Below are 56,818 nucleotides of genomic sequence, written 5' to 3'. Positions count from 1 at the left end.
CCAGGCGATTTCCGACGCCGGTCTGACCGAGGATCAGGTTGTTAACCCGCGCACTGGTTTGGTCGCTGGCTCGGGTGGTCCGTCGACCAGCGCCATGCTTTCGGCACATCAAACTGTTTTGAAAACTGGCGCAACAAAGCGGATCGGGCCGTTTGCAGTGCCAAAATGCATGTGTTCGACGATTTCGGCAAATCTGGCGACAGCGTTCAAGATCAAAGGCATCAACTATTCGATCACCTCGGCCTGCTCGACATCACTGCACTGCATTGGCAACGCGGCGGAACAAATTATGCTCGGTAAGCAGGACGTGATGTTTGCCGGCGGCGGTGAGGAACTGGACTGGACATTGTCCTGTCTGTTCGACGCCATGGGCGCGATGTCCTCGAAATACAATGACACGCCCGAGAAAGCATCGCGTGCGTTCGACGAAAACCGTGACGGTTTCGTGATTTCCGGTGGCGGCGGGATCGTTGTGCTGGAAGAACTGGAACACGCTCTGGCTCGTGGCGCAAAGATCTATGCCGAAGTCACCGGATACGCGGCAACTTCGGACGGCCATGACATGGTGGCCCCGTCCGGCGAAGGCGGTGAGCGTGCGATGCGTCTGGCTCTGGACACTCTGCCCGAAGGCCGCAAAGTGGATTACATCAACGCCCATGGCACCTCGACTCCGGTTGGCGATGTGGGTGAGGTTGAGGCCGTGCGCCGTATCTTTGGCCAAGGCAGCGTACCGCCGATTTCGTCGACCAAATCGATGACCGGCCACGCGCAGGGGGCCGCAGGAGCGCTTGAGGCAATCTTCTGCCTGCTGATGCTGGACCATGATTTCATTACACCGTCGATCAACGTCGACACGCTTGCCGAAGGCATCCTGCCCGGTGAAATTGCAACCGAAGTGGTTGAAAACGCAGGACTGGACAGTGTCATGACCAACAGCTTCGGCTTTGGTGGCACCAACGGGTCCATGATTCTGTCAAAGTATAACGGGTGAAAGTGATGTCGGATCTTCTTAAAGGTAAACGCGGCCTGATCATGGGCGTGGCCAATGACCGCTCAATCGCGTGGGGCATTGCCAAGGCCATGCACGAGGCCGGTGCCGAACTGGCATTCACCTATCAGGGCGAGGCATTCGGCAAACGGCTGGAACCCTTGGCCCAAAGCCTTGGCAGCGATTTCATGGTCGATGCGGATGTCACTGATGACGAATCGCTGGACCGTGCATTTGATGAACTGGCCCAACGCTGGCCGACCATCGATTTTGTCGTCCATGCCATCGCCTATTCGGACAAGTCCGAATTGACGGGCCGTTTCCTGAACACCACGCGGGCGAACTTCAAACACTCGATGGATGTCTCGGCCTATTCCTTCATCGAAGTGGCGCGTCGCGCCTACCCGATGATGAAGGACAATGGCGGCTCACTTCTGACCCTGACTTATCAGGGATCGAACCGCGTTGTACCGAATTACAACGTCATGGGTGTGGCCAAGGCGGCTCTGGAATCGGCGACACGCTATCTGGCCAATGACCTTGGTCCTGACGGCATCCGCGTGAACGCTATTTCACCCGGACCGATGAAAACCCTCGCCGGTGCGGCCATCGGCGGCGCGCGCAAGACCTACAAGTTCTGCGACCAGAACGCTCCGATGCGGGCAAATGCAACGCTTGAAGCTGTCGGCGGAACTGCTGTCTACCTGACTTCGGATGCAGGGTCCTGTACATCTGGCGAGATTATCCGCGTTGATGGTGGCTTCCACGTTCTGGGTATGCCGCAGCCTGACTTTATGTGACCATATCTTTCCCTGCCGCCGCCAAGTTTTCACCATCTTTGGGCGGCAGGAAATTGATATGAGCAAGCTAGATCAAATCATTGCAAACAACGCACGTGCAACGCAAAGCCGGAGAAAGTCCGGTTTGCTCAGTCAACGGGCCAGAGTTCTTTTGCTGACGTTGACATGTATGTTGTTGGCGTTTGTCTTTTTCACTCAACCGCAAGTCCGTTCGGCGATCGAAACACTGATCGGGTGAATCCCGGGCCGGGGAACCGACCCGAGCCGAAGATCAGTTGATCGAGACGACCTCAATCTCAAAAACCAAATCCTGACCCGCCAAAGGGTGGTTGGCGTCCAGCGTTACGGTCACCTCGTCCGCGTCAACCACTGTCACCGGCACGGCCTGGCCATCTGGTGTCTGCATTTGCAACTGCGTTCCGGGCTCAAGCGGGATGTCGTCGGGAATGCCTTCGCGGGGAATTTCCTGACGCATCGCCGGATTGATGGGACCGTATGCTTCCACACAGGCAATTTCGACCCGTTTTTTGTCCCCTGCAGACAAGCCAGGCATCGCGCTATCCAGCCCGGGAATGATCTGGCCAGATCCAACCACAAACTCCAACGGATCGCGCTCGTCCGAACTGTCAAAGACTTTGCCGTCCAGCAGCGTACCGGTGTAGTGGATGCGAACCGTGTCGCCTTGTTTGATCTCGGTCATCGTGGCCTCCGGCCGTTTTGTAGAATTGAGCGGCCAAACCTAGGGCCTGACACAATCTTGTAAACCCCTGGCTCTTTCACCCCCCTCGTTGTTGTGCCAACCTGCGCGCGATCAGAGGAGGATCACATGCCGATCACCACCTGTGTCTTCGACGCTTACGGAACACTTTTCGACGTTGCAGCAGCAGCCCGCCAGGCTGCGGACGAACCGGGATTTGAAGCCCTCAAAGACAAATGGCCCGCGGTCGCGGGGCATTGGCGTCTGAAGCAATTGCAGTACACATGGCTGCGTGCCGTTGCCGACGCACATGCCGATTTCTGGGATGTCACTCAGGACGGGCTGGATTGGGCGCTGGAAGCCACCGGCCTCCAAGGCGACCCGAAACTGCGCCAGCGCCTGCTTGATTTGTATTGGGAATTGCAGGCTTACCCCGAAGTTCCCGACATGTTGAAAGCGCTTAAAGATGGCGGGATGCAAACGGCGATTCTGTCCAACGGATCGCCGCCCATGTTGGATGGTGCGGTTCGATCTGCCGGCATCGGCGAGGTTCTGGATGACGTGCTGTCGGTAGAAAGTGTCGGTATCTTCAAGCCCCACGCCAAAGTCTACGATCTGGTACAAGACAGGTTTCGCTGCGCGCGCGATGAGGTTTTGTTTGTCAGTTCAAACGGTTGGGACGCTGCCGGCGCCAGCGGGTACGGCTTTGTCACCGCCTGGGTCAACAGGGCTGCCGAGCCGATGGACCGCCTGCCGTGGACACCTGCGCACGTGCTGTCCGATTTAACCTCGATCCCGAAATTGTCAGGGCTTTGATGTCAGACTTCACAACCACAGATGGCCAACGCATCTATTTCGAGGACACCGGCACCGGTACGCCGCTTTTGTGTCTGGCTGGCCTGACCCGAAACAGCCGCGACTTTTCGTTTTTTGCCCCTCATGCCGCCGATCTACGCATGATTGCAATGGACTACAGGGGGCGCGGTCGGTCGGGCTATGATGCCGATTTCATGAACTACAACATCTTTCGCGAATCGCATGACGCGATTGAGTTGCTGGATTTTCTGGGAATCGAGAAAACCTTTGTTCTGGGTACCTCGCGGGGTGGTCTGATTGCGATGGCTTTGGCCGCGAGTCATCCTGAACGGTTGGCCGGGGTGATCCTGAATGATGTTGGACCTGTCATTGAGCTATCCGGCATTGCCAAAATCATGGCTTATGTGGGCGCGCAGCCAACTGCAAAAACCTATGATGAGGCCGCAGTGGCGCTGAAACAGGTAATGGAGCCTCAATTCCCTGGCGTTCCGCTGGAAACCTGGCGCATGCAGGCCGAAATTCAGTACGAAAAACAGGATAATGGTTTGGCTCTGCGTTACGACCCAGCACTGCGCAAGGCGCTGATCGAGCAAGCCGCAAGTGGGGCCACGCCTGATCTGTGGATGTTCTTTGACGCCCTGAGCAACATTTCAACAGGTGTAATCCGAGGGGCAAATTCAGACGTACTGAGCGCTGATACCATTGCCAAAATGCACGACCGCCATCCGGGCTTGATCTCAACCGAAGTTCCCGATCGCGGGCATGTTCCGTTTCTAAACGAACCTCAATCTTTGGACTTAATACAAAAGGTATTGAAGAACGACGTATGAGCACAATTGAGATGATCGAAGCCGCAGCAGAACGGCTGAACGGACACATCCGCAAGACACCGATCCTGTCTTCCCCTTTTCTCGACAAGCTCGCCGGACGTCGGATTTTGATCAAACCGGAATGCCTGCAACATACCGGTAGTTTCAAGTTTCGGGGGGCATGGTCTGCAATTTCTGCGCTGGATGAGGCAGAACGCAAGAACGGTGTGATCGCGTATTCCTCGGGCAACCACGCACAAGGCGTCGCCATGGCGGCCTCGAAACACAGCATTGCATCGGTCATCGCCATGCCGTCGGATGCGCCACGTCTGAAGATCGAAAATACCCGTGCACTCGGGGCCGAGGTTGCCTTGTATGACCGCGCAATCGAAAAACGGGAAGAAATTGGCGAGGGCATTGCAGCCGAGCGCGGCCTGACCCTGATCCGACCTTATGACGAACCTCAGGTTATTGCAGGTCAAGGCACCACCGGGCTTGAAATCGCCCAGCAAGCAGCGGATCTGGGGGTAACTCAGGCGGATGTGCTGGTCTGTTGTGGCGGGGGCGGCCTGACCTCGGGAATCGCTCTGGCCTTGGAGAAACACGCGCCAAACCTGCGCGCGCGCCCTTGTGAACCGGAAGGCTTCGATGACGTCAAACGATCACTGGCGTCCGGCCAGATTCAAAACAACAAAGCGGCTTCGGGTAACATTTGCGATGCTATTCTAACGCCGCAACCAGGTGATATAACGTTTCCGATTCTCAACCGTCTGTGCGGTCCGGGCATGTCTGTCACGGAAGAAGAGGCTTTGCGCGCTATGGCTTTGGCCTTTCTGCGCCTCAAGATCGTACTGGAACCCGGCGGCGCGGTGGCTCTGGCCTCGGCCCTGTTCCGAGGCGATCAGATCGAAGGTGACGACGTGATTGTGGTTGCGTCTGGCGGCAACGTCGATCCCGCAGTATTTGCAAGGGCGTTGGAATTCCTGACCTGACAGGGATGCATAACATGTGCATGTTGCACCCCTAAGGCCATGGCGACAAGGAAGCCAGTCATGAAAATCGCTGATCTTGGCGACGTGCAATTAAACTACCGCATCGACGGCCCGACAGACGGGGCACCTTTGGTGTTCGCCAATTCCCTGGGAACCAACCTGCATTTGTGGGACGCGGTACTGCCACATCTGCCAGCAGGGCTGCGTGTGATCCGGTACGACAAACGCGGTCACGGGAAATCCTCGGTGCCGCCCGCGCCTTACTCGATGGGCGCATTGATACGCGATACTGAGGCATTGCTGGATCACCTACAGGTCCGCGACTGTGTTTTTGTGGGTCTGTCCATTGGTGGGATGATTGCACAAGGGCTTGCCATCAAGCGCATGGACCAGATCCGTGGATTGGTCCTTTCGAACACAGCCGCCAAAATCGCCACTCCTTCGGCCTGGCAGGATCGGATCGAGGCCGTGCGCAAAGGCGGGATCGAAGCACTGGCCGATGCAACGATGGAACGTTGGTTTTCACGTGATTTTCGCACCGCGCAATACCACCTGCCTTGGCGCGACATGATGGTGGGCCAGCCGGCTGAGGGATATCTGGGCTGCTGCTCGGCCATTGCAGGCACAGATTTCTATACCCCAACAAGCGGGTTGCGCCTGCCGACCTTGGGTATTGCGGGCAGCGAAGACGGATCGACACCCCCCGATCTGGTGCGGGAAACCGTCGATCTGATCCCTGGGTCCAGGTACAAGTTGATCCGCCGGGCCGGACATTTGCCCTGCGTTGAAAAACCAGAGGAATACGCAGAAATCCTGACTGGTTTTCTGACCGAAATCGGACATATCTGAAGGAGAACGGCAATGGCGTCTTTCCTGTTGGTCCACGGCTCATGCCACGGTGCATGGTGCTGGCGCGACCTGACCCCCGCGCTTGAGGCTTTTGGTCATTCCGTCAAAGCCATCGACATGCCCAGCCATGGGGCAGACCCAACACCAGTGGCCGAGGTCACGCTGGACAGCTGCCGCGACGCTGTGCTGCACGCCAGCACGGCGGATACAATCATTGTTGGCCATTCCTGGGGCGGCTATCCGATCAGCGCCGCCGCCGAGGCGCAACCCAACGCGATGCGCGCGCTGATCTATCTGTGCGCCTATGTGCCCAAAAACGGCCTGGCCATGGCCGAGATGCGCAGGCTTGGCCCGAGACAGACCATCGCCCACGCCGTTGAAAAATCCCCGGATGGGATGTCATACACCGTTTCCGCCGAGGCTATCCCCCAGCTATTCTACCATGATTGCCCTGACGGCATCCTGCCTTATGCCTATGCGCGCCTGTGCCCTCAGGCCATTCGCCCACAGGAAACGCCCCTTCCAACGGGTGCAAATTTCGACAGTGTGCCCAAAGCCTACCTTCGCACCATCGACGACCGCACAATCCCAACGGAATACCAGGCCGAGATGAGCGACCCCATCCCCGAAGATCTGCGCCGCACGATCAACAGTTCGCATTCCCCGTTCTTCTCGCACCCACGCGAGCTTGCGAAAATGCTGTCCGAACTGGCGGACAGACTGCCCTAACCTATCGCGACGGCATTTTGATCGGCGCTGAACTCTCTCTTTCCTCAAACGGCAAGTCTGCCTAGGGTGCGCTGAACAGTTCACTTGTCGGGTCCCATGCGTCTGCCGTTTTTCTTCATTCTCAGCATCGTCATGATCGACGCCATGGGCATCGGTCTGGTGATGCCGATCATGCCGGAACTGATTGTCGAGGTTCAGGGCAGCACGCTTGCCAATGCAGCGATCTGGGGGGGCGTGCTGAGCACAGCCTTCGCCGCGATGCAGTTTATCTTCGGACCCATTCTTGGAAACCTGTCAGACGCGTACGGACGAAGGACCGTTCTGCTGGTGTCCCTGTTTGTCATGGCACTGGATTATGTCGTCATGGCTGTTGCAGGCAGCATTTGGCTGTTGCTGATTGGTCGGATCGTAGGTGGTATAACCGCTGCCACCCATGCCACCGCTGCGGCGTTTATGGCAGATGTGTCCGACCCCAAGGACAAGGCCGCGAACTTTGGCCTCCTGGGTGCTGCCTTTGGTATAGGCTTCGTCCTTGGGCCTGTCATCGGTGGATTGCTCAGTGAATATGGCACGCGTGCACCGTTTTGGGCCGCTGCCGGTTTGGCGGCGCTGACCTTCTGCATCGGCTGCTTCGTGATGCCCGAGACCGTAACCGACAAGACCCGACGCGCCTTCAGCCTGCAACGCGCAAACCCTCTCAATTCGCTGCGCGCCATTGCCGCTTTGCCCGGTATCCGACCACTGCTCTGGGTCTATTTCCTGTATTCGGTGTCCATCTACGTCTACCCTGCGATCTGGTCCTATTTCACGACCGAGCGGTTCGGATGGTCCCCGCAGATGATTGGCCTTTCCCTGGGTGTCTACGGTATCGGCATGGCAATTGTGCAAGGCGGATTGATCCGGCCCGCCATCCGGTTTCTGGGCGAGCGGGGCACGATCATCTTCGGGATGGGTTTTGAGATCATAAGCTTCGCCTTTCTGGCCTTTCTCACCAACGGCCTCATCGCGCTGCTTCTCATTCCAATAACGGCCATCGGAGCGGTCATCACACCCGCCCTTCAGGCCATGATGTCCAAGGCCACACCAGATTCGCAGCAAGGTGAATTGCAGGGCGTTCTAACCGCATTGCACGCGCTGTCGATGGTGATCTCACCATTGCTGATGACCTCGGTTTTCGCGCAGTTTATCCGGCCCGACACCCCGCTCTATCTACCCGGCGCACCCTTCCTGCTGGCACTTGTACTGATGCTGGCAGGGTTCTTGTTGTTTCGCAGGTCCCGGCCTGTCGTGGCGTAACAACGACATAAAAATGGCGATTTCTGCCTTGCGAGCTGCTGTTTCCCGCGCCACCGTGAACCCAACGAGAATGAGGGAAAACATGCAAATAATCAAAGCCGCAGTCTGTCGGGCCTTTGGCGAACCTTTGGTGATCGAAGAAATTCAGCTCGCTGCCCCCAGCGCGGGCGAGATCGAGGTAACGCTGGACGCCGTGGCCATCTGCCATTCGGATATATCATTTGCCGAAGGGGCCTGGGGTGGGTTCCTGCCCGCCGTCTACGGCCACGAAGCCGCAGGTGTGATCAGCGCGGTCGGAGAGGCCGCAGGAGATTTCAAAGTCGGCGATCCCGTGGTTGTCACTTTGATCCGTGCTTGTGGAACATGCCCCAGTTGCGCGGGCGGAAAACCAACAATCTGCGAAACACCATACGATACCGTCGAAGGCCCGTTGAAAACCGGTGATGGCGACCCGCTCGAACAGGCCATGGCATGCGGCGCATTTGCTGAAAAAGTTGTGGTGAGCCACCGCCAGATTGTCAAAATCCCGGAAACCCTACCCAAGGACCTTGCCAGCTTGTTGTCCTGCGGTGTGATCACCGGGGTTGGGGCTGCTGTGAACGCGGCAGGCTTGCGCCCCGGCCAGGATGTCGTGGTCATTGGTGCCGGCGGCGTTGGCCTGAACGCCATTCAGGGCGCGCGTATCGCTGGCGCGCGGCGGATCGTGGCCGTGGACATGACCGAGGAAAAGCTTGAGATCGCCAAAGAGTTCGGCGCGACCCACGGCGTATTGGCCAGTTTGGACCAACCGTGGAAGGCCGCTTACAAGGCGTTGGGTGGACGCGGCGCAGATGTGGTTCTGATCACTGTCGGCGCGATTCCTGCCTATGATCAGGCGCCGCGCTATCTCGGACGTGGCGGCAAGGCGATCATGATCGGGATGCCGCATTCCGGTGACATGGCCAGTTATGAACCCGTTGTTCTGGCGGCCCTTGGTCAGGGCGTTGTTGGGTCGAAGATGGGCGACGTGGTGATCCAGCGCGATATTCCTTGGATGGTGGACCTGTATGAACAGGGGCGCCTGAAGCTGGATGAGCTGATCTCGGGGCGCTGGTCCCTTGATCAGATCAACGAGGCCATCGCCGACACAAAAACCGGATCGGCCAAGCGAAATGTAATCCTGTTCGACAGGACCTAAGCTGATCAAACGGGAGAAGTTAGTATGAAACTGAAAGATCTCGACATTATCGTCACCGCCCCGCCTGCACCGGGCTGGGGTGGGCGGTACTGGATACTGGTCAAACTGACGACAGATACTGGCATCACCGGTTGGGGCGAATGCTATGCTTCGTCCGTTGGGCCAGAGGCGATGCGCCATGTCATTCAAGACGTGTTCGAACGGCATATGCAGGGCGAAAACCCAGAAAACATCGAGCTCATGTTCCGTCGCGCCTATTCCAGCGGGTTCACCCAGCGACCGGACCTGACAGTGATGGGCGCGTTTTCAGGGTTGGAGATCGCCTGTTGGGATATTCTGGGCAAGGATCGTGACCGCCCGGTCTATGCTTTGCTGGGTGGAAAGATGAACGATCGGATCCGGGCCTATACTTATCTTTACCCCCTGCCCCAGCATAACCTGACCGATTTCTGGACTTCTCCCGAACAGGCGGGCGAAACGGCTGCTGAAATGGTCCGCCGCGGCTATACCGCCGTGAAATTCGACCCGGCAGGCCCGTACACGCTCCGGGGCGGCCACATGCCCGCGATGAGCGACATTTCTATGTCCGTTGCCTTCTGCAAGGCGATCCGCGAAGCCGTTGGCGACAAGGCCGATCTGCTGTTCGGCACGCATGGTCAATTCAACACCGCCGGGGCCATCAGGCTGGGGCAAGCTTTGGAACCGTTTCAGCCGCTCTGGTTCGAAGAACCCACGCCGCCAGACATGATCGAAGATATGGCCCGCGTTGCCCGCAATGTCCGCATCCCCGTCGCCACCGGAGAGCGGATGACGACCAAGGCCGAATTCGGTGCTGTTCTACGAGCCGGAGCTGCGGAAATCCTGCAGCCGGCGTTAGGGCGCGCGGGCGGGATATGGGAGATGAAGAAAGTCGCAGCCATGGCCGAAGTCTTCAACGCTCAGATGGCTCCGCATCTGTATGCAGGGCCGGTGGAATGGGCCGCCAATATCCATCTGGCCGCATCGATCCCTAATCTGCTGTTGCTGGAATCCATCGAAACACCGTTCCACGACCAATTGATCAAAGGGACCATTCGGGTTGAGGACGGGTTCGTGACCGCACCAACAGCGCCGGGCCTTGGTATTGATGTCGACGAAGCCCTGGCCCGCGCGCATCCCTATGATGGCCGCGACTTACACTTGCAAATGCAGGAAAACCCCTGTGATTACGTCAACGGCAACGCTTTTCAAGGTGGTGCCCCGGCAACCGAGGGGTGACAACACCTGCGTGTTTGAGGCATATTGATCCAATAATATTCGGAACAATGATCGAAACGTGGCACTTAAAGAAACCGATCCTCAGGCGCGCAGTACAAACACTCTGCCGGACATGAGAGACAATGCCGCCCGCGCGGCTGCGTTCCTCAAGACGTTGGCCCATGAAGGGCGGCTGATGATCTTGTGCCACCTTGGGGACGGTGAGAAATCCGTGGGTCAGCTTGAGGACCTGCTTGCGTTGCGGCAAGCCGCTGTCAGCCAGATGCTGGCCCGCCTGCGCGAAGAGGGGCTGGTCTCGACCCGTAGAGACGGCAAGACGATCTACTATTCCCTGCGTGATGGGAACACTGAACAACTGATCAGCTTGTTGTACGATCTGTTTTGCGCAGAGGACAGTTGACCCCTAACTAGAAACATAACCCGCGATCACCTGAAGCAGCTTGAATGCGGTTGCAGCGTCGTTTTCGACGACGGCCAGGAATTCCTCTTCACCAATCCGCAGGCAGGACAACTGAGTTTCTGCCACCATGCTCAACGCGCGCGGTTCCTTGCGGATCAGGCCCAGCTCTCCGACCAAAGCGCCCGGCCCAACTGTGGTGATCAATTGATCCGGCCCTTGATCCTGTGGCAGGTACAGACCGGCCTCACCCTCAAGCACAACATAGGCACCATCGGTTGGTTGGTCGTCTTTCAGGAACACCACCTGCCCAGGCTCGGCCTCGAACCAACGCGCACCGAACGCCAACAGGCGCAGCTGCCGTCGGTCCAGACCGGAAAACAGGGGGGTCTGTTCCAGAGCACGCAATTTCCGCGCCAGGTCTGCCGATGCTGCGCTGTCTTCCTCCACGTCTACCGGTCCTCCGTCCGAGACCACACGACCTTGCCGGATTTCAACGAACATGTCGAACACATCGGGGTTTTCAAACTGATCGTTCAGGTAGATGACAGTTGTATCCGGCAGCAACTCACGCAGCTTCTTATAGACGGCCACCTGAGTTTTCATGTCGTAACTGGCCAAGGCGTTTTCCAGGACCAGGATGTCCGGCTTCTTGATCGCTGCTCGCGTAAAGGCCAACGGCTCTGCAAACACCGCTGGCAGATTCTGACCGCCCAAGGCCAACGGTACATCATAGATCAATTCAACAACCAATGGCCGCGCTCCGTTTTCGGCCAGCAAATCGACAATCAGCTTACGAGCTTCATCGGAACGGGCGCCGCCAATCTGGCTGACTTTGCCGAACAGCGCGTTTTCCATGACAGTCAGACCGGGGGCGTAAACTTCTGGGTCCAACGGAACAAAAACATCCTTCAGACGCTGCATCAGCTTCTCGGAATGGCTGTGCCGCAGTTCGAGAATGCGGTTCTTCAGCTCATCGGTGAACGCTGGCCCGATCTGTTCAGCCGAGATCACAAAGGGCACCGCCAGCATGTTGGCCAACTGTTCATCATCAAGCCCCGCCGAACCTTCTTTGCGGGTCTGTTCCACCAAATCAACGGCAGCTTCATAGGTCTTCGCATCCAACCCGAGCTTACGGAACAACGGATGATCCGTCCCATCGAGACCAAAGATCTGACGCAACATTTCGATCACGTCGCGGGTCAAAGCGATCAGCGTTTCATCCAGCCCCAATTCTCGCAATTGGCCCAGAAAGACTTTCTGTTCTACCAGCAAAGCGTGTGTCACTGGCACACGGGGCGTGGCAAACAGCAGGTTCTCAGCCACAGGCAGGGCCGGGTTGTACAGATTGCGGTCGAAAATCAACGCCTGTTGTTCAAGACCCGCGTCCTGAACGGCCTTGCGTGCAAGCGGTCGCAGTTCGACCAGTTTTTGTGCCAGCTCACAATGCTCGGCCGCGTTAAATCTTTGTTCGGCTCCGCGCTGGAACAGGGCCACACCCGAGCCCATCCCGTCAACCAGTTGCAACCACCAATCCCGTAGCGCCACTGCATCCTGAAATCCGGCCAGAGATGGATCAAGCCATTCCACATTAAACGGATCGGAACTGTTTCCTGCCCGCAAGGTTTCAGGAAATCCGGGGTCATCCGTACTGTCTTCCAGTGGCCGGAACCGCATCGGCATCATCACATTGTCACCCAACGTGCCTTGAAACATTACGGGTCGGGACGTGGCATAGCCGATGCGTGCTGCCACGACACCCTGATGCAGCTCGGCCAGGTTCACATCCCCGATCCGAACCTTGCCGCCACTGGGCAAGATTTCACGCGTTAGAAGTTCGGCGATTGCACGGCGATCTTCTTCGCTAGGGGCGGAAATGCCAATCGTCTTGCCTCCCGGAAAGCTGAGGTTCAGATCGTCCAGCACTTGATTGCCGTCCATGTCCCGGACCGACACATGATCCAGAACAATATCACCGTGCAGATGTGGACGTGCTTCAGGCTCGCCCTCAAACAATGCTTCGTCCTGCATCCCTGAGGGCCCAAAACGGTCGATCACCACGTCCCAGCGCAAGGACATGTCCTGCGTCTGGTTGTAATAGGTCAGAAGCTCTTTCCATGGCGAGCTTAGATCCTTGTAGGCGGCAAGCGCCGCGACCAACGCCCCCAGCGACACTGAACCTTGCAGCACCAGCAGTCCACCCACCAGATAGAACATGAACGGGGTCAGCTGAGAGATGAAGTTGTTTATGAATTTCATAAAGAACTTCTTCTGGTAGATTTCAAACCGGATGCCGAACAACCGCCCCAACTGATCCGAGATCATCGCGCGGCGATAACGCCAGCCACCATTTGTACGCAGGGTTGCCGCACCCGCAGCGTTCTCACCGATTTGGGCGGCAAGAATCCGCACTTCCTGAATACGCTTTTTATTCAACAGGTTGATTTGGCGTTGCAGTTTGGGAATCAACCAAGCCTGCAACGGGATCAGCGCCACCGCGGCCAAGCCGAACCATATACTTTGCAAAAAGAGAAAAGTCAGGATCGTGATCATCTGACCCGCCTGCAATACCGGCTGGCTGATCGCATCGCCCATCAACCCGCCCATCGGTTCGCTTTCAGCGGTGATCATCGACACCATCTCACCCTGACTAACCCGCTCAAAATAAGGTTGGGGAAAGCGCAGGGCACGGCTGATCAATTGATAGCGAAAGCGCCGCAGCATCCGTTCGCTCAACACACCTTTCATTGTGTTGATGCGCATTTTCATCAGGCCATGCCCCAGCACGGCCGCCAAAAAGGCAAAGCACAGGATCAGCAAAAAGTTCGTCTGTGTCATCGTATAACCCAAGACGATCACGTCCGGGTTCGGCGCGCCAATTGCGTCGTTGATGATGCGTTTTGGCAGTTCCAGTGTCAGATAAAGCAGCGGGAACAACGTCGCTGTCACGGCCAGCAAGATCAACTGGTCGCGCTTGGAATAATTCCAGATAAAGCGGAAAATCGTGCGTTCTATGGAACCTGCCCCTGCTGTTGACCGACGACGCGGTTCAGATGTTATCCACGCAAATTCAACAGCATGACTCTACTGCCATCCAGACATAATAAGCAATTTTTTTCCCCAAAATGCGAATTCTTAAACTTATGTGAACTAGTTCATTTACGTATGACCTTTTATTTGCCTAGAGTGGGCATCAGGACGATATCGGGAGGGTTCTTTTGACTGCCAGTTTTGGCGCAGTGTTCCTTATGCTTTGCCTGTTGCTTGTAAAGCATATGTTCGCTGACTATTACCTCCAGACTCCGAAAATGCTTGCTGGACGAGGTGAGTATTTTCATTTGGGACGGGCTCAACACGCAGCGGTGCATGTTTTGGGCTCAATCCTTGTGTTTGCTATATTCGGCGCACCGCTGTCCTTCATCCTGATCGTTGCAGCGCTGGAGTGGATCATCCATTTCAATATCGATTTCGTCAAAGCCAGCTATTCTGACAAAAACCAGCTTAAGCCGACACAAGCCGCTTTTTGGCGCGCCGCCGGGTTGGATCAGTTGATGCACAACCTGACTTATGTGGCGATGGTCTGGGCCTGGGTCACTTTTGCCGCAAGCTGATGCAGGTTAAGCCGCGTCATCCACAGCTCCAGCCCTGAAGGCCCTAAGCCACATCCGATCCAACGCATCGATTTCTGTTGGGTCGAACCTGTGTTCAACTTCCCAGTACCTGCCTGATCCGACATAATATCCCAGTTCATGCTCTACCTGCCGCGCTGCACGCATTCCAGTTGTGTCAACAATAGGTAGCGCAGATAGATTAGACAGGCTGACCGAGGGAAACACCAATCGACTGGGCCCATTGGACAACCGCACGGCTCTACATCCTTGTGCGGCAGCAAAAAGCCCAAGACGCGCAGACTTGGCTTCAAGCGATCGCAGGGTTACATCGTCCCGCAACGGATCTGCAGCTCCGGTCCCATAAAAATGGGTCCGCGCCGAACCCGAATACATCATATCGCATCCAAAAAACGCCAATACATCCGGTTTCAAAGCCGACAGCGCCCAATACCCCGCCGTGAACGCCATCGTGCCACCAGCATAGACAAACCCGCCAAAGGCGTTCTGCCTGGGAACATAGTCTTGCGCCGTAACGATGCACTGAGCGTCCGTTGTGTCCGACGGGCGCCTGTCGTCCGGGAAATCTTCGGGGTGGATCAGAAAATCCCAATCCTTGCGGATTCGCCACGCGTTGTTGATAGCGACGATATGTGTGAAGGGTTTACGCGACCATGTCCGCGCTTCCATGGCCAACGGGGCACTGCCCAGGATCAGAACTTTGGTCTGTTTGTCGGTCATAGCAGGGCCACCTTCTTTGCCAGCCCCGCATGACATAGATCGTTTACGGCTATGGGCTAGCCCAGCACCGAGAAACTGCTTTCTTCGTTGATCGGACGTTTGCGCGAATAGAAGCCCACATCAATGTTCCGCTTGATATAAGGCAACTCGAATTGCAGCGGCTCTGCGTCGTGATCAGCGCCACCCTCGCAATAGGCGATCAGGGCCGTCATCATCTTACCCGCAATCGGCGCATTCTTATACTGGTTCCCGCTGGAACCGCAGGCCATGTAGAACCCCGGCAGGCAGGATTTGTCATAGATCGGAATCCAGTCGGTAGACGCATCATAGAGGTCAACAACGCCCCGCGTTTTCGACGGAATACCAAGGCTGGGGACTCGTTGCGCATAACGCATAGCCTGCGTGGTCCATTGGTCAGTGAACTCTCGGTTATAGTTCACATCGTCCTCGCACCACTGATGCGGATCACATTCCGGGTCTTCCGATCCGACAAGGATATGGTTGCCATGCTCTGGCCGACAGTAACATGCAATGTCGCTGTCCGACACGATGGTTCCGTCATTTTCGAAATCGAACCCTTCAGGCGCGGGGACGTGGACAACCTCTTGCCGCAAGGGCCGGGTTTTGATGGTCATGTCGTCCAGAACACCGGCCATCTCGTTGATGATCGCCGAGCCCGGCCCCGCAACATTGACAACAACCTTGGCGTGGAATTCCTCGCCCGACGCCAGCTTAACGCCGGAAACGCGCCCGCCCTCGGTCAGGATTTCCGTGACTTCAGCACCTGTTCGCACCTCGGCCCCATGCTGTTTCGCAGCGTCCATCAGGTTTTGCGCCGACAACGCCGGGTCGGTGACATATCCCGCCTGAGGCCAGTATACACCACCCGTCATCTTACTCCCATTGGGCTGTCCGAACTCGGGATCATCCATAGGGCGCGCCGGGGCAAAACTGTCCAGTGAGTAAACCGGTAGACGTTCCACCACTTTCTCACCCGACCATTCCTCGAACGGACAATCCAAATCGGAAGAATTGCGCATGTGTTTTTCCAGCATCCCGTTCGCCTCGGTCTTCATGACCAGGCAGCCGGTTTCGCGGAACTGGGCCAGATTGGCGTCCTCTGGCAGACCCAGATAGTCGGCCCAATCGCGCCAGTAATGATAGCCTTCCCACGCAAAGGCCGTTCCGTCGAAGGTCGAATAATGCATTCGGATTATTGCACAGGACCCGGCGGTTGAGCCGTGCCCAACCTGAGTGTTCCGGTCCAGAGACAGAGTTTTCCACCCCGCCTTGGACATCTCGAACGCAATGGCCGCGCCGATCACGCCCGTGCCGATGATGATTGCGTCTGGTTGGCTCATGTCGGGTCTCCTTTCCAAAAACGCATTGAATATGCGCTGAATTCTTCAATTTCTTCGGGTTTAGCCTCAACGCCGGTGAAAGCGTAGAGGTAATGCGGAACCATAGAAATCCGCGTCTCTATGGGTTCGTTCAATTGCGCCAGATCGTAACCAATCTGCATGTAATACAATACGCGCGCGCGGGTTTCAGCTTCGATCTCGGAATAGCCAAAACGGGCAAACATGGCGTGCAGTGCCTCAAGCCGTCGCGCGTCCGATTGGTCCAGCGCGCGCCGCACTTTGCCAGACTTGCGCGCCCAATCGCGCACGGCAAAGTCCAGTGCGGTATCAAACAGATCGGTGTTCACCACACAGCGATGCACGTTACAAACGGCCGCTGTGATCGTCTCTGCCGGGGTTTCGGCCTGTGCAACCAACGCTGCAGTGTTGATCGCCTGCCAGCGGGCCAGAAGGGCATCCATCAGCTCCTGCCGCGACTTGAAGTACCAATAGAAAGATGAGCGCGATACGGCCATCCGTTCGGCTAGGTTCAGAACTTTGATCTGGTCCACGCCGTCCGAAATCAGCACATCCATCGCCACATTCAGCCAGTCGTCACGCGTAACCTTGACGTTGCCGGTCAAGGGTTCGGCCTCGGGATCATCGCGATGAAGGACAGGTTTAGTTTTCATTCAACTCTCCGGCGGTGCGCCGCCTTCGGCGGTACGGCGGTCAATAAAGTCGCGCAAAGCCCCCAACCGATCATTGTCACCGGCGGGTGCCTTGAAGTCATTCAGGATGCCCTTCCAAACACCAGTCGCCCGAATGTTGGCATCCACTGCGCCACGTTCAGTCCACGTACCAAAGTTAGCATAGTCATGGAGATGTGGTTGATAGAACTCAGTATTGTAGCGCTCCATTGTCTGACTTGAGGCAAAGAAGTGACCACTGGGCTCGACCTCACGCAAGGCTGTGTCAAAACCGATCTCGGCGTTGCCCGCCTGTGCGCCCGCACAGAGCTCGGCCACCATGTTGAGCACTTCTGCATCGCAGACCAGCTTTTCGAAGGACACGGTCAATCCGCCCTCGAGCCAGCCAGCGGAGTGAATGATCACGGTTGCACCAGACATAAGGCAGCCCCAAAGGCCGAACTGGTTCTCATTCGCCGCCTGTACATCGTTGATGTTTGACGCGGATCCGGCGGCAGACCGCCATGGCAAGCCAAGGTGCCGCGCCAATTGGCCCGCCGCCAGAGAGGCCTGGAAATGCGAAGGCGTCCCGAATGCTGGGGCACCAGATTTCATGTCCACATTGCTTGTGAACGTTCCATAACAGACCGGAGCACCGGGTTTGGCTAGCTGCGTCAGGGTCAAAGCGGCAAGTGCCTCGGCATGGGACAACGTGATCGCACCGGCCACAGTAATCGGCGCCATAGCACCCATCAGGGTGAATGGCGTGATGATCGACATCTGACCATGCCGCGCAAAGTCGATCAGACCTTGCGCCATGGGAATATCCAACGTGCGCGGACTGTTGGTGTTGATGATCGTGTAACAATGCGCGTCGCCTTGAAACTCATCATCCGAAAGGCCGCGGGCTGTGGACAGCATCTCAAAGCAATCCGTCACCTGGGGTGTGCCGCGCGAGAAAAAGAACGGGAACTTGTCCGTCAACTCCATCTGCGCTTGCGTGGTAAAATAGTGGCGCAGATGGGTTGGTACATCCTGCGGCTCGACCTGAGGCGAGATCATCTGGAATACGTCGAAATGATGCGTAAGCTTCAGAAACTCCAGATAATCCTGACCTGTCGCGGGCCGTCGCCCCCGTTCCAGATCGGTTGCGTTCGGAGCCCCGGCACCGGGCTGGAAGACCAGAGAACCTAGTTCAAGCGTGAAATCCCGCCGCCGCGCGCCCGCCCTACAGGCGATGGACTTTGGGGCTGAGGCCACGGCGGCCTCGACCATCTCGCGCCCGATGAAGACCATTTCGCTGTCTTCATCCACGCGCGCGCCACCTTGTTTGAAAAGCTTGCGTGCTTCGGGCAGCAAGGTTTTTACACCCAGCTCTTCCAACGTGCGCAAAGCAGTCTCATGCATGTCGGCGATCTGATCCGCCGGGAAGACTTCCATTTGCGGGAAAGGGTTCCTGAGCTGGCGATAGTTCACGTCGCGGCTGGGCTGCGGGGCAGGCTCAGCCCCCCGCCCTCGCCGCCTGCGTCCTCGGTTCGGTGCGGTCATGGTCAGCCTCGCATCGCTTTGCCCTGTGGGTCGTACGGCGACGGCGCAATCACGCGCGCGGACCGTTCCACGCCAACCACATGGACGGACAATTCCGTGCCTGGCTCAGCCTTGTCGCGATCGATCAAGGCCATCGCCAACGATTTGCCAGTATAGTGCCCGTAGCCGCCCGAAGTCACAAAGCCTACACGTTCACAATTGGCCCAGATCGGCTCGTACCCGCTGGCATCCGCGTCAACCGCATCGATTTCCAACGTCGCCTGCACCTGTGCCGGACCATTGCCGTCACGTTCAGCAAGCGCGGCCTCTTTGCCGACAAACTCTTTTTCCCAATCGATCCAACGATCCATGCCGGTCATGCCGGGTGTATAGGCTTGCGTGAACTCCGCAGACCAAATGCCAAAGCTTTTTTCCAACCGGGTCGACCCCATGGCGTTGAAACCAACTTCTCGAATGCCCTCTTCGGCTCCTGCATCCAACAAGATACGGCGCAGTTTGATATGGTCACCATAGCGGCAGTTAAGTTCATACCCTTTTTCACCCGTCACCGACATACGAGCCACGCGTGCCCGGACCAGGCCGATGTCGAAATCACCACACCCCATGAATTTCAGGCCAGAGATGTCCTGTTCCGCCAACTTCTCGACCACAGCCTGCGAATTAGGCCCAACCACCGCGAAGCCGCAGTATTCCTCGCCCAGATCGCGCAGATCAACGCCGTCGATCATGTGATCATCGAACCAGCGCATGTGCCAGGTGCGCAGATAATAGCTGCCCATGATCCACCAGGTGCCGTCGCCCCAGTTCAGCACGGTCAAATCACCCTTGAGCCGCCCGTCTTCACCCAGCATCGGGGCCAGTTTTGCACGCCCCGGCGCAGGCAGTTTCGAGGCCATCACCTTGTCTAGCCAAGCTTGGGCATTCGGGCCGGTCACTTCGAACCGAGAAAAGCCTGAGATATCCATAAGGCCCACCCCTTCGCGGATGGCCTTACATTCCTCGGCCACGATGTCATGCGCATTGGATCGCTTGAGCGTCGGCGTTTCCTCAAACCCTTTTGGCGCAAAATACAGTGGCACCTCCAGATCCCAGCTGACGCCCCATTTGCAGCCCGCCTCAGTCATCGCGTCATGCGCCGGGGTCATCTTGAGCGGGCGCCCTGCGGGCAGTTGTTCGTTCGGATAGGTCATCACGAAACGGCGGGAATAGAACTGCCCAGTGGTTTCCCTGATGTATCGTTTGTTCTGCGCAAAGTCGCCATAGCGCGCCACATCCATTGACCAGGCGTCTGCTTCGGGTTCACCGTGAATCATCCATTCGGCCAGTGTTTTGCCAACACCGCCGCCCTGCAGGAAGCCCGCCATCACCGCACAGGCCGACCAATAGCCGCGCTTGCCCGGGACTGGCCCGACAAGCGGATTACCATCCGGTGAGAACGTAAAAGCCCCGTTCACCCATGTCTTGATGCCAACGTTCTGAATTGACGGATAGCGTTCAAAGCCCAGCGTCAATTCGTTCTCGATCCGGTCCAGTTGTTCCTGAAACAACTCTTCCCCATAGGTCCAGGGCGCGCCGTCCATGGCCCAGTGTTCGTGATCGACCTCGTAGATGCCAACCAGAACACCCTTTTGGTCCTGCCGCATATAGGTGAACCCTTCGAGGTCCACGGTCATCGGCATCTCGAAATCTGCCTGCGCAATCTCTGGAACTGTATCGGTAATCAGATAGTGGTGTTTCAAAGGCGAGACCGGCAGCTCGACCCCAGCCATGCGACCCACTTGCTTGGCCCACAAGCCCGCAGCATTGACCACATGTTCGCAAGTGATGGTGCCCTTGTCGGTTACAACCTGCCAGCCGTCATCTGTCTGGATCAGTTCCTCGACTTTGGTTTCCTCATAATACTCAGCACCGCGCTTCCGGGCCGCTGTCGCATAAGCCTGCACTGTTCCGGTTGTGTCGATATATCCCTCGCGGTCCGCCCACATGGCCCCCAGAACGCCATCGGTGGACATGATCGGGCAACGTTTCTGCGCCTCTTGCGGTGTCAGCAACTCACAATCGTCAATGCCGATAGACTGGAAAATGCGGTAATTGGCTTGCAACCATTCCCACCGTTCGGGCGTTCCGGCAAGGGTCAGTCCACCGGTCATATGCAAACCGATATTCTGGCCCGATTCCTTTTCGATCTCGCTGAGCAGGTCGATTGTGTAGGCCTGCAATGTCGCCATGTTCGGGTCTGCATTCAGCGCATGGATGCCGCCAGCCGCGTGCCACGAGGAGCCCGATGCAAGTCGCCGCCGCTCGAGCATCACAACATCGGACCAGCCAAACTTGGCCAGGTGATACAGAACCGAGGCTCCGACGACCCCGCCCCCAATGACCACAACGCGATACTGCGATTTCATCCGAACCTCCCCAAAACAGAATCTGAGTAGACGCTAGTAGCACTGTTCATCTCTGTCTAGACATTTCTGTACAGTCTAAGTCGGCGGGAAATAAGGTCCTGGAATCCTGGTAGCTAAAGCTTGGCGCTGGGGCGGGACTGGATGTTTTCAAACCACGCGATTGTGGCTGCGTTGCCCTCAGGGATTCGCATTTTGATCACCCGCGCAAAATCGACAAAAACAAAGGTCGAGATATCGGCCAGAGTGAACCCATCCGCTGCGATAAATCGACTTTCCGTCAACCGGGCCTCCAACAGATCGAAAAACCGCGCCACACGGTCTTTTCCACGCTGCGCCAATTCCGGGATTTGTACATAGTTTGACGGGCCAGGAATGGCGCGATCCTTGAAGGCCGGGTGGCTGTTGCGCAAGGTTTCGGCAACAGGCGCACCGCCCTGCTGTTCGACAATCGCATTCCACATCAGGACCAGACCTTTTTCATCCGGGGTTCGGCCCATCAAAGGTGGTTCTGGACAACGCGCCTCAAGATATGTGGCGATACCCAGATTCTCAGTCAGAACCGTGCCGTCATCCGTGACCAGAACCGGAACTGTTGCGTGTGGATTGACAGAGCGGAACGCCCCGCTCAGTTGTGCGCCTTCAGCGATCGAGATCTCTCGGGTCTCTACTTCAAGCCCTTTTTCCGCAATGAACATGCGTGCGCGACGAGGGTTGGGGGCCGTTGAGCAATCATAGAAAATCATTCCTGCGGCCCTTTCCGATCAACGGCGGTAGATGAAGCATCGCCCGTCAACGGCGCCTGCAGGCAACGGCATTTCTGTCAACCCGTCGAAATACATCCGATCACTTGAAACCATCAGGCCACCCGGTGCCAGCAATGGTTCGATCAACGGCGACACGAACCGCGCAAACTTGTCGTTCTTTTCACTGTTATGGCCGCCCAGATCTGCGTGGATCAGACTGGCCGTTGCGCCAAACCGGTCAACGGACGCTGGCAGCGTTTCGCGCACATCGCCCAGAATCACCCGATCCTCGGGCGGGGTCGAGTCGGGATGCGAGGCGACCGCGCGTTCGAATACATATACCGGACGCTCATCGATGTGCTGCACAAGATGGTGATACGTGCGGCCATTGCCCAGGCCAAGTTCGAACACCGGGCCGGCCATATCCGCAGTGCGCGCGATCGCGTAGTCCAGACAGGCACGTTGCGACACCATGCGGTCGATGAACAGATCCAGTCGGCTTTGATTCTCGGACACCGGCAAATATCTCCTTGATACTATTCGGAAGCATAGATGCGCCCGATGCGGCCCTAGATGACAAATTCTCAAGACTTTGTGTAGCGATGAAGCCCAAAGTTTCACAATTCCGCGACATTTCAGCATAAGAACGGGTTTGACTAGATGGGCGGAACCGCGCGACACTGACGAAAAAATCACGGGGAGTTGAATTAATCGATGTCACCTATTGGCCAAACGGGTAGAAAACCCGCATGAACGCGTTGTTGTCCGTCAGAAACCTTAGCATTGGCTTTGGTACGGGCAATTCCGTGGTCACGGATGTGAACTTCGACGTTGAGGCCGGTCAGACACTTGCACTGGTTGGTGAATCCGGATCGGGCAAAACAATCACATGCCGGGCTGCATTGCGTATTCTACCCCGGTCGGCACAGATCCGCAGCGGCACTATTACCCTGAACGATTCCAAAGGGATGTGTGAATTGACGTCAGTCTCTGAACGCGAGATGCGCAACGTTCGCGGCAATCGGGTTTCGATGATTTTTCAGGAACCCATGCGTTCGCTGTCTCCCCTTCACAAGATCGGCAACCAGGTCAGCGAGGTCCTGTGGCTGCATCGCGGCTTGTCCGAAGCCGAGGCCCGCAAAGAAGTTCTGACCCAGTTTGACCGCGTGGGTTTCCCGGACCCACAGCGTGCGTATGACTCCTACCCATTCGAGCTGTCGGGCGGTATGCGTCAGCGCGCCATGATCGCCATGGCAATGGTATCCAAGCCTGAACTGCTGATTGCGGACGAACCAACCACCGCGCTGGACGTAACTACACAGGCGCAGGTTCTGGGCCTTATCAAAGAATTACAGCGCGAGACCGGCATGGCGCTGATCCTTGTGACGCACGATCTTGGAGTCGTTGCCAACATGGCCGAACAGGTTGTCGTCATGCACAAGGGCCGCATCATGGAGGCAGGCCCAGCCGCGCCGATCCTCACCGCCCCGGCGCACCCCTATACAAAGCAATTGTTCGATGCCGCCCCTGAAATTCCGGATCAGGATGCCGTGGGTATTCCGATGCCGAACGAAGATCTGATTCTTCAGATGACGGGCGTGTCCAAGACTTATACCATGCGATCCAGCAAGGGATGGCAGTCCGAAAAGGCGATCTATGCCTGTCGCGGCGTTGACTTGAACCTGGCACGCGGCAAGACGCTGGCCATTGTCGGTGAGAGCGGATCGGGAAAAACGACTGCGGCCCGGATTGCCCTTGGTGCCGAATTGCCCGATCCCGGCGGCGAAGTTCTGTTTCGAACCGCGCCCGACGTCGATCCTATCACCGTGCACAGCATGACCCGCGCCCAGCGCACGGCGTTTCAGCGCAAGGCGCAGATGGTGTTTCAAGACCCCTACAGCTCGCTCAGCCCCCGAATGCGCGTTCAGGACGCGATGACCGAACCGCTTGAGATCCACAGGATCGGCACAACAGCCGAACAGCGTGACAAGGCCGCCGAAATGTTGCAGCGCGTTGGCCTGACCGAAGACATGCTTAAACGCTATCCTCATGCCTTTTCCGGCGGACAACGGCAGCGCCTGTCCGTGGCCCGCGCCATGATGCTGGACCCGCAGCTGATTGTGTGTGACGAACCCACATCGGCTCTGGATGTCTCGGTTCAGGAACAGATCCTGTCCTTGCTGGAACACCTACAGGACAGTCTGAACCTGTCTTACCTGTTCATTTCCCACGATCTGGCCGTTGTCGCCCGGATCGCTGACGAAGTTGCCGTTATGCGGCGCGGTCTGATTGTCGAACAGGCCCCGCCCGAAACGCTTTTCTACAATCCACGCCATCCTTACACCAAGGCGCTGATTGCCGCTCAACCCGAACCCGACATCAATCGCCCGATCGACCTGAAACTGGTTTCTCTGGGGGCCGGCGCGCCGGACAGTTGGGATGAAGCCTTTCGTTTCTCGGACACCGTGATACCCTCACTGGTGGAATTGGAACCGGGCCATAAGGTACGTTGCCATGTTTAAGACCACTCGCCCCCTGATCCTGGCCGCAGCACTGGCCCTGTCGGGGATGCTGCCCGCTACGGCAGAAACCCTTCCTACGCCTCAGGAAAGCGCCTTCTGGAGCACCGAGGTGGATGCCGGCAATCTTCCGCCCATTGAAGAGCGCATTCCCAAAGAACCGCTGGTTGTTGATCTGGCCGCTAAAGGCCGCGAATTCGGAACCCAAGGCGGCACACTGCGTACGATGGTGACGCGGTCGAAAGATATCCGCCACATGGTTGTCTACGGGTATGCTCGCCTCGTCGGTTACAATCAGGACTATGAAATTGTTCCTGACCTGCTAGCCTCGTTTGAAAATGAAGACAATCGCAAGTTCACTTTGAAACTGCGGGAAGGTCACAAATGGTCAGACGGATCGCCCTTCACCTCGGAAGATTTCCGCTATTGGTGGGAAGACGTCGCCAATAACGAATTGCTCAGCCCTTCGGGCCCGCTAGAATTCCTGATCGTCGACGGCAAGTCACCCACGGTTGCTTTCCCGGACGAGAGCACAGTGATCTTCGAATGGGAGGATCCCAATCCGGATTTCCTGCAAACGCTGGCCCAAGCACGGCCACCCTTTATCTACCGGCCGTCCGCCTTCCTCAAACAGTACCATGAGAAATACGCCGATCCCGAGGAACTTGCCTTTCTAGTTGAAGATGCAAGGGTCAAAAGCTGGGCCGCGCTGCACAACAAGCTGGACAACCTCTACAAATTCGACAACCACGAATTGCCGACACTGCAGCCTTGGCTAAACGCAAGTTCGGGCAAAAAGATCCGGCATAACTTTGTGCGTAACCCCTATTACCACCGTATAGACAGTAATGGGGTGCAGCTGCCCTATATCGACGTAGTCGAGATGGAGATTGTGGCCCCCGGTCTGGTGGCCGCGAAAACCAATGCCGGTGAGAGCGATTTGCAAGGCCGTGGTCTGGCTTTTCGCGATGCATCGATCCTGAAAAAAGGTGAGGCACAAGGCGGCTACAAGACGCTGCTTTGGAAAACCGGGGTGGCATCGCAAATCGCGATCTATCCCAATCTTAACTTTTCCGACGACGTCTGGCGTGAAGTGCTTCGTGATGTTCGTGTGCGGCGTGCCTTGTCGTTGGCGATCGACCGGAATACGATCAATCAGGCTTTGTATTTCAAACTGGCACATCCTGCCGCAATGTCGGTCCTGCCCGCCTCACCTTTCTACAATGATGACAATGCCAAAGCTTGGGCGCAGTTCGACATCGATCAGGCCAATGCCCTGCTAGACGAGGCTGGCTTGGATCAGCGCAACAAGCATGGCATCCGTCTTCTGCCCGATGGCCGTCCGATGGAGTTAATCATCGAAACCGCCGGTGAACGGCAAGAAGTCGAGAATGCCTTGCAGATTGTCACCGACAACTGGCGCGACATTGGGGTCAAACTGGTGATGCGTCCTCTGGACCGTGACATTCTGCGCAACCGGGTGTTTGCCGGTAATTCGATGGCGTCGGTTTGGTTTGGATGGGATGACGGCATTCCGCAAGCACACACGTCACCCTCCTATCTGGCACCCACAGATCAGGTGTTCCTGGCCTGGCCGAAATGGGGTCAGTATTACCAGACAGGTGGTGAAGTTGGCGAAGCCCCCGATTTGCCCGAAGCCGCACGCCTGATGGAACTGGCTCATGACTGGGAAGTCGCTTCAAGCGCTGAAGAACGCACAGCTGCCTGGACGGAAATGCTGAAAATCCATGCGGATCAACTGTATGCGATTGGCATCCTGAACGGTGCACCACAGCCAGTCGTTGTCTCGAACCGTCTGCGCAACGTGCCGGAACAGGCCATGTGGGCATGGGAACCCGGCGCGCATTTTGGTGTCCATCGCCCGGACGAGTTCTTTTTCGCCGACTGAGCAGGAGCAGCAACATGGTCATGCTGCGCTATGCGGTGTATCGCTTTTTCACGATGCTGCTGACACTGTTGGTGGTTTCGGTTATGGTTTTCACAATTATCAACCTGCCGCCCGGTGACTACCTGAGCAACCAGATTGCCGAGCTTCAGGCATCCGGTCAGTCTGCGGGCGTAGCCAAGGCAGAGTTTCTGCGCGCGGAATACGCCCTGGACCGCCCCATTTGGGAGCAATACCTGATCTGGATCGGGTTCTGGCCCGGGCCGCACGGGTTTTCTGGGTTGATTCAGGGCAACTATGGCTGGTCTTTCGAATTTGACCGCCCGGTTTCCGAAATCGTCGGGGACACCCTCTGGCTTACAGTGGTGGTCAATTTGGCCGCGATCCTGTTTGTCTATGCTGTGGCTCTGCCCCTTGGCGTGATCGCCGCTGCTCGGTCGCGGACATGGATTGACTACACATCGGCATTTGTGGGGTATCTGGGTCTGGCGACGCCGAACTTCCTGCTGGCACTGATCCTGTTCTACTACGGACACCAATATTTCAATCTTCCCATCGGGGGTCTGATGGATCCTAGGTTCGAAGGCGAGCCGATGAGTTGGGATAAACTGAAGTCCATCCTCATTCATTTGATCGTGCCGACCTTTGTCATCGGCACCTCGGGAGCCTCGGCGATGATGCAGCGTCTGCGGGCGAATATGCTGGACGAGCTTGGCAAGCCCTACGTGGAAACAGCGATTGCCAAAGGCATGGCCCCATCGCGGATGCTGACCAAATACCCCCTTCGTGTGGCGTTCAACCCTTTCGTGGCTGATATCGGCAACCTGCTGCCGTCGATGGTGTCAGGATCAGTTCTGGTTTCAGTGGTGCTGGGCTTGCAAACCATCGGCCCAACGCTGCTGACGGCTTTGAAAACGCAGGATCAGTTCCTTTCAGCTTTCATCCTGATGTTCGTCGCGTTGCTGACGCTGATCGGTACGATGATCTCCGATATCCTGCTGGTGATGCTGGATCCACGCATTCGATATGAGGGGCGCGAAGCATGACCGACCGCCCTGACAATCGCTATGTCGATGACGCTCCGTTCGATCCGCAAGCCTCCATTCAGCAGTTGGAGCGCGCCGATCTGGATGCACCAAACTGGGTACTGGTATGGCGCAAGTTTCGAACCCACAAGCTTGGCCTGGTCTCAGGCGTTTTCCTGCTGTTGTGTTATCTTATGCTGCCCTTTGCCGGGTTCATTGCGCCGTACGGGCCCAATGATCGCAATGGCGAACACCTCTATGCCCCGCCACAATCGGTTCACTGGTTCCACGAAGGCGAATTCATCGGCCCCCATGTCTACCCCATCGTTGCCGAAGCCGACATGGAAACATTCCAGTGGAAGTTTGTCCCCGACCCGGATGATCCACGCCCGATCAAGTTCTTCTGCGAAGGATCCGAATACTGGCTGGCCGGTCTTATCGCCTCCGACACCCATCTGTTCTGCCCTCCCGAAGGTGCCACTCTGTTCCTGTGGGGGTCTGACAGGCTGGGGCGTGATATCTTCAGCCGTATCCTCTATGGCGCGCAACTGTCGCTGACAGTTGGTTTGATTGGTATTTCTGTGTCGTTCTTTCTGGGCATCCTGTTCGGGTCGATAGCGGGGTATTTCGGCGGGCGTATAGACTGGATCATCAACCGGGTTATCGAGATCCTGCGCTCATTGCCGGAACTGCCTCTGTGGCTTGCTCTGTCAGCCGCCGTGCCGTCGAACTGGAGCCCCGTCGCGGTCTTCTTCATCATCTCTATCATCCTTGGCATCCTTGACTGGCCAGGCCTGGCACGTTCAGTTCGGGCCAAGTTCCTGTCTCTGCGCGAGGAGGAGTATGTGCGCGCGGCCGAGATGATGGGCGCAAGTTCGGGCCGGGTGATCCGAAAGCACCTTCTACCGAATTTCATGTCACACCTGATCGCGTCGGCCACATTGTCGATCCCGGCCATGATCCTGGGGGAAACGGCGCTTAGTTTCCTTGGGCTGGGATTGCGTGCGCCTGCCGTCAGCTGGGGTGTGATGCTGAATGACGCACAGAACCTTGCCTCGATCGAGATCTACCCGTGGACGGCCATTCCAATGCTGCCGATCATCGTGATCGTACTGGCGTTCAACTTCCTGGGTGACGGGCTGCGCGACAGTCTGGACCCCTATCAGCAATGAGCCTTCTAGCTACTCTTCCCTCGACGGACAGTTACCGCAAGGTCGGCGCGGGCGCTCTTCCAAGCGCTTTCGCCGTGTCCGAGCTGGCCACCGCCAGCTTTGCGACTGTAGGTCAGCAAATGACCCGACTGATGCAAGCGCTCAACCTGTCCACAAAGGAACCAGAGGTCATCGTCGATCACCGGCTGGCCTCTCTTTGGTTCGGCTATTCCTTCAAACCAGACGGTTGGGACATGCCAAGCCTGTGGGATGCGGTCGCGGGCGACTATAAGGCTTCAGACGGGTGGATCCGACTGCACACCAACTTGCCGCGTCACCGAGAGGCCGCACTGAAAGTCCTCGGCACTCCGCCCGAGCGGGCAGCCGTCACAAACGCCGTTAAATCCTGGGCGATTGCGGATCTTGAAACCACTGTCGTCGCAGAAGGCGGTGTGGCAGCGGCCATGCGCAGTCGCGCCGAGTGGCTTGAACACCCTCAAGGCCGTGCCGTGTCACGCGATCCGCTGATTGGCTGGCAGGGGCCGCGCTACGTCAAACTGCGCGATAGGCCGCAGGCAACCGCCGAACGTCCGCTTGCGGGACTACGCGTGCTTGACCTGACCCGGGTTCTGGCCGGTCCGGTCTCGACCCGTACACTTGCCGGTTTTGGGGCCGAGGTCCTGCGTATCGACCCGCCAGACTGGGACGAACCGGGGGTGATCCCCGATATCTCGCTGGGGAAACACTGTACCTATCTGAACCTGAAGGCAGAGGATGGTCTGAAGCGGCTGCAAGAGCTGATGTCTCAGGCGGATGTATTTGTACATGGGTATCGGCCCGGCGCGCTGGACGCATTGGGCCTGACCCGGGCCAAACGCGACGAGTTGGCTCCGAACCGGATCGAAGTCACACTGGATGCTTATGGCTGGCAGGGCCCGTGGTCCACCCGGCGGGGTTTTGACAGCCTTGTGCAGATGAGCGCGGGCATTGCCCATACCGGTATGGGCTGGGCGCAGGCAGACAAACCGACCCCCCTGCCGGTTCAGGCCCTGGATCACGCAACAGGTTACTTGATGGCTGCCGCCGTTCTGTCAGCCTTGTCAGAGGCCGCATCGGGCAACTCCATCATGCACGCCCACCTGTCCCTTGCCCGCACTGCTGAACTTTTGGCCGTGCTCGGTAAGGACGATGCCGAAGCAGCACCAATCAATCCGACGTCTAAAGATTACAACGCGGAACCAGAAGCCTCCGGCTGGGGTCCCGGTCATCGCCTCAACCCTGCCCTGCAAGTCGGTGAGGCGTCAATGCGCTGGGATCTGCCTGCGTCGAAACTGGGCACATCAAAGCCCGTCTGGCCCTTTACCGCCAGTTGACCCAACCGCGGCGCGGAACGCGCGACTGGGCCCAACATTTCATGAGGCGTCTCGTCAGAGACGTTCCTCAAAATGGCGGGAGAACGGCCTAGCGGTCGTCACCTCCCGGGCCGATATCGTCCAGATAATCCTCGTCAATTGCCGCCTGTACCGCACCGGTCACGGCTTCACGCTGTTTCGGCGTCAGATCCTCGGCCTCTTTTCCGTCCGCCAGCCTGACGGTGACTTCGCGATGGGCAAACTTGATGCCTTCCCGGGCAAACAGCTCGCGGATATCCTGATAGACCTTCTTGCGCACCAACCACTGATCGCCCGGCTTGGTCATGAACTTGACCCGGATAATCATCGCGGAATCCTGCATTTCAATAACGCCCTGGGATTTCAGCGGCTGGATGAAGTTGTCTCCAATCACTGGATCGCTCAGCAATTCCTGACCCAGTTTCTTGATCAACTTGCGCACCTTCTCGACATCCGTGTCATAGGTCACGCGCAACGGCAGCTTCATGATCACCCAATCGCGGGAATAGTTGGTCAGCACCTTGATCTCACCAAAGGGAATAGTGTTCAGCGCACCCAGATGGTGCCGCAGTTGCATGGACCGGACCGAGATCTTCTCGACCGTGCCTTTTACATCCCCGATGTCGATATATTCGCCTTTGCGGAACGCATCATCCAACAGGAAGAACGCACCCGAAAAGATGTCGCGCACAAGTGTTTGCGACCCAAAGCCTACGGCCAGACCTACCACACCGGCACCCGCAAACAATGGGCTGACATTGATGCCCAGCTCCAGCAGAACGATCAATACAATCGTCACAACGACAACGGCCAAAATCGCGCCACGGAACAAGGGCAACAGGGTTGCAAGACGGCTTTGACCGCCTTCACCGCCTTCATCGCCCAGTTCAGCCTCGGTTCCGTCATCGACCTCTTCGGCAATCTTGCTGTCGATCCAAATGCGGAAAAAGTGGAAGAGAATGTACCCGATGAAGATGATGACCATCACATCCAATGCACGTTCGACCAGCAGGTCCTGGCTCCAGTCCGCATCGGGATACCAAATCACCACAAGCGCATAGGCACCGATGACAAAGGCCAAGATCCCAGCCACGCGACGGGCCAAATCTTCATACGTCAGAAGGTACTGCTTGCGCTGTTCGGATTCCGGCGTTTCCGCCAGCTCGGCATCTTCATCCTCAGCGGCGGTTTCTACATTTATCTCGTCGATCATGCGCGAGCGGTCGAAGTACCGCTCCAGCATATAATTCATCGCGCCATAAGCGATTACAACAGACATGAAAATCAGATAGCTGCTTGCAATCAGGGGCAGCGGTGTCGGGTTTTCCAACGCCAGATCAACGGCCAGGCGGAACCAGCTGAATACGACATAAACGATAAGAGCAGGCGCCCAGCCAAAGGATACGAAGCGCAACAGCCAAGACACCTGATCTGCAGTTCGCCCGCCCCGAATAGCATTCGAGATGGCGCGGGCATTGAACAGGATCATCAGAACATTGCCCAACGCACCAAACATCGTCAGCCCACCGTAAACCATGGCATAGACGTTGTAGTTCAGGCCAAAATCCGCGACCCAGGTCGAAAAGAGAACAACCGTGATGTCATAGGTCGCCAGCGCGGACGCCCAGATGTACAGCCTGCGCGCGTTTTTATCCGAGAAGGGCGGCAGGCGGTATTGGCTCAGATAAGGCGACAGAACCATCCGCCACAAATCGGATACGGTGCGCGACAGGAAAAACGCCGTGAAGATCGCCGTGACCGTGAATTGGGTCGAGATATCGCCTGCTTCGCCAAAAAACAGATACCCGACGATCAGAGCCATGATCATGGCAAAAACCGTGGCTCCGATCCCCATCAGGAACCGGAACAAAAGGAAGGGCATCTTTTCACGGTAGCCCTGTGGTTCGTCCTTGATCCGCGCCACGACCCAGCGGCGCGCGAAGCGTTTTCCGTAGATCTCTATAGACAGCCAGCGCCCCAACAACAGAAACAGAACGTTCCAGCCCAGAACTTCTACATAGGTCTGAATGCGACCGTCCGGGCTGGTCTGACGCAGGACATACTTCACTTCGAACACCGAATAAGGAAGCGCCTCAAGCCGAGATTGCATCGACTCACGGAATTTCGAGAACCGCTCCTGCGCCTTCATCAGCTGCGATCCGTCACCCATGGGGTTGTTCGACGCGTCGCCGCCCTCGGCCGAACTGGCTTCAGCTCCGCCTGCCGTTGTCACGACCTGACCAGTACTGTCTATGACAATGACGCTTGCGCCTGCCTCGCTGGCCGCGCGGATTGCGGTGGCGAGGTCGCTTTCCGGTGCGGTATCGGACGTGCTGCTCGAGCCCGAACCATATCCGGGGATCAGGGACGTTTGTGCTGAAACACCAGCTGGAAACGCCAGGACGAAAGCCCATAGAGCCAATAGTATTGCGGCCAGAAAGGTATTTTTCATATGGTCTTACATCCACTTTTTCCGATGCGGGTCAGAATAGTGAAGCGTTGAAGGCAGTTCAAACACTCGCACATTACTGTCTCAAGATCGTGTTTAGGCGTGTTCTTGGCGCACAGTCTTTTGGCAGCTATTTTCAATCTGGCGAAAATTGAATATGACATAGCATAGTTCGCGCGTGTCTGTATGTCGGTGATTATAGTGATCCTCTTGTGATCTTTCCGAAGCTTTGGTGCAATATGTCGCTAATTCGTCAATATGCTGTTGCCAAATCGCAATGCTTAGAACATTTGCAGGGACGCATTTCCGCCTTTGGCAAGCAGAGCCAAAGAATATACGATAACGCTTGCAAACGCGCGGGTTTCGCACCGAGATTAAGAAGACGGGCAACTCTATGAGCCTAGGCACCACCACCTCCAAAACGGACCGCGCGCCGCGTATCCTGTTTTACAGCCATGACACGTTTGGGCTCGGCCACTTGCGCCGGTCGCGGGCTTTGGCTGCTGCGATCACGCAGGCCGACCCAAGTGCGTCGGCGCTTATCCTGACCGGATCTCCGGTGGCAGGCCGTTTCACATTTCCCCGCCGCGTCGATCACGTGCGACTGCCCGGCGTGACCAAGCGCGCCGATGGCTCTTACGCAGCGCGCACGATCGGAATGGGCATCGAAGAAGTGACCGAACTGCGCTCGGGCCTGATTCAGACGGCCGTTCAGCAGTTCGAACCCGATGTTCTGATCGTCGATAAAGAACCGACCGGGTTCCGGGGTGAGCTGTTGCCAACGCTGAATTATCTGGAACGGAACGGCGGCACGAAAATGGTGCTTGGGTTGCGTGACGTTCTGGACGAACCCGAAGTTTTGGCCACCGAGTGGGCCCGCAAAGAATCTGTTGAGGCGACCGAGCGGTTCTATCACGAAATCTGGGTCTATGGGTTGAAGTCGATCTATGACCCGACCCAAGGCTTGCCGCTCAGTTCAAACGCGCAATCCCGCATTCATTGGACGGGATACCTGCGCCGGGATCTTGGCCCCGTGGGTGAACCACCCGAACAGCCCTATATCCTAATCACCCCCGGTGGTGGCGGCGACGGTAAGGCGATGGTGAACCTCGTTCTGTCTGCTTACGAGAAGGATCCAAACCTGTCTCCGCGCGCGATGCTGGTTTATGGCCCCTTTCTGTCGGGCGAATTACGCGAAGACTTCGAAACCCGGGTCGCCGCGCTAAACGGGCGTGTGACCGCGGTCGGGTTTGAATCCCAGATCGAAACGCTGTTTGCAGGGGCCGAAGGCGTTGTGTGCATGGGCGGCTACAACACCTTTTGTGAGGTTCTGTCCTTCGACAAACGCGCCGTCATCGTCCCCCGCACCACGCCTCGGTTGGAGCAGTGGATTCGCGCCTCGCGCGCAGAAGAGTTGGGCTTGGTCAAAATGCTGGACGAACATCGTGACGGCCTGACCCCCGAGGCGATGATCCGCGCGATCCGCAGCCTGTCAGAGCAATCCCTGCCATCACAGGCCATCCAGACCGGTTTGCTGGACGGGCTGGATTACGTCACCGACCGCATCGACGACCTGCTGACCTGGGAACAGGAACGAGCCACCGGATGAATTCAGACGTCCCTACGTTGGCGGTTGTGGTCAAAGGTTGGCCACGACTGTCTGAAACATTTATTGCCCAGGAACTTGTCGCTCTGCAGGACGCGGGCCATCGGTTCGACATCTGGTCACTGCGTCACCCAACCGATACTAAGCGCCACCCCCTGCACGACCGCTTCACCGGGCAGGTTCGTTACCTGCCGGAATACCTCTATCAGGAGCCACAGCGTGTGTGGGCGGCGCGTGCGATTGCGCAAGCCATGCCCGGCTATGCCGAGGCTTACCGGATTTGGCGGCAGGACTTGCGCCGCGACTTGACACCAAATCGCATCCGACGCTTCGGGCAAGCCTGTGTTCTGGCCGCTGAACTTCCCCGCGAAGTTCTGGGACTTTATGCGCACTTCATGCATACGCCTTCATCGGTTGCCCGATACGCCGCGATCATGCGCGGATTGCCGTGGAGTTTCTCTGCCCACGCCAAAGACATCTGGACATCACCCGAATGGGAAAAGCGTGAAAAGCTGCAGGCTGCAACATACGGGGCCACGTTCGGCGCCACCTGCACGGCCATCGGGGCCGAGCATCTGCGGGGTCTGGCGGATGACTCCAATCGTATGGACCTGGTCTATCACGGTCTTGACCTGTCACGGTTTCCTGCCCCGCCGACGCGCACGTTGCGCGCCGCAAACGGTCCTTTCCACATGATCTCGGTCGGGCGGCTGGTTGAGAAAAAAGGGTTCGATCGGTTGATCGCAGCTTTTGCCTTGCTGCCTGACACTTTGGACTGGCATTGGACCCATATCGGCGGCGGGGGTTTGGGCGATACCCTACGCGCACAGGCGCGCGCAGTTGGCATCGCAGATCGCATCACCTGGAAAGGGGCCTGTGATCAGCCCGAGGTGATCGAAGCGATGCGAAGGGCCGATCTGTTTGTACTGCCCAGCCGTATTGCGGCAGATGGAGATCGTGACGGGTTGCCGAACGTGTTGATGGAGGCGGCATCTCAGCTATTGCCGATCCTTTCGACCCCGGTCTCGGCAATCCCGGAATTCATCGAAACCGGAACGCATGGCATCCTGTCTGACGACGATCCGGCTGCGCTGACGGCAGCCATTGAAGCACTGGCCAACGATCCGCAACAGGCAGCCCGAATGGCGGGTGCGGCTTATGATCGACTGATTGCCGAGTTTCAGATGGACCCGGGAATCGCCCATCTCTCGAAACGTCTGAACGCGATGTGCATGGAAAACCCATGATGGCACGGGTCGCATTTTATGCACCGATGAAATCCCCCAACAGCCCGACCCCCTCGGGCGACCGCGAAATGGCGCGGAACCTCATCAAGGCCCTCGCTGCCGAAGGCGACACGATTGATCTGGTCTCAGACCTTAGGATCTACGACAAGAGCGGTGATCCGAAGCTGCAACGCGCCTTGCAGCATGCGGCAGAAAAGGAAGCCAGGAAGTTAACTTCTGACCTGCCATCCGATACAGCCCTTTGGGTGACGTATCACAACTATTACAAAGCCCCCGATTTGTTGGGTCCGCAGGTCTGCAAGGCTCGCGGCATTCCCTATGTGCAGTTGGAAAGCACCCGCGCATCCAGCAGGTTGACCGGGCCTTGGGCGGATTTTGCCGCAGCCGCGCATCGGGCCTGCGACGCCGCCGACGTCATTTTTTACCACACCGCCAACGACCTGATCACATTGGAACGGGATCGCTTTGGCGATCAGGTTTTGACCGAGTTGCCACCCTTTCTGCCGGTGTCCGGGCTGCCCCCAGCAGCAGGCGGGAAAGGCCCAATGCTGACCGTTGGCATGATGCGCCACGGGGACAAGCTGGCCTCTTACCAGATCTTAGCCGAAGCGCTTTCGCATCTGGCAGGTGATTGGCACCTGAACATTGCCGGGGATGGGCCCGCACGACCTGAAATCGAGGCCCTGATGGCCCCATTCGGAGAAAGGGTCAGCTTTCTGGGTCAGCTCGATCGGAATGCGCTGCAAACGGCCTATGAACACGCCTCTCTGCTGGTTTGGCCCGGTGTGAACGAGGCTTACGGTATGATCTACCTCGAGGCGCAGGCTGCGGGCCTGCCCGTGCTTGCACAAGATCGGCCGGGCGTGCGGGATGTGCTGGCCCCTGCAACCTACCCTTCGGTTGACGCAGGGGCGCAGGGCTTTGCAAAGCACCTGCAAACTCTGATGGAGGACGCACCGCTGCGCCGCTCCCTCGGCGCGGTTGCACGCAGCCATGTGGCTGACCGCCACCTTTTGCCACTAGCCACTGCCCGTCTTTGGGCAACCCTCCGCCCATTGCTGAAGGAGACGTCATGACTAAGCTTGCGCTGCTTCGCCATGGGCACACACATTGGAACCGCGCCGGTCAGATACAGGGCCGCAGCGACATACCCCTGGACGATGGCGCACGATCCGAACTGTCGGGCTATCGCCTGCCGGACGACTGGACAAAGGCCGACATCTGGTCCAGCCCGTTGCAGCGTGCCTATGAGACGGCCCAAATCGTCTCGGGCCGCAGCCCGCAGACATCAGACGCGCTCACCGAGATGAACTGGGGCGATTGGGAAGGTCAGCGCGGCGTCGATCTGATCGCTGATACCACAAGCGGCTATAAGCATATCGAGGATTGGAGTTGGGATTTCCGCCCGCCAAACGGGGAAAGCCCAGCGAATGTGCGCGACCGGTTGCGCCCATGGTTGTCCGCGCTGCAACACGACTCGGTGGCAGTCTGCCACATCGGCATCATGCGGGTCATTCTGGCCCAAGCGTGGGGTTGGAACTTTGAGGGTTCTGCCCCCTTCAAGATCAAACGCAATAGGCTGTATATCGTCGATATGAACACCATGACCGCCGACCCCGACCCTGTTCGTCTTGAAAAACGCGAGCCCCTGCAATGAGGGTGATGATCATCGTCACACACCTGTTGGGAACAGGGCATCTCAGCCGTGCGTTGACCCTTGGGCGCGCCTTTCGGGATGATGGTCACGAGGTCATAGTGGTCTCAGGTGGTATGCCTGCGTCTCAGTTGGACAGCAGTGGAATGACCCTGTTTGGCCTGCCCCCCTTAAGGTCGGATGGCACCAACTTCACCCGCTTGCTGACCCAAACCGGCGAAGAGGCCGATGCCATCTATCATGCGGCGCGGATGACGGCTCTGGTGCAGGCCGTAAAGACGTTCCATCCGCAGGTGCTGATCACCGAGCTTTATCCCTTTGGCCGCCGATCTCTGACTGCCGAGTTCGACGCAGCATTGAGCACAGCAACAGAGCTGCCGGTACCCCCGGTTATTCTGGGATCGATCCGGGACATTCTGGCCCCGCCTTCGAAACCCGCCAAAGTGGAGCGCGCGGACGACATCGTAACTCGTTATTATGACGGCGTCCTGGTTCACTCGACCGAAAGCGTGACGCCTCTGTCGGTCAGCTGGCCGGTGTCAGATCAACTAGCAGACCGGTTGCACTATACTGGCTTTGTCGCGCCTGAATTGCCTCAACCTCACCCGGATGCGGTGGGTGATGGTGAAATTCTAGTCAGCGCTGGCGGCGGGTCCGTGGGGCAACCGATCTTTCGCGCGGCCATCGAGGCCGCCCGCCAGATTTCCAACAGGCGCTGGCGCCTGTTGGTGGGCGGGACAGATGCGAAGGCGCGGATTGCGGACCTCTCGGAACAGGCCAAAGGAACTTCGGTCGTCCTTGAACCGGTGCGCCCGGACTTTCGTCAGATGCTGCCGCACGCCGCGGCCTCGGTCAGCATGTGTGGCTACAACACCGCAATGGATATTCTGCAATGCAGCACGCCTGCGGTTTTTGTACCATTCGATGACGGCAAAGAGGTTGAACAAGGCTTGCGTGGGCAAAGCCTGTCGGGTCTGTCCGCAATCGAAGTGCTTGAAAGTCGGCACCTGAGCGGAACCACACTGGCCCAAGCAATTGACCGCATCCTTGCCGATAGTCCCCGCACAAAGCAGGATTTTGGCTTTGACGGAGCCGCCCAAAGCGTGCGCATCGCCAAACGACTGCTGGGGCAGAGTGCATGACCCCTGATTGGCAGCCTTTGAACACGGAACTGGATCACTGGCGTGCGTCGGGTATGTCATTGCCGCTCTGGTGGCGTGATGATGACGCCATCGCTCCGACGCGACAACTGGACCGGTTGGCTGAACTGTCAAAGCAATTGGATGTGCCGGTGCATCTGGCAATCATTCCCCGCGACGCGGCCCCGACGTTGGCAGAGTATGTCGCGGACCGACCCTCTTTGGTTCCTGTGATTCACGGCTGGGCACACGCGAACCACGCACCAAAGGGAGAGAAAAAGGCCGAGTTCCGGCTTAATCGACCATTGGATCTTATGGTTGAAGATGCAAAGGCAGGGATGGCACGTCTGGGTATGCTGTTCGATGACAATGTACGGCCCATGTTCGTTCCCCCATGGAACCGCATTGCGCCAGAGATGGCTGCGCAGCTTCCCTCTGTGGGCTTTCGTATCCTGTCCACATCAACGCCCCGCAAAACACACTTTGCCGCACCAGGTCTCGAACAGGTCAACACGCATCTTGACCCGATTGACTGGCGCGGCACACGCGGGCTGATCAATCCCAATATCCTTATCGCGCAAACAGTTGATCTGTTACGGGACCGGCGCGAAGGACGCACAGACAACGCGGAACCATTTGGCGTATTGACCCATCATCTGGTTCATGATCAGGGCATCTGGACTTTTACCGAGGCCCTGCTGCGCAAATTATTGAGTGGCCCTGCCACGGCCTGGATCGCACCGAAGAACAAATAAGGACATCACCATGAGTCGACTGGATTCCATGCTGCGCCGACTGACGGCTCAACGCGACGGTTTGAACTGGGCAGCCCAGCGGATCACCGGTCAGCCGGGCGATGTACTGGATATGGGGCTGGGCAACGGCCGCACCTATGATCACCTGCGCGAAATCCTTCCGGAACGCCGGATCTGGGTGATGGATCGGGTGCTGCAATGCCATCCGGACAGCACCCCTCCGGCTGAGGATTTCCTACAAGGCGAGGCCAAGCCAATGCTGCAGAAACTGGCGGCAGATGGGCATAGGATAGCGTTGGCGCATTACGATTTCGGGCGTGGGATCAAACACGAAGATGTGGCTGAGGCGGCACGTCTCAGTCCGCTAATCGCGCGGGTCATGCAGCCCGGAGGATTACTGATTTCCGGTCAACCCCTCGTCGGCTTCAACCAGATCAAAGGGCCCGAGTCCATCGCCCCGGACCGGTATCTGTTCTACACGGCCTGATCACGCAACCCGTCGACCACGCGCCCAGACCGAGCTCAGAGCCGGTACACCTGCACGCATCCGGAAACGGATGACATCGGCTCGGGCGTCGGCGCGCAATTCGCCCCGGTCTTCCAACCCGGCCGCTTGCGCCGGGGCCAGCGTCACCGTTTTCATCCCGCGCGCCATGTCGCCCCATATTTCGCCCAACATGGCCGCCGACAGCAACAGGGCCGACGGCACATAGTCCGAAGACATGATGTCCAGGTGCCCAAGCTCGGCCAGCTCGCGGGCTGCTACATTGCCCGAATGCGACCCACCGCGAATAATGTTCGGCGCGCCCATCATCACCCGAATGCCGTTCTCGTGGCAGGCCCGCGCTGCCTCGACGGTGGTCGGGAATTCAGCCAGACGGATGCCATGGCCTGCGGACACTTTCACCTGATCTTCAGTCGTGTCGTCATGACTGGCCAAAACAGCTCCAAATCGGCGGGCCGCCTTGACGGTCTCGACCTCATGCACATCACCATTGCGATCCCGAAGACCTTTTAACTGGGCCACATGCTGAAAGAACGTATCATCGTCCATGGCATATTTACCCTTAAGATAAGATTCCAGCTTGTTCATATCGCGGAACTGACGCTGGCCGGGTGTGTGATCCATTATGGAGACAAGACCAACCCTGTCCTTGGGACCAAATTCATCCAGCTCTTCGAGCAGAGTTTCTGAACACACCTCAGCCCGCAGGTGCAGGAAGTGACTGATCTTAAGCGCATCCTGTTCACGCAGATCCCACAACTCCTGCGACAGGCCACGGGCGTATTTTCCATACCGACCCGCCCCTGATGGAATCGAACCCACCCGCATGGCGTCGAACACTGTTGTGATCCCGGTGCAGGCCAGTTCCGCATCATGCGCAAGGATCGCAGCGGCATGTGGCCAGTCCACCTTGGGGCGGGGTTGAATGTGTCGCTCAAGGTTATCCGTATGCAGCTCGACGAGGCCGGGGCTGACATAGTCACCCTCGCAATCAATCGCGCCAGCCGGAACCGCGTTTCCGGTATCAATCTGGGCGATTGTTTCACCCACAATCCGGACGTTGCCGGTTACGGTTTCATTCGGCAACACAAGCGTGGCATTGGCAAGGATCAAGTCTTCTGTCATCTGAGCTTCACACAGTTTGAGGTAGTGGAAGGCCACGCAATAGGAGGCCAATGTGACATTCACGCGATACGCGATCTATTTTGCGCCACCCGCAGGGGCCGAGTGGACGAAATTTGCAACCAGCTGGCTGGGTTGGGACATGGAAACTGGTACGCCGGTCGCTCATCCGGTCATTAGGGGCATCGACGTTGCGGCCGTTACGGCGGTACCGCGAAAATACGGGCTGCACGCAACGCTCAAACCGCCCTTTCGGCTGCGCGAGGGCCAAACCTTGGATGCCTTGCACATGGCTTGCGGTTCGCTCGCTTCCAACCAGCCGCCTGTCACACTGGATGGTCTCGAGATCGCACGGCTTGGCCGCTTTCTCGCTCTGCGCCCGGTGGGCGAAACGCAAGCGCTGAATACCTTGGCCAACGCCTGCGTTCAGGAGTTGGACGGTTTTCGCGGAGCCGCATCTGAGGCTGAACTGGCCCGTCGCCGCGCCGCCGGGCTGACCCCGGAACAGGACGCCAATCTGGTTCAGTGGGGATATCCTTACGTGCTGGACGCGTTTCGCTTTCACATCACGCTCAGCGGCAAGCTGGACAAACCGACCCTTAGGGCCACCCAAGACGCTCTGCAGACCCATCTCGCCCCGTTGCTGCCGCAACCCTTTCAGATCACCGATTTGGCCCTGATGGGCGAGGCTGAAGAGGGGCGGTTTCACCTGATCCATCGCTATGCGCTCTCCGGTTGAAGTCGCAACAGAATCTCGGCGACGGTGTCTTCCAACGCACCAGAGTTGTCGACTTCGATGACCCGGTTCAAACCGACGGGTAAAGGCGCTTTGGCACGACCCAGCCGCTGCGCTTGCTCACCCGCGCTTTCCCGCCCTCTTAAGGACAGTCGTTGTGCCAGAACCTCGGCTTTGGCAGTTAGGGAGATCACGATCAGATCGCCAAAGACCTCCTGCGCCCGCACCAAAACCGCACGAGACAGGTTGACCAGAACAGCGTCGGCCTCCTGCCGTTGCTGCGCAATCGCGTTCGGCACGCCGTAAAACAGCCCATGCGCAGGCCAACTCAACGCAAAGGCACCGTCGCGTTCCATCTGCTGAAATCTTTCGACCGACACCCGGTCGAAATCCTCGCCCTCTTCCCCTTCGGGGCGGGTAATCACACGCCGCAAGCGCTGGACGCCTGGCGAACGGGCCTCCAACGCTTGCATGACGCTGTCTTTGCCGACGCCCGAGGGGCCGACAACGGCTATGACAGGAGCAAGCGTCATGCGGCCAGCCCAGGTGTAAAGTCCGAAACATTGACCTCGCGGTCGCAAACCCGCTCACGTGCTTCGAGGTCGTGGAAAATCCCAACAATCGCAGCACCGCGGTGCTTTGCTTCCTCGATCAGGGACAGAACGGTTTCCCGGTTCTGCGCATCCAGGCTCGCCGTTGGCTCATCCAGCAACATCGCCGGATACTCATGTGCAAAGCCGCGCGCGATGTTCACCCGCTGCTGTTCACCGCCAGAGAATGTCGTGGGGCTGAGGGTCCACAAACGCTCGGGGATATTCAGCCGTTTCAACAACCCGACCGCCTTGTCCAGCGCCACTTGTTTGTCACAGCCCACAGACAGCAGTGGCTCTGCCACAACTTCCAGCGTCGGAACTCGGGGGACAACCCGCAGAAACTGGCTGACATAACCCAGGGTGTCGCGACGCAGCGACAGGATCTGGCGCGGCGCAGCTTTGGCAACGTCCACCCCCCCGACCAATACCTGACCAGAGGCCGCCAGATAGTTGCCATAGATTACACGCATCAGCGTGGATTTGCCTGCACCGGACGAGCCGGTCAAAGCAACACACTCCCCCGGCTCAACCTTCAGCGACGCGCCTTCCATCACCGGGATTACGGCGCTGCCCTGATTATGCAGGGTGAAGCTTTTGCTTACATCGATCAGTTCAATCATCGCTTCATCTTTTCCCAAATACTCAAACCTGCAGAACGCTGGACACCAGCAACTGCGTATAGGCATGTTGCGGGTCGTCCAGCACCTGATCGGTCAGTCCGGCCTCGACCACATGACCGCTTTTCATCACCATCAACCGGTCCGCCAGCAGACGCACCACGGCCAGATCGTGCGTCACGATGATGGCGCTCAGCCCCATCTCGCGCACCAGCCCGCGCAGCAGATCCAGCAGGCGCGCCTGAACGGAAACGTCCAGCCCTCCGGTCGGTTCGTCCATGAACACCAGCCGAGGACCTGTCACCAGGTTGCGCGCAATTTGCAAACGCTGCTGCATCCCTCCGGAAAACGCGCTGGGGCGGTCATCGACGCGAGAAGCATCAATCTCGACCCGGCCCAGCCAGTCGACGGCCTTGTCCCGAATGTCGCCATAGTGCCGGTCGCCGACTGCCATCAGCCGCTCACCAATATTGCCGCCCGCGCTGACAGACATCCGCAGCCCGTCGCGCGCGTGCTGGTGCACAAAAGCCCAGTCGGTGCGGCTGAGCATCCGGCGTTCGGGTTCGGACATGGTAACCGTGTCCACAGGTCCGTCCACGCGAGTATCAAAGATCACCTGCCCGGCGTCCGGCTCTAGGTGACCAGCCATGCAATTCAGCAAGGTCGACTTGCCCGAGCCACTTTCACCGACGATCCCCATCACTTCCCCGGGGTAGAGATCAAAATTCACATCCGTGCATCCGACCCGCGCACCGTAGCGCTTTTCGATGCCTTTGACTTGCAACAGGGGGGTCATGCCGCATTCTCCTCGGCCAGTCGGCCCACATGGCCTGCCTCACGGCGCGACCGGCAGTAATCGGTATCGGAACAGACAAACATCCGGTTGCCTGCGTCATCCATGATGACCTCGTCCAGATAGCTGTCCTCGGCCCCGCACAGGTCACAGGGATGATCGGCCTTGGTCGCCTCGAACGGGTAATCCTCAAAATCGAGGCTCACGACCTTGGTGTGCGGCGGCACCGCATAGATGCGCTGCTCACGCCCGGCGCCGAACAGTTGGATCGCGTCCATCTCGAGCTTTGGGTTGTCAAATTTCGGGATCGGAGACGGGTCCATCACATACCGGCCAGACACTTTCACCGGATAGGCATAAGCGGTCGAGATTGCTCCGTGCTGGCTGATGTCCTCATACAGTTTCACATGCATCAGCCCATATTCCTCAAGGCTGTGCATCTTGCGCGTCTCGGTTTCGCGCGGTTCCAAGAAGCGCAACGGCTCAGGGATCGGAACCTGATAGACAATGATCTGGTCTTCACGCAGCTTCGCCTCGGGGATGCGGTGGCGGGTCTGGATAACAGTGGCCTTTTCCGTCTCTTCCGTGGTGGCAACCCCTGCGGTGTTCTCAAAGAACTTGCGGATCGACACCGCATTCGTCGTGTCATCTGCTCCCTGATCAATCACCTTGAATGTGTCATCCGGCGTCAGTGTCGCGGCCGAGACCTGTACGCCCCCCGTACCCCATCCATAAGGCATAGGCATCTCGCGGCTGGCAAAGGGCACCTGATAGCCCGGCACGGCCAGACCTTTCAGGATCGCCCGGCGGATCATTCGTTTGGTTTGTTCGTCCAGATAGGCGAAATTGTACTCGCTCATAGGAGACCTCTTTCGATCAGCGCGCCTTCCAGCGCCTGAGGCGTGGTAAAGTGGATGCCATCCATGCCAACGGCGCGCGCGCCTTCGACATTGTGCAACCCGTCGTCGATGAATATGCAGTTCTCAGGAGCAAGCCCGGCCCGCTCACATAACCGATGAAAAATCTTGGGCTGCGGTTTCAACAGCCTTTCCTGCCCGGACACGACGGTCACGCCAAAGACGTCGCCCAATTCCGGATGCGCGCCGACGCCAACAGGCCAAGTTTCCGCTGACCAATTGGTGATCGCGTGAACCGGGGTGCCTTGCTCTTTCAATCGATAGAGCACCTGCCAGGTCCCTTCGATCTTGTGCGGAACGGTTATGGCATAGCGTTCGACGTAAACGCCCAGGCGTCGCCGGTCTTCGGCGTCATCCAGTTCAGACGCCAGATCGGTGAAGTTCTCGCCGCCATCTGCCCTCAGGTTCCGATCCTGGAAATCGATGCGGGTCAGAAACTCTGCTACCGCCTCGCGGCTACCCATCTCGTCCAACCAGGCCAGATGTGGATCCCACTGGATCAGAACGTTTCCGATGTCAAAAACGACAGCCTTCATTCTGCGGCCTCCTTTTGCGTAATACGCTCTTCAGCCTCGCGACGCAGTTTACGAACCAGCTCAAGTTCAGACTGGAAGTCGACGTAATGCGGCAGTTTGATATGTTCGAGGAAACCGGTGGCCTGAATGTTATCTGCGTGGCTAAGGACGAATTCTTCATCCTGCGCAGGGGCACCCAGATTGTCTTCGCCCAATTCTTCCCAACGAAGCGCACGATCGACCAGAGCCATCGCGATGGACTTTCGTTCAGACTGACCAAAGACAAGACCATAGCCACGTGTAAACTGCGGTGGTTCGGTCTTGGAGCCCGTGAACTGGTTCACCGTCTCACACTCGGTCAGTTCGACCTCACCGATATCAATGGCAAAACCCAGCTCGGGAATGTCCATTTCGACCACGACTTTGCCAATCCGCAACTCACCCACAAAAGCGTGGTTGCGGGCGTAGCCACGCTGGGTGGAATAGGCCATGCCCAGTACAAATCCCTCATCCCCGCGTGTCAGCGATTGCAGGCGCAGGGGACGGTTGGACGGAAATTCCATCGGTTCACGCGTCAGATCACCCGGGGTCTCATCACTCGCCGGTTCATCCTGAATGATGTCCTCACCCTTCAGAAATTCAGTAATATGGGGCGTCGGTTCCTGACGTGCAGGGCCCTGAGGAGCCTCGGGGATTTCACCATCAGCTGCTAGTTTGAAGTCCAGCAAACGGTGCGTGTAATCAAATGTCGGCCCCAGAACCTGCCCCCCGGGCGCATCCTTGAACGTGGCCGAGATTCGGCGGTCGCAGGCCATCTCACCAGTTTCAACCGGATTGGAATAGCCAAATCGCGGCAGTGTCGTGCGATAGGCGCGGATGAGGAAAATCGCCTCGATCAGATCGCCTCGCGCCTGTTTGATGGCCAGCGCAGCAAGATCGGGGTCGAACAAGGACCCTTCAGCCATGACGCGGTTCACCGCAAGGCTCAGCTGTTCACGGATCTGCGCAAGGGTCAGCTCCGCCACATCTGTCGCACCACGGCGCTCTTCGGCCAGCCACGTATGGGCGTTCTCGATGGCTTTTTCGCCCCCTTTAACAGCAACATACATCGCTTAGCCCTCTGTCCTGATCTGCGTGCTGCGCGGCAGGGCCGCGATCTTGTCACCACTGGTAAAGAAGAAATCGCACCCCAGAGGAAAGAGCGTCGCATTGCTCTGAAGTGCCGGAACATCCGGCAGAGACAACCTTGCAGTGTCCTTGATTCCCGGGCCGCTCAGAACGGCGGCGCGTTGCTCAAGCTGGTCGCATTCCACAATCAAGGTCGCAGACCGATCCGGGTACTCCGGCGTTCCGATGCGATAGGCGTTGAGCGGACCCAGCGCGCGCCACGTTCCAACGGCGAAATCTGCCTGGTCCGCAGACACAATTGGCGCACCTGTGTGGAAGGTCAGCCATTTGCGCCCCGCATCAGTGTCAGTATCACCTGCCAGATGAACCTTTGTTTCAGGATCGCACAGCGTCAGCAACAGCGTGCCAGCCGCCAGGGACAGGGGCGCAGGTGGCTCAATACCCGTCAGGGCGCGGATTTCACCCGGACGCGCCATGACAGTCATGGCCGCGCGGAACGCATGGGCGGCCTGGACAGGTGCGTTTTCAAAGCCGCCGGAAAACTGTGTTTGTGCCGCCATCAGTCTTCCCCCCGAACCAGCGTGAAAAACTCGACCTTCGTGGCCGCCGCCTTGGCAGCACGCGCGGTTTTGGCCGCCTGCATCTGCTGGTGCAAGGGGTCGAGCAGTTGCGCCTGCAATTCACCCGCAGCCGACGTCTGCATCATGGCATCAACCAATGCCGCAGCTTCTGCCTTGGGCTTCGACCTGCCCTGAACATATCCGTGACCGACCGTGCCATCCTGCAGCACGACCGAGCAGCGCGTGACGGTCATTTCGCCCAGGTTGAACGGTGCACCGGTGCCACCGGTGCGTCCACGCACCATGACGCCGCCCACTTCGGGACTGCGCAGCCATTCAAAACTCGGGCGGTTCTGAATGCCGTCCCATAGCGACATCAGGGCGTCGTCCGGTGCACGGGCCAGCAGGCCCATCCAATCCTCCCGCGCCTCGGTCGCGATATTTGTGTTTTCTGTCATCAAAGCCTCTTGGCCGGGTTGTCTACATGAACTATACAACTAGACAAATATTAGCCTTTTGGCTTCCGAGGCGCAATCTGCAACTGTGTGAAGATTTGATGACATGAACAAAACACCGATCTGGAAAAGCATAGCCCTGCGCCTGACTTCGGACATCGCCGAGGAGCGCTATCAAACCGGAGATCGCTTGCCGACCGAGGCACAATTGGCTGCCACGTATGGCGTCAATCGCCACACGGTGCGGCGCGCACTGGCCGACATGTCAGAACAAGGTCTGGTCCACGCCCGGCGCGGCGCAGGCGTGTTTGTGGCGGCGCGACCAACGGATTACCCGATCGGCAAAAGGGTGCGATATCACAAGAACATCTCGGCCAGCGGCAAAATACCGGGCAAGAAAATTCTGACCCTCACCACACGCGCGGCAGATGAAGCCGAAGCGGACGCCCTGGGTTTGGACAAGGGTGATCCTGTGCATGTCTATGACGGCCTTTCGTTGGCGGACGGGCAGCCTGTGGCCGTGTTTCAAAGCGTTTTTCCAGCAGCGCGTTTTCCCGATCTGTTGCAGACATTGACCGAAACGCAGTCTGTCACAAAAGCTCTGCAGGCTTGCGGCATCGCAGATTACACGCGCATCTCGACCCGTTTGACCGCACGCGGTGCAACCGCAACACAGGCCTTACAGCTTCAACTGTCCGAAGGGGCTCCGGTTTTGTTCTCGATCGGCGTAAACGCGGACCCCGATGACCAACCGGTAGAATATGGCAGAACCGTTTTCGCGGGAGAGCGTGTCACGCTGACACTGAACGATGAATAGACCAGCAAGTTCTCCCGCTCGTCCTCGACCTCCTTACGGAGATCTTATCCCGTTGGGCGCGGGAGCTCTGGCCAGACGATTGCGAAACCTATTCGTATTTCTCCAGGAACGCTTCAGCGCGCATGTTTCGAAAATCGGGCAAAGCTGTCCTCAGACGCGCGTTGTCCCAGTCCCACCAGGACAGTTGCTCCATCCGGTCCGCCACATCCTCAGGGAACCTGCGACGTATAGGTTGGGCGGTTACGCCAGCAACGATCGTATAAGGTGGCACGTCTTTGGTGACAATCGCCCCAGATGCAATGACTGCTCCGTTGCCAATCGTGACTTCCGGCTTGATGATCGCGGCGTGTCCGATCCAGGTATCGTGCCCAATCCGGGCCGTCCGACCGGCGCGACGCGCGAACCAGTCCGCATCATCCTGCGCGTCGTCCCAGTAATCCGCCGAACGGTAGTGGAAATGATGCAGAGATGCTTTTTCCAGCGGGTGATCCGTGGCCCCTATCCGCGTGAAGCTTGCAATATTCGCAAATTTGCCGATCTCTGCATTTGCGATGTCACACGTCCTGTCACAATAGGAGTAATCCCCCCAGTTTGAGTTCGCGATCCGGCTGCCTGCGCCAATTTCCACATATGCGCCAAAGCTGCTGTTTGTGATTTGGCAGTCGGGATGGATGAACGGTTGATCCGCACTAAGCCTTACCATTTTCTTGACTTTCTTAACTCAGTTCAGGGCAGCAGGAACCGCTTGCGATTGGGATCGCGCGGTTTACGCTTTTTGCCCGTTTCACCTTGAATGAGACGTTTGCGCAGCCAACCCGAGAACCAATCCATCAGCATCACCATCAAAATGATCAGCACGATGTAATAGGCGACCTCTTCCCAATCTTTCTGCGTGATAATCGCCTGTGTCAGCAAAAGACCAATACCACCGCCTGTGATCGCTCCAATCACCGTCGCACTGCGGGTGTTGGATTCAAGGAAGTACAACAATTGGCTGAGCAGTACAGGCGTGACCTGAGGGATAACTCCAAACCGATACCGTTGGGGGGCATTTGCGCCCGTGGACTGCACGCCTTCGATCTGCTTCTGATCCACATTCTCCAGCGCTTCCGAGAAGATTTTGCCGAAGGTCCCCGTATCCGTAACAAGAATGGCCAGAGCACCAGTCAGCGGTCCGGGACCAAAGGCGCGGGCGAGCACCACGGTCCAGATCAACGCGTCCACGCCGCGAACGAAGTCAAACACACGGCGCGTTGCAAAGCGGACGGATTTCATCGGGTTGAAATTGCGTGTCGCAAGGAAGGCCAGCGGCAGGGCGACCATGGCCGCGCCCAGCGTGCCCAAAAACGCCATCAGGATCGTTTCAAAAATGGCCCAAGCCACGTCCTGATGCCGCCACATCTTGTTGGTCCAGAAATCATTGAAGATCGCACCCATTTCGCCCGACGCTGCGCGCCCGGCTAGTTCCGGGAACGACTTTCCATAATAAGGACTGTCGAGCGTGAACCAGAACAGCTCCCACCCTGTGAAATAGCGGAACACCTCCGACCGGTTGCGCGTGACTGTCAAACGACCCGCGTCAGTGGTCACAGCCAGCCGGTTCTTGGATACGTTGATCCAGTCCGGGACTTCTCTGCTGGGAAATTCCGCCTGCACACCGGCTGCCCGCGAAGGCGTCGCGCGGATGGTGCCATAGCCGGGAATGTCATATTCCACCGTCTCAGGACCAAAGCGCACAACGTGACCATCTTCGAGATCAATCACCGTTGTCTCGCCCAATACTACCCAATCCGGGGCCTGACCTTCGGGATATGCGCCTTTGCGCTCGCCCTCGATCGCGGCAGAGACTTCGCCGGTGCGGTTGTCACGCTCGATATGGGTTTTGTAACTGTAGCTGTCAGACACCAGCGTCTTGCCGTTGTCCCAATTCGCACGCGCCGCAATTCCCGGCACGTCAAAGGCGAAAAATACGTAGACCAGATAAGCCAGCACCAGAGCGGGCAACCCGAAATTCATCAGCCTCTTGCGGCTGAACAGGCGGTCCGCTTCGGCCTTGAGCTCATCGACAGTCAGATTGGTTGCGAAGGTGCTCATGCCGAGGCTCCTTTTTCCGACCCATGAGTCAGACGGTCGCGCAGGACACCAGACAGCTGGTCTACGACGACGATTGTCACGAAAAGCAAAAGGAAAATAGCCGCAGCCTCATCATAACGCCCCTGCCCCCAGGACATGGCGTTGCGCAGCTCATAGCCCAGACCACCGGCGCCCACAAACCCAAGGATAGCCGAAGCGCGGATATTGATTTCAAACCGCAACAGCGCATAGCTGACATAATTCGGTCCGACTTGCGGGATCACACCCAGATACATGCGCTGGGACCAGTTGGCGCCGACGGACTGCAACCCCTCGACCGGCTTCAGCGAGGCGTTTTCGTTGACCTCGGAAAACAGCTTACCCAGCGCGCCCGCGGTGTGGATGGCAATCGCAATCATTGCAGGCACCGGGCCACCACCCAGAACAAAGATCAGAACCAAGGCGATGACGATCTCGGGGATTGCCCGGAAGACATCCGAGACACGGCGGAACAGTGGGATCAGCGACGGCCAGTAGGCCATGCCGCGCGTGGACATCAGCGACAGGAACGTTCCCAATATTGCACCAACCAAAGTAGCCGCTGCGGCAATATTCAGGGTTTCAACAAGCGCCGGTAAGAACTCAACAAGGTTCGCCGGCATCTCGGCGATCTTTTCCCACGCCTCGGACAGAACCTCGGTCGGATAGTCAAAAATCCGTCTCCAGCCGTCGATGAAGCTGCCCGCATTGCGGCCGTCGGCTGTGCGGAATCCTGCGGCCATCATGGCCACGAACAAGATCAGAAGGATACCACCATAGACCCTCTTGCGTCGCGCCATCGCGGTGTATTCGTCGCGGATCTGATCAACGGGCGGGGACCCAGCAGTCAGGTCTGTCATGGAATGCTCCTGAGTGGAAAAACGGGGCCCGGATTTCCACCGAACCCCGAACATTGGGTATGCAGGCTTAGTTGGACTTCAGCTTGCGTGCTTCGATGATGATTTCGTAGGCATCATGCGTGATCGGCTCGAACGCTTTCGCCTCACCTGCGGCAACGCCGTAGAAGCAGTCACGATCTTTCTCGTGCAGGCCAGCCATCAGGGCTGTCATCTTTTCTTTGACATCCGCAGGCAGCGCGGTGCGCAGAACAACCGGACCTTCCGGGATCGGCTTGGATTTCCAGATTTCAACCATGTCGTTCATGTCGACCAGACCGGCATCAACGGCACGACGCAGCGCGCCTGAGTTGTATCCGTCTTCCCAGTTGCCCAGACCGTCAGCCCATGTGACACCACCGTCAACATCACCATTGTTGACTGCGACGATGGTCTGTTCGTGACCGCCGGTGAACTTCACTTCACCAAAGTAGTCACCCGAATCCATGGTGGCACCAGTAGCCTGCGGGATTTCGATGGACGGGATCAGGTAGCCCGAGGTCGAATTCGGATCGCCAAAGCCAAAGGTCTTGCCTTTCATGTCGTCCAGCGAGGCGATGCCGCTGTCCTTGCGGGCAAACCCGATCGAGTAATAGCCGTAGCCGCCATCGACGTTCACCTTAACCAGAACCGGCTCAACCGCTTCAGGATCGCTCAGATAGGTTTTGGCGTAACCCGACGCGCCCAACCATGCCATGTCGATGGTGCCGCCCAGCAGACCCTGGATCACACCGTTATAGTCGGCGGGAGCAAACAGTTTGGTCTCAACACCCAGCGCCTCTTCGGTGTATTCACGCAGGCATTCGTTGTTGTTCAGACGGTCCTGAGCGTTCTCACCGCCCAGAATCCCGATGCGGAATTCGCTGATGTCCTGAGCCATGGCCGGGGCGGCAAGCGCAGTGGTAGCCGCAATGGCGGCAATCAGTTTTTTCATCTGTCTCTCTCCAGTTTGATTGCCCCGGCCTTTCATCCGGCCGGGCGATGAAAGGGGGTTGGTGTCTCAGATGGTCGCTTCTGCTTCCATCAGGGCCTTCTGGGTGGCATCCAGAGTTTCGATCTCGGTCGATGTCGCCTCTTCCGAGAAGCTGGCGTCGGCACCGTAAATCTCTCGTGCAACACCGGTTGTCAGCTGCTCGGGCAAGCCGTCAAAGACGATGCGCCCGTCGCGCATGCCAACCACGCGGTCACAATAGCGGCGAGCGGTATCCAGCGTGTGCAGGTTGGCGATGACAGTACGGCCATCTTCTTCGTAAATGCGTCGCAGCGCCTGCATCACAACCTGAGCGTTCATCGGGTCCAGCGAAGCGATGGGCTCGTCTGCCAGAATGATCTTTGGGTCCTGCATCAGGGCGCGTGCGATGGCGACACGTTGTTGTTGGCCGCCCGACAGGGCCTCGGCGCGCTTCGGTGCGTGCTCGGCAATACCCAGACGGTCCAAGATGTCGATTGCGCGATGGATTTCATCCATCGGAAACAGGTTGAACATGGTGGCCAGTGTCGACTGGCGGTTCAGCGTTCCGTGCAAAACGTTCGACACCACATCCATGCGCGGCACCAAGTTGAACTGCTGAAAGATCATGGCGCAATCAGCCTGCCAAGCGCGCTTGTCTCGGCCCTTCAGTTGCGTCACATCGCGGCCTTCGAACAGGATTTCACCGTCGCTAGCATCCGACAGTCGGTTGATCATCCGCAGCAGCGTCGACTTGCCTGCACCAGATCGTCCGATGATCCCTATCATGCAGGGCTTATCTACATCCAGCGTCGCGGCATCCACCGCGACGTTGTCACCGAAGCGTTTGGTCAGTTTCTTGATATGCAGCACAGGCCACCCCCAATTCGTATTGGCGGTCAGCTACAGATACCGTTCAAAGAATATGTGTCATCGTCGTGAAAGTTTTGTAACGCACCCCGGTGTGCTGGGGCTATCCAACCCGTTGCCCCGCAGGTATATGCATCGGCGACTCTTTAGCTGATACGAGGCCACCATGAGCTTTGACCGCACCATCAAGATCGCACCGTCGATCCTGTCCGCCGATTTCGCCAATTTCGGGCAAGAAATTCAGGCCATCGAGGCACAAGGCGCGGATTGGGTCCACGTGGATGTCATGGATGGCCATTTCGTTCCGAACCTGACCTTTGGCCCACCTGCCGTCAAAGCCTTTCGCCCGCATGTGAAAACTGTGATGGACGTGCATCTGATGATCACGCCGGTTGACCCGTACATCCAAGCCTATGCGGATGCCGGGGCTGACATTCTGACCGCGCATGTCGAAGCCGGACCGCATACACATCGCACCCTGCAGGCAATTCGCGCCGCTGGAATGAAAGCCGGTGTTGCGCTGAACCCAGGCACTCCGGCTGAAGCCGTCGAGCACTTGCTGGACCTCACTGATCTGATCTGCGTGATGACCGTAAACCCGGGCTTTGGGGGGCAGAAATTCATCGACATGACCAGCAAGGTCCGCAAGCTGCGTCAGATGATCGGCGACCGCCCTGTGCATATTGAAATCGACGGTGGTGTTGATCCAACGACCGCCCCGCTTGTCGCGGCTGCAGGCGCAGATGTTCTGGTCGCCGGATCAGCCGTGTTCAAAGGTGGCTCAGTGTCGAAACCAGAAGTGTACGGCGAAAACATTCGGGCCGTGCGGGCGGCGGCCGAGTCGGCCCTGTCGTAATTCTGAGATCTGGGGCTGAGCCAAACACGCCGTTCAGCCCCAGCAAAGGCAACAGAGCCCTCGATTTCCAAGGGCTCTGTCATGCGGATCAATCGGCGCCAAACGCACCGATATGAGATACCCCATTCGCTCCTGTGGCCTGGAAGGTTCCACCTACTTCTTCGGCGTTTGGCCCATAAAAAACACCATATGCTTCGCCGTTAGTGCCAGGCCCTGCAACCGTCGCCGTGAACCCGGAATTCGAGATGCTGCCCGAGCCGCTAAAGTCCAGCTCGGGCGCAGCCCGGTCTGGCACGCCGACCACCAAGCTGGTGGCATCTGTATTCGTGCTTGAAATTGTGGCGCTGGAAAAATCGGTGGTCACATTTATGTTCGAACTGGTTTGATATTGATTGCCGTCACTAAGGCGGGCAACACCCGTGCTGGCGCCCTGGTAAGACGCGTTGCGCCCTGTTGGCATGTCAGCCGTCGGCGTAACCGAGCCGTAAGAGCCCGCAGCCGCGGTGCCGCTTGCTTGGTTGCGCCCCTCGATCCACGACCCGAAGGTTTGATACTCGAACCGCGTGCGTGACGGGTCAAGCAATACAGCGCCTCTATCCAGATCCGGGGAATTGAAGACCGCCGCAACTGTCCCCTGTTGCACGTTGTCACCAGTACGGCTGTCCAAATTCACATTCGACCCGGTAGCAGAACCAGTGAATGCGATGATGTCGCCCCCGCTTGTAGACACGGTTACGCTGGAATTTGAAGGAATCGATTGGCTTTGGACAGCCACGGCACGTGTAGTTTGATTCGTCGTAAAAGTCTGAACAACCGCACGACCGTTCAATGTCGCGGTACCGTCCTGCGGCAGGTTTATTTTTTGCGCAGGTGTCGTCGAAACTGGCCCCTGCACACCCGACCCGCCCGAAGATGAGTCATCATCATCCAGATCAAAATCCAACCCGGCGATACCGCCGCAAGCGCTCAAAAATACAATCGGAAATATTGCTGCAAACCTGCAACTAACCTTGGTATTCATAACTGCTCCGTAGTCAACGTTTTGGCGAAACAGTAGTAATTCAACCATACGGCGCAAGTCGTGTTATCAGTTCAATCTAAAGGTGTTTTTCAGTGTTGCCTCAAATGCGACAGTTTCAATCTGAACGGCAAGACCGAAACTGTCTTGGGGGCCGAACAAACCGCAACGCACTGTTTCTTGGATCATGCCAAGTTTCGATCTTCAACCGCTGCGAGACCATGCGATGAAAACCTTCCGCGTCACCAGGGCTCTGATGGTTTCAGCCTGTATTCTCGTCCTGACAGGCACGATGACCACGCACCAGGCAGCTGCTGACTCGGCCCAAACCGTTTCGCAGACAGCAGATCAATTTGAAATCGAAGCTGTCTTTCTGAGTGGCCTGGCTGACATGCAGAATAGCCGTCCCGAGGCCGCCATCGAAAAATTCTCGGCGATTCTGGCTGCCAACCCAAACTTGACCCGGGTGCGGTTGGAACTGGCACGCGCATACTTCATGGCCCGACAGTGGAACCGCGCGCGAAACGAATTCTTTACTGTCCTGTCTGGCGATTTGCCCGACTCGGTGCGCATACGTGTTTTGGCTTTCATCCGAGAAATTGATGCGCGCCGGGGCTTTGACTGGGACCTCAGCCTCAGGTTCACAACCGTCAGCAATCCCAGAAAATACGAAACGGATCAGATCACGCTGAATTTCGCCGGTCTCAACCTGCCTTTCACTTTGAATCGGGATACATCGTCCGAGATCGGGGTTCGGGCCACAGGCGCAGCAAACTTTCGACAACCCGTGAACCTTGGGTTTTCCGATCTTCAAACTGTCGCCTATGCGTCCTTCAACTTCGACGTGACCGAGGCCCGAACCTCACGCTACGATGACTACATCTTCGTGGGTCGGTTTGGCTTGCGCACCTTGTCGGAAAACACCACAAGCTCGTTCGGACCTGCAATAGGAACCCGGCTGATTGGCGGACAAACCTATGAGAACCGCATCTCGCTGGAGGCTGCCTTTGAACGGCGTAACCTGTTAGGGGGCTCCATATTTGGAGCTTTGACCGGGTCAAGGCTGCACAGCCCTCGTTCCAGCACGCTTGACGGGCATTCCTTTGAAGGAGAGTTTGGTGTGCGACGCTCTGTCGGTGGCCGCGGCCTGGTCGGTGTCAGCGCGTTCTATCAAGACAAATCCGTCGAAGACGCGCTAGAGAACTACACGCGCAAAAGACTGACCGTGTTCGGTCAATTTGACGCCCGCGGCGGGTTTACCTTCCAGCCCTCTGTCTATCTGGAAAACAAGTCCTTCAAGACACCTAGCCCCCTGCTGACCGGGAACCCGAATGAAACGTCTTGGGGGTCGCGTTTGCGCATTGAGAAGAACGACCTGTTCATTGGAAACGGGTTTTCCCCCTTTGATCTGATTGAATACATCCAAACCGATTCCGACATCCCGGCTTATAATTTTACCGAGACAAACTTTGAGCTTGGGCTCGAAAGACGTTTCTGACTGAGAAAGCTCAGGTGTTTAGCTTCAACAGTCGTTCTCACCTCCTTCGTCGGGTATTCTCGGCCTGAACGGTATTCAAAAACCCTAGTTTGAACCTTTGCCTCAGCCACGCTGTTTGAGGAGAAAATCCACCCCTTCATCATCGCGAACAGCACAAACGCCTTCCCGCGCCGTTTCTTATGGTTCGTTTTTTACATTCTTGCTGAGGCTGAATACGCGTCGCTAACCCTCATCGACCCCAAAAGGCGGGTATCACCCCGCCTAGACGTTCTTTTTGAGAACTCGCGGGCATCGGCGGTGTTGGTAAGGGGGTTTTGTTGACTTAAGATTTGGAACGTTATGAGGTTCCCAAACGATCAATCACTCAACCGAACAAGACAGCTATGCTTCAAGAATTTTCCACCGCCTTTAGCTTGCAAAGATTAATTGAGAATGCGCGCGCCAATCACAGGAATATTTACGATAAATGGTGCGAAGTCGGCACAAAACTGGCCTATGAAAGAAATGACAACTTTGGACACGCACGTGAACATCTGGATGCGAATTTTGATCTGATATTAAGAGATCTGGAGCGTGAGCAAGCGCTAGCAATTGAGCGATATGGAACTAAGTTCGATGGAGGAATTCTTTTTCTTCAAATTAGCCTTTCGAAAATGTGGCTATTTTCAGTTTACGAAGTCATTCGAGAGACATGTGAAGTTCCCTGTGCTTCACGAACGCACAACTCCACTTATTGCAATCAAGCTAACTGTTTTCGCTGCAACTCATTGAAGCCAGTTCGAGATAGGTTGAATGCTTTCAGAATACCCTTGGCCAAACTCCGACCTGAGCGCACCCGAAATCAGAAAAATGTTCATGCTGAGGTTGTCATCGACGATGAAGCTGGGTCCATAGGTTGGCGAACGTATTCTGGACGCACACAAGCACAAGAAATTTCTAGCCGACTAGTATTGTCTCACTTCACCCTCGACACACTACTATGACACTAACCCTGAACAACTTAAGCGGCACGTTTTATTCAACAAAGAAGGCCGCCCCTTGTGGGACGGCCTTCTTTGTCTCACCGATGTGCCGGGCTGAAGCCCGGCCTACCGATTATTCTACGATCTTCGACACAACGCCGGCGCCGACGGTGCGA

General features: G+C 57.5%; 53 protein-coding genes and 1 pseudogene (1 of these 54 cut by a window edge). 29 read left to right on the top strand and 25 right to left on the bottom strand.

From position 1 onward, the window contains the following. Positions 1 to 991: the 3' portion of a beta-ketoacyl-ACP synthase I gene (gene fabB / locus ALB80_RS05750; protein ID WP_050603090.1), read on the top strand. It extends 239 nt beyond the left edge of the window; 991 of the gene's 1,230 nt are visible here — the last part of the coding sequence; its start codon lies off the left edge, out of view; the stop codon is at positions 989 to 991. A 5-nt stretch (positions 992 to 996) separates the two neighbouring features. Next, positions 997 to 1,788, top strand: coding sequence for an enoyl-ACP reductase (locus ALB80_RS05745; RefSeq protein WP_050603346.1), 792 nt, complete (start codon positions 997 to 999; stop codon positions 1,786 to 1,788). Positions 1,789 to 2,059: 271 nt separating this feature from the next. Here the strand turns inward: ALB80_RS05745 and ALB80_RS05735 are convergent, their stop codons facing one another. Continuing rightward, positions 2,060 to 2,488 carry a peptidylprolyl isomerase gene (locus ALB80_RS05735; RefSeq protein ID WP_050603088.1) on the bottom strand — a complete coding sequence of 143 codons (429 nt, stop codon included), beginning with the start codon at positions 2,486 to 2,488 and terminating at the stop codon, positions 2,060 to 2,062. Between the two features lie 126 nt (positions 2,489 to 2,614). Between ALB80_RS05735 and ALB80_RS05730 the strand changes: the two genes are divergently transcribed. The 9 genes and pseudogenes from ALB80_RS05730 (at position 2,615) to ALB80_RS05690 (ending at position 10,810) form a co-directional block, all read left to right on the top strand. Beyond that, positions 2,615 to 3,301 (top strand): haloacid dehalogenase type II, encoded by a 687-nt coding sequence (locus ALB80_RS05730; RefSeq protein WP_050603087.1) that lies wholly within the window; start codon positions 2,615 to 2,617, stop codon positions 3,299 to 3,301. Further along, positions 3,301 to 4,131, top strand: coding sequence for an alpha/beta fold hydrolase (locus tag ALB80_RS05725; RefSeq protein ID WP_050603086.1), 831 nt, complete (start codon positions 3,301 to 3,303; stop codon positions 4,129 to 4,131). Before ALB80_RS05730 ends, ALB80_RS05725 begins: the two co-directional genes overlap by 1 nt. Then, positions 4,128 to 5,102 (top strand): threonine/serine dehydratase, encoded by a 975-nt coding sequence (locus ALB80_RS05720; RefSeq protein ID WP_050603085.1) that lies wholly within the window; start codon positions 4,128 to 4,130, stop codon positions 5,100 to 5,102. The genes ALB80_RS05725 and ALB80_RS05720 overlap by 4 nt, the downstream gene beginning before the upstream one ends. Positions 5,103 to 5,162: 60 nt before the next feature. Then, positions 5,163 to 5,951: a 3-oxoadipate enol-lactonase gene (gene pcaD, locus ALB80_RS05715; RefSeq protein ID WP_050603084.1), complete on the top strand. Its 789-nt coding sequence runs from the start codon at positions 5,163 to 5,165 to the stop codon at positions 5,949 to 5,951. A 12-nt stretch (positions 5,952 to 5,963) separates the two neighbouring features. Next, a pseudogene (locus ALB80_RS05710) lies at positions 5,964 to 6,587 on the top strand (alpha/beta fold hydrolase); the annotation flags it as partial. 189 nt (positions 6,588 to 6,776) lie between these two features. Then, entirely contained in the window at positions 6,777 to 7,976 is a 1,200-nt protein-coding gene (locus tag ALB80_RS05705; protein ID WP_050603082.1) for a TCR/Tet family MFS transporter, read from the top strand. 82 nt (positions 7,977 to 8,058) lie between these two features. Next, positions 8,059 to 9,153 (top strand): Zn-dependent alcohol dehydrogenase, encoded by a 1,095-nt coding sequence (locus ALB80_RS05700; RefSeq protein WP_050603081.1) that lies wholly within the window; start codon positions 8,059 to 8,061, stop codon positions 9,151 to 9,153. Positions 9,154 to 9,177: 24 nt separating this feature from the next. Then, positions 9,178 to 10,410: a mandelate racemase/muconate lactonizing enzyme family protein gene (locus tag ALB80_RS05695; protein WP_050603080.1), complete on the top strand. Its 1,233-nt coding sequence runs from the start codon at positions 9,178 to 9,180 to the stop codon at positions 10,408 to 10,410. A gap of 112 nt (positions 10,411 to 10,522) precedes the next feature. Then, positions 10,523 to 10,810, top strand: a complete 288-nt coding sequence (locus ALB80_RS05690) for a helix-turn-helix transcriptional regulator (protein WP_050603345.1) — start codon at positions 10,523 to 10,525, stop codon at positions 10,808 to 10,810. A 3-nt stretch (positions 10,811 to 10,813) separates the two neighbouring features. On the opposite strand, the gene ALB80_RS05685 is transcribed toward ALB80_RS05690, so the two are convergent. Further along, entirely contained in the window at positions 10,814 to 13,810 is a 2,997-nt protein-coding gene (locus ALB80_RS05685) for a cyclic nucleotide-binding domain-containing protein (RefSeq protein ID WP_172677866.1), read from the bottom strand. Between the two features lie 245 nt (positions 13,811 to 14,055). On the opposite strand from ALB80_RS05685, the gene ALB80_RS05680 reads away from it, so the two are divergent. Then, complete coding sequence (locus tag ALB80_RS05680; protein ID WP_050603344.1) at positions 14,056 to 14,418, top strand: DUF3307 domain-containing protein; 363 nt, start codon at positions 14,056 to 14,058, stop codon at positions 14,416 to 14,418. Positions 14,419 to 14,424: 6 nt separating this feature from the next. Here ALB80_RS05680 and ALB80_RS05675 read toward each other — a convergent pair whose 3' ends face one another. The 7 genes from ALB80_RS05675 to ALB80_RS05645 all read right to left on the bottom strand — a co-directional run bounded on the left by ALB80_RS05675 (position 14,425) and on the right by ALB80_RS05645 (position 22,397). Continuing rightward, positions 14,425 to 15,156, bottom strand: a complete 732-nt coding sequence (locus tag ALB80_RS05675) for a hypothetical protein (protein ID WP_050603078.1) — start codon at positions 15,154 to 15,156, stop codon at positions 14,425 to 14,427. Between the two features lie 56 nt (positions 15,157 to 15,212). After that, complete coding sequence (locus ALB80_RS05670; protein WP_050603077.1) at positions 15,213 to 16,517, bottom strand: FAD-binding oxidoreductase; 1,305 nt, start codon at positions 16,515 to 16,517, stop codon at positions 15,213 to 15,215. Next, positions 16,514 to 17,188, bottom strand: a complete 675-nt coding sequence (locus tag ALB80_RS05665; RefSeq protein ID WP_050603076.1) for a TetR/AcrR family transcriptional regulator — start codon at positions 17,186 to 17,188, stop codon at positions 16,514 to 16,516. The genes ALB80_RS05670 and ALB80_RS05665 overlap by 4 nt, the downstream gene beginning before the upstream one ends. Continuing rightward, positions 17,189 to 18,733, bottom strand: coding sequence for a trimethylamine methyltransferase family protein (locus ALB80_RS05660; RefSeq protein WP_050603075.1), 1,545 nt, complete (start codon positions 18,731 to 18,733; stop codon positions 17,189 to 17,191). A gap of 2 nt (positions 18,734 to 18,735) precedes the next feature. Further along, entirely contained in the window at positions 18,736 to 21,138 is a 2,403-nt protein-coding gene (locus ALB80_RS05655) for an FAD-dependent oxidoreductase (RefSeq protein ID WP_050603074.1), read from the bottom strand. 113 nt (positions 21,139 to 21,251) lie between these two features. Continuing rightward, positions 21,252 to 21,881, bottom strand: a complete 630-nt coding sequence (locus ALB80_RS05650; protein WP_050603073.1) for a glutathione S-transferase family protein — start codon at positions 21,879 to 21,881, stop codon at positions 21,252 to 21,254. An 18-nt stretch (positions 21,882 to 21,899) separates the two neighbouring features. Beyond that, the gene (locus ALB80_RS05645) at positions 21,900 to 22,397 is read right to left on the bottom strand and encodes a class I SAM-dependent methyltransferase (RefSeq protein ID WP_256364014.1); all 498 of its coding nucleotides are present in this window, start codon (positions 22,395 to 22,397) and stop codon (positions 21,900 to 21,902) included. Between the two features lie 233 nt (positions 22,398 to 22,630). On the opposite strand from ALB80_RS05645, the gene ALB80_RS05640 reads away from it, so the two are divergent. Genes ALB80_RS05640 through ALB80_RS05620 form a run of 5 tightly spaced genes read left to right on the top strand, consistent with a single transcriptional unit; the run spans position 22,631 to position 29,855 of the window. After that, the gene (locus ALB80_RS05640) at positions 22,631 to 24,403 is read left to right on the top strand and encodes an ABC transporter ATP-binding protein (RefSeq protein WP_050603072.1); all 1,773 of its coding nucleotides are present in this window, start codon (positions 22,631 to 22,633) and stop codon (positions 24,401 to 24,403) included. Further along, on the top strand, positions 24,396 to 26,309 hold the full coding sequence (locus ALB80_RS05635) for an ABC transporter substrate-binding protein (RefSeq protein ID WP_050603071.1): 1,914 nt from the start codon (positions 24,396 to 24,398) through the stop codon (positions 26,307 to 26,309). The genes ALB80_RS05640 and ALB80_RS05635 overlap by 8 nt, the downstream gene beginning before the upstream one ends. 14 nt (positions 26,310 to 26,323) lie before the next feature. Beyond that, positions 26,324 to 27,352 carry an ABC transporter permease gene (locus ALB80_RS05630; protein ID WP_050603070.1) on the top strand — a complete coding sequence of 343 codons (1,029 nt, stop codon included), beginning with the start codon at positions 26,324 to 26,326 and terminating at the stop codon, positions 27,350 to 27,352. Then, a complete protein-coding gene (locus tag ALB80_RS05625; RefSeq protein ID WP_050603069.1) occupies positions 27,349 to 28,503 on the top strand; it encodes an ABC transporter permease in 1,155 nt (384 codons plus the stop codon). The genes ALB80_RS05630 and ALB80_RS05625 overlap by 4 nt, the downstream gene beginning before the upstream one ends. Next, entirely contained in the window at positions 28,500 to 29,855 is a 1,356-nt protein-coding gene (locus ALB80_RS05620) for a CoA transferase (protein ID WP_050603068.1), read from the top strand. The genes ALB80_RS05625 and ALB80_RS05620 overlap by 4 nt, the downstream gene beginning before the upstream one ends. 88 nt (positions 29,856 to 29,943) lie before the next feature. Here ALB80_RS05620 and ALB80_RS05615 read toward each other — a convergent pair whose 3' ends face one another. After that, positions 29,944 to 32,325, bottom strand: a complete 2,382-nt coding sequence (locus tag ALB80_RS05615) for a mechanosensitive ion channel family protein (protein ID WP_050603067.1) — start codon at positions 32,323 to 32,325, stop codon at positions 29,944 to 29,946. A gap of 391 nt (positions 32,326 to 32,716) precedes the next feature. Here ALB80_RS05615 and ALB80_RS05610 point away from each other — a divergent pair, with 391 nt between their 5' ends. Genes ALB80_RS05610 through ALB80_RS05580 form a run of 7 tightly spaced genes read left to right on the top strand, consistent with a single transcriptional unit; the run spans position 32,717 to position 39,210 of the window. Further along, positions 32,717 to 33,931 carry a glycosyltransferase family protein gene (locus tag ALB80_RS05610; protein WP_050603066.1) on the top strand — a complete coding sequence of 405 codons (1,215 nt, stop codon included), beginning with the start codon at positions 32,717 to 32,719 and terminating at the stop codon, positions 33,929 to 33,931. Further along, positions 33,928 to 35,175, top strand: coding sequence for a glycosyltransferase family 4 protein (locus ALB80_RS05605; protein WP_050603065.1), 1,248 nt, complete (start codon positions 33,928 to 33,930; stop codon positions 35,173 to 35,175). The genes ALB80_RS05610 and ALB80_RS05605 overlap by 4 nt, the downstream gene beginning before the upstream one ends. Beyond that, positions 35,175 to 36,251 carry a glycosyltransferase family 4 protein gene (locus ALB80_RS05600; protein ID WP_050603342.1) on the top strand — a complete coding sequence of 359 codons (1,077 nt, stop codon included), beginning with the start codon at positions 35,175 to 35,177 and terminating at the stop codon, positions 36,249 to 36,251. The genes ALB80_RS05605 and ALB80_RS05600 overlap by 1 nt, the downstream gene beginning before the upstream one ends. Next, complete coding sequence (locus ALB80_RS05595) at positions 36,248 to 36,832, top strand: histidine phosphatase family protein (protein WP_050603064.1); 585 nt, start codon at positions 36,248 to 36,250, stop codon at positions 36,830 to 36,832. The genes ALB80_RS05600 and ALB80_RS05595 overlap by 4 nt, the downstream gene beginning before the upstream one ends. Beyond that, positions 36,829 to 37,971 (top strand): glycosyltransferase family protein, encoded by a 1,143-nt coding sequence (locus ALB80_RS05590; protein WP_050603063.1) that lies wholly within the window; start codon positions 36,829 to 36,831, stop codon positions 37,969 to 37,971. Before ALB80_RS05595 ends, ALB80_RS05590 begins: the two co-directional genes overlap by 4 nt. Then, entirely contained in the window at positions 37,968 to 38,723 is a 756-nt protein-coding gene (locus ALB80_RS05585; RefSeq protein ID WP_050603062.1) for a polysaccharide deacetylase family protein, read from the top strand. The genes ALB80_RS05590 and ALB80_RS05585 overlap by 4 nt, the downstream gene beginning before the upstream one ends. Positions 38,724 to 38,733: 10 nt before the next feature. After that, positions 38,734 to 39,210, top strand: coding sequence for a class I SAM-dependent methyltransferase (locus ALB80_RS05580; protein WP_050603061.1), 477 nt, complete (start codon positions 38,734 to 38,736; stop codon positions 39,208 to 39,210). Here ALB80_RS05580 and ALB80_RS05575 read toward each other — a convergent pair whose 3' ends face one another. After that, positions 39,211 to 40,353 carry an alpha-D-ribose 1-methylphosphonate 5-triphosphate diphosphatase gene (locus tag ALB80_RS05575; RefSeq protein WP_050603060.1) on the bottom strand — a complete coding sequence of 381 codons (1,143 nt, stop codon included), beginning with the start codon at positions 40,351 to 40,353 and terminating at the stop codon, positions 39,211 to 39,213. 52 nt (positions 40,354 to 40,405) lie between these two features. On the opposite strand from ALB80_RS05575, the gene ALB80_RS05570 reads away from it, so the two are divergent. Beyond that, positions 40,406 to 41,089, top strand: coding sequence for a DUF1045 domain-containing protein (locus tag ALB80_RS05570; RefSeq protein WP_050603059.1), 684 nt, complete (start codon positions 40,406 to 40,408; stop codon positions 41,087 to 41,089). Here the strand turns inward: ALB80_RS05570 and phnN are convergent. From phnN to phnG, 8 genes are read right to left on the bottom strand one after another with little or no spacing between them, the layout of a single operon-like run. After that, positions 41,071 to 41,619 carry a phosphonate metabolism protein/1,5-bisphosphokinase (PRPP-forming) PhnN gene (gene phnN / locus ALB80_RS05565; protein ID WP_050603058.1) on the bottom strand — a complete coding sequence of 183 codons (549 nt, stop codon included), beginning with the start codon at positions 41,617 to 41,619 and terminating at the stop codon, positions 41,071 to 41,073. The two genes, ALB80_RS05570 and phnN, sit on opposite strands and share 19 nt — an antisense overlap. Beyond that, positions 41,616 to 42,299, bottom strand: a complete 684-nt coding sequence (gene phnL / locus ALB80_RS05560; protein ID WP_050603057.1) for a phosphonate C-P lyase system protein PhnL — start codon at positions 42,297 to 42,299, stop codon at positions 41,616 to 41,618. The genes phnN and phnL overlap by 4 nt, the downstream gene beginning before the upstream one ends. A gap of 22 nt (positions 42,300 to 42,321) precedes the next feature. Further along, positions 42,322 to 43,092 (bottom strand): phosphonate C-P lyase system protein PhnK, encoded by a 771-nt coding sequence (gene phnK, locus ALB80_RS05555; protein ID WP_050603056.1) that lies wholly within the window; start codon positions 43,090 to 43,092, stop codon positions 42,322 to 42,324. Next, positions 43,089 to 43,949, bottom strand: a complete 861-nt coding sequence (locus ALB80_RS05550) for an alpha-D-ribose 1-methylphosphonate 5-phosphate C-P-lyase PhnJ (protein WP_050603055.1) — start codon at positions 43,947 to 43,949, stop codon at positions 43,089 to 43,091. The genes phnK and ALB80_RS05550 overlap by 4 nt, the downstream gene beginning before the upstream one ends. After that, positions 43,946 to 44,542 carry an HAD family phosphatase gene (locus ALB80_RS05545; RefSeq protein WP_050603054.1) on the bottom strand — a complete coding sequence of 199 codons (597 nt, stop codon included), beginning with the start codon at positions 44,540 to 44,542 and terminating at the stop codon, positions 43,946 to 43,948. The genes ALB80_RS05550 and ALB80_RS05545 overlap by 4 nt, the downstream gene beginning before the upstream one ends. Then, positions 44,539 to 45,630 (bottom strand): carbon-phosphorus lyase complex subunit PhnI, encoded by a 1,092-nt coding sequence (locus ALB80_RS05540; protein ID WP_050603053.1) that lies wholly within the window; start codon positions 45,628 to 45,630, stop codon positions 44,539 to 44,541. The genes ALB80_RS05545 and ALB80_RS05540 overlap by 4 nt, the downstream gene beginning before the upstream one ends. A 3-nt stretch (positions 45,631 to 45,633) precedes the next feature. Continuing rightward, on the bottom strand, positions 45,634 to 46,209 hold the full coding sequence (gene phnH / locus ALB80_RS05535; RefSeq protein WP_050603052.1) for a phosphonate C-P lyase system protein PhnH: 576 nt from the start codon (positions 46,207 to 46,209) through the stop codon (positions 45,634 to 45,636). Next, the gene (gene phnG, locus ALB80_RS05530) at positions 46,209 to 46,667 is read right to left on the bottom strand and encodes a phosphonate C-P lyase system protein PhnG (protein ID WP_050603051.1); all 459 of its coding nucleotides are present in this window, start codon (positions 46,665 to 46,667) and stop codon (positions 46,209 to 46,211) included. The genes phnH and phnG overlap by 1 nt, the downstream gene beginning before the upstream one ends. 103 nt (positions 46,668 to 46,770) lie before the next feature. Between phnG and phnF the strand changes: the two genes are divergently transcribed. Continuing rightward, positions 46,771 to 47,481: a phosphonate metabolism transcriptional regulator PhnF gene (phnF, locus tag ALB80_RS05525; RefSeq protein WP_050603050.1), complete on the top strand. Its 711-nt coding sequence runs from the start codon at positions 46,771 to 46,773 to the stop codon at positions 47,479 to 47,481. An 88-nt stretch (positions 47,482 to 47,569) separates the two neighbouring features. On the opposite strand, the gene ALB80_RS05520 is transcribed toward phnF, so the two are convergent. The 5 genes from ALB80_RS05520 to phnC all read right to left on the bottom strand — a co-directional run bounded on the left by ALB80_RS05520 (position 47,570) and on the right by phnC (position 52,311). After that, positions 47,570 to 48,184 carry a chloramphenicol acetyltransferase gene (locus tag ALB80_RS05520; RefSeq protein ID WP_050603049.1) on the bottom strand — a complete coding sequence of 205 codons (615 nt, stop codon included), beginning with the start codon at positions 48,182 to 48,184 and terminating at the stop codon, positions 47,570 to 47,572. Between the two features lie 23 nt (positions 48,185 to 48,207). Continuing rightward, the gene (gene phnE / locus ALB80_RS05515) at positions 48,208 to 49,575 is read right to left on the bottom strand and encodes a phosphonate ABC transporter, permease protein PhnE (RefSeq protein ID WP_050603048.1); all 1,368 of its coding nucleotides are present in this window, start codon (positions 49,573 to 49,575) and stop codon (positions 48,208 to 48,210) included. Beyond that, positions 49,572 to 50,453, bottom strand: a complete 882-nt coding sequence (gene phnE, locus ALB80_RS05510) for a phosphonate ABC transporter, permease protein PhnE (protein WP_050603047.1) — start codon at positions 50,451 to 50,453, stop codon at positions 49,572 to 49,574. Before phnE (ALB80_RS05510) ends, phnE (ALB80_RS05515) begins: the two co-directional genes overlap by 4 nt. A gap of 67 nt (positions 50,454 to 50,520) precedes the next feature. Beyond that, complete coding sequence (phnD, locus tag ALB80_RS05505; protein WP_050603046.1) at positions 50,521 to 51,423, bottom strand: phosphonate ABC transporter substrate-binding protein; 903 nt, start codon at positions 51,421 to 51,423, stop codon at positions 50,521 to 50,523. A gap of 66 nt (positions 51,424 to 51,489) precedes the next feature. Further along, positions 51,490 to 52,311 carry a phosphonate ABC transporter ATP-binding protein gene (phnC, locus tag ALB80_RS05500; RefSeq protein WP_050603045.1) on the bottom strand — a complete coding sequence of 274 codons (822 nt, stop codon included), beginning with the start codon at positions 52,309 to 52,311 and terminating at the stop codon, positions 51,490 to 51,492. 163 nt (positions 52,312 to 52,474) lie between these two features. On the opposite strand from phnC, the gene rpe reads away from it, so the two are divergent. Next, positions 52,475 to 53,164, top strand: coding sequence for a ribulose-phosphate 3-epimerase (rpe, locus tag ALB80_RS05495; RefSeq protein ID WP_050603044.1), 690 nt, complete (start codon positions 52,475 to 52,477; stop codon positions 53,162 to 53,164). 88 nt (positions 53,165 to 53,252) lie between these two features. On the opposite strand, the gene ALB80_RS05490 is transcribed toward rpe, so the two are convergent. After that, positions 53,253 to 54,185 carry a transferrin-binding protein-like solute binding protein gene (locus tag ALB80_RS05490; RefSeq protein ID WP_050603043.1) on the bottom strand — a complete coding sequence of 311 codons (933 nt, stop codon included), beginning with the start codon at positions 54,183 to 54,185 and terminating at the stop codon, positions 53,253 to 53,255. Positions 54,186 to 54,408: 223 nt separating this feature from the next. Between ALB80_RS05490 and ALB80_RS05485 the strand changes: the two genes are divergently transcribed. Together ALB80_RS05485 and ALB80_RS22140 are read left to right on the top strand one after the other, a co-directional pair. Next, entirely contained in the window at positions 54,409 to 55,680 is a 1,272-nt protein-coding gene (locus ALB80_RS05485; protein WP_172677860.1) for a lipopolysaccharide assembly protein LapB, read from the top strand. 383 nt (positions 55,681 to 56,063) lie between these two features. Then, entirely contained in the window at positions 56,064 to 56,663 is a 600-nt protein-coding gene (locus ALB80_RS22140) for a hypothetical protein (protein WP_157054150.1), read from the top strand. Positions 56,664 to 56,818: the final 155 nt, after the last annotated feature.

It is taken from the genome of Ruegeria sp. 6PALISEP08, from assembly GCF_001238295.1.
GTDB lineage: Bacteria > Pseudomonadota > Alphaproteobacteria > Rhodobacterales > Rhodobacteraceae > Ruegeria.
The sequence above is the reverse complement of the archived record's forward strand: the minus strand, read 5'-3'. Positions and strand labels throughout refer to the sequence as shown.

What these genes read in the sequence shown, in the direction of transcription:
- ALB80_RS05745 (WP_050603346.1), top strand. Translation starts at nt 997, where the DNA reads ATGTCGGATCTTCTTAAAGGTAAACGCGGCCTGATCATGGGCGTGGCC.
- ALB80_RS05735 (WP_050603088.1), bottom strand. Translation starts at nt 2,488, where the DNA reads ATGACCGAGATCAAACAAGGCGACACGGTTCGCATCCACTACACCGGT.
- ALB80_RS05730 (WP_050603087.1), top strand. Translation starts at nt 2,615, where the DNA reads ATGCCGATCACCACCTGTGTCTTCGACGCTTACGGAACACTTTTCGAC.
- ALB80_RS05725 (WP_050603086.1), top strand. Translation starts at nt 3,301, where the DNA reads ATGTCAGACTTCACAACCACAGATGGCCAACGCATCTATTTCGAGGAC.
- ALB80_RS05720 (WP_050603085.1), top strand. Translation starts at nt 4,128, where the DNA reads ATGAGCACAATTGAGATGATCGAAGCCGCAGCAGAACGGCTGAACGGA.
- pcaD (WP_050603084.1), top strand. Translation starts at nt 5,163, where the DNA reads ATGAAAATCGCTGATCTTGGCGACGTGCAATTAAACTACCGCATCGAC.
- ALB80_RS05705 (WP_050603082.1), top strand. Translation starts at nt 6,777, where the DNA reads ATGCGTCTGCCGTTTTTCTTCATTCTCAGCATCGTCATGATCGACGCC.
- ALB80_RS05700 (WP_050603081.1), top strand. Translation starts at nt 8,059, where the DNA reads ATGCAAATAATCAAAGCCGCAGTCTGTCGGGCCTTTGGCGAACCTTTG.
- ALB80_RS05695 (WP_050603080.1), top strand. Translation starts at nt 9,178, where the DNA reads ATGAAACTGAAAGATCTCGACATTATCGTCACCGCCCCGCCTGCACCG.
- ALB80_RS05690 (WP_050603345.1), top strand. Translation starts at nt 10,523, where the DNA reads ATGAGAGACAATGCCGCCCGCGCGGCTGCGTTCCTCAAGACGTTGGCC.
- ALB80_RS05680 (WP_050603344.1), top strand. Translation starts at nt 14,056, where the DNA reads ATGCTTTGCCTGTTGCTTGTAAAGCATATGTTCGCTGACTATTACCTC.
- ALB80_RS05675 (WP_050603078.1), bottom strand. Translation starts at nt 15,156, where the DNA reads ATGACCGACAAACAGACCAAAGTTCTGATCCTGGGCAGTGCCCCGTTG.
- ALB80_RS05670 (WP_050603077.1), bottom strand. Translation starts at nt 16,517, where the DNA reads ATGAGCCAACCAGACGCAATCATCATCGGCACGGGCGTGATCGGCGCG.
- ALB80_RS05665 (WP_050603076.1), bottom strand. Translation starts at nt 17,188, where the DNA reads ATGAAAACTAAACCTGTCCTTCATCGCGATGATCCCGAGGCCGAACCC.
- ALB80_RS05660 (WP_050603075.1), bottom strand. Translation starts at nt 18,733, where the DNA reads ATGACCGCACCGAACCGAGGACGCAGGCGGCGAGGGCGGGGGGCTGAG.
- ALB80_RS05655 (WP_050603074.1), bottom strand. Translation starts at nt 21,138, where the DNA reads ATGAAATCGCAGTATCGCGTTGTGGTCATTGGGGGCGGGGTCGTCGGA.
- ALB80_RS05650 (WP_050603073.1), bottom strand. Translation starts at nt 21,881, where the DNA reads ATGATTTTCTATGATTGCTCAACGGCCCCCAACCCTCGTCGCGCACGC.
- ALB80_RS05640 (WP_050603072.1), top strand. Translation starts at nt 22,631, where the DNA reads ATGAACGCGTTGTTGTCCGTCAGAAACCTTAGCATTGGCTTTGGTACG.
- ALB80_RS05635 (WP_050603071.1), top strand. Translation starts at nt 24,396, where the DNA reads ATGTTTAAGACCACTCGCCCCCTGATCCTGGCCGCAGCACTGGCCCTG.
- ALB80_RS05630 (WP_050603070.1), top strand. Translation starts at nt 26,324, where the DNA reads ATGGTCATGCTGCGCTATGCGGTGTATCGCTTTTTCACGATGCTGCTG.
- ALB80_RS05625 (WP_050603069.1), top strand. Translation starts at nt 27,349, where the DNA reads ATGACCGACCGCCCTGACAATCGCTATGTCGATGACGCTCCGTTCGAT.
- ALB80_RS05620 (WP_050603068.1), top strand. Translation starts at nt 28,500, where the DNA reads ATGAGCCTTCTAGCTACTCTTCCCTCGACGGACAGTTACCGCAAGGTC.
- ALB80_RS05615 (WP_050603067.1), bottom strand. Translation starts at nt 32,325, where the DNA reads ATGAAAAATACCTTTCTGGCCGCAATACTATTGGCTCTATGGGCTTTC.
- ALB80_RS05610 (WP_050603066.1), top strand. Translation starts at nt 32,717, where the DNA reads ATGAGCCTAGGCACCACCACCTCCAAAACGGACCGCGCGCCGCGTATC.
- ALB80_RS05605 (WP_050603065.1), top strand. Translation starts at nt 33,928, where the DNA reads ATGAATTCAGACGTCCCTACGTTGGCGGTTGTGGTCAAAGGTTGGCCA.
- ALB80_RS05600 (WP_050603342.1), top strand. Translation starts at nt 35,175, where the DNA reads ATGGCACGGGTCGCATTTTATGCACCGATGAAATCCCCCAACAGCCCG.
- ALB80_RS05595 (WP_050603064.1), top strand. Translation starts at nt 36,248, where the DNA reads ATGACTAAGCTTGCGCTGCTTCGCCATGGGCACACACATTGGAACCGC.
- ALB80_RS05590 (WP_050603063.1), top strand. Translation starts at nt 36,829, where the DNA reads ATGAGGGTGATGATCATCGTCACACACCTGTTGGGAACAGGGCATCTC.
- ALB80_RS05585 (WP_050603062.1), top strand. Translation starts at nt 37,968, where the DNA reads ATGACCCCTGATTGGCAGCCTTTGAACACGGAACTGGATCACTGGCGT.
- ALB80_RS05580 (WP_050603061.1), top strand. Translation starts at nt 38,734, where the DNA reads ATGAGTCGACTGGATTCCATGCTGCGCCGACTGACGGCTCAACGCGAC.
- ALB80_RS05575 (WP_050603060.1), bottom strand. Translation starts at nt 40,353, where the DNA reads ATGACAGAAGACTTGATCCTTGCCAATGCCACGCTTGTGTTGCCGAAT.
- phnN (WP_050603058.1), bottom strand. Translation starts at nt 41,619, where the DNA reads ATGACGCTTGCTCCTGTCATAGCCGTTGTCGGCCCCTCGGGCGTCGGC.
- phnL (WP_050603057.1), bottom strand. Translation starts at nt 42,299, where the DNA reads ATGATTGAACTGATCGATGTAAGCAAAAGCTTCACCCTGCATAATCAG.
- phnK (WP_050603056.1), bottom strand. Translation starts at nt 43,092, where the DNA reads ATGACCCCCCTGTTGCAAGTCAAAGGCATCGAAAAGCGCTACGGTGCG.
- ALB80_RS05550 (WP_050603055.1), bottom strand. Translation starts at nt 43,949, where the DNA reads ATGAGCGAGTACAATTTCGCCTATCTGGACGAACAAACCAAACGAATG.
- ALB80_RS05545 (WP_050603054.1), bottom strand. Translation starts at nt 44,542, where the DNA reads ATGAAGGCTGTCGTTTTTGACATCGGAAACGTTCTGATCCAGTGGGAT.
- ALB80_RS05540 (WP_050603053.1), bottom strand. Translation starts at nt 45,630, where the DNA reads ATGTATGTTGCTGTTAAAGGGGGCGAAAAAGCCATCGAGAACGCCCAT.
- phnH (WP_050603052.1), bottom strand. Translation starts at nt 46,209, where the DNA reads ATGGCGGCACAAACACAGTTTTCCGGCGGCTTTGAAAACGCACCTGTC.
- phnG (WP_050603051.1), bottom strand. Translation starts at nt 46,667, where the DNA reads ATGACAGAAAACACAAATATCGCGACCGAGGCGCGGGAGGATTGGATG.
- phnF (WP_050603050.1), top strand. Translation starts at nt 46,771, where the DNA reads ATGAACAAAACACCGATCTGGAAAAGCATAGCCCTGCGCCTGACTTCG.
- ALB80_RS05520 (WP_050603049.1), bottom strand. Translation starts at nt 48,184, where the DNA reads ATGGTAAGGCTTAGTGCGGATCAACCGTTCATCCATCCCGACTGCCAA.
- phnE (WP_050603048.1), bottom strand. Translation starts at nt 49,575, where the DNA reads ATGAGCACCTTCGCAACCAATCTGACTGTCGATGAGCTCAAGGCCGAA.
- phnE (WP_050603047.1), bottom strand. Translation starts at nt 50,453, where the DNA reads ATGACAGACCTGACTGCTGGGTCCCCGCCCGTTGATCAGATCCGCGAC.
- phnD (WP_050603046.1), bottom strand. Translation starts at nt 51,423, where the DNA reads ATGAAAAAACTGATTGCCGCCATTGCGGCTACCACTGCGCTTGCCGCC.
- rpe (WP_050603044.1), top strand. Translation starts at nt 52,475, where the DNA reads ATGAGCTTTGACCGCACCATCAAGATCGCACCGTCGATCCTGTCCGCC.
- ALB80_RS05490 (WP_050603043.1), bottom strand. Translation starts at nt 54,185, where the DNA reads ATGAATACCAAGGTTAGTTGCAGGTTTGCAGCAATATTTCCGATTGTA.
- ALB80_RS05485 (WP_172677860.1), top strand. Translation starts at nt 54,409, where the DNA reads ATGAAAACCTTCCGCGTCACCAGGGCTCTGATGGTTTCAGCCTGTATT.
- ALB80_RS22140 (WP_157054150.1), top strand. Translation starts at nt 56,064, where the DNA reads ATGCTTCAAGAATTTTCCACCGCCTTTAGCTTGCAAAGATTAATTGAG.